At 63.9% G+C, this 49,870-nt stretch carries 42 protein-coding genes (1 of these 42 only partly in view); 21 read left to right on the top strand and 21 right to left on the bottom strand.

Features of this window, described 5'->3' with window-relative positions:
- The 3 genes from repC to repA all read right to left on the bottom strand — a co-directional run bounded on the left by repC (window position 1) and on the right by repA (window position 3,669).
- Entirely contained in the window at window positions 1-1,311 is a 1,311-nt protein-coding gene (repC, locus tag NXT3_RS31550) for a plasmid replication protein RepC (RefSeq protein ID WP_097526950.1), read from the bottom strand.
- Between the two features lie 156 nt (window positions 1,312-1,467).
- On the bottom strand, window positions 1,468-2,472 hold the full coding sequence (gene repB, locus NXT3_RS31545; RefSeq protein WP_104841373.1) for a plasmid partitioning protein RepB: 1,005 nt from the start codon (window positions 2,470-2,472) through the stop codon (window positions 1,468-1,470).
- Window positions 2,473-2,475: 3 nt separating this feature from the next.
- Window positions 2,476-3,669: a plasmid partitioning protein RepA gene (gene repA / locus NXT3_RS31540; RefSeq protein WP_037421435.1), complete on the bottom strand. Its 1,194-nt coding sequence runs from the start codon at window positions 3,667-3,669 to the stop codon at window positions 2,476-2,478.
- Window positions 3,670-4,010: 341 nt separating this feature from the next.
- Here repA and hutC point away from each other — a divergent pair, with 341 nt between their 5' ends.
- From hutC to NXT3_RS31505, 7 genes are all read left to right on the top strand, one after another.
- Entirely contained in the window at window positions 4,011-4,718 is a 708-nt protein-coding gene (gene hutC / locus NXT3_RS31535) for a histidine utilization transcriptional repressor HutC (RefSeq protein ID WP_104841372.1), read from the top strand.
- A gap of 477 nt (window positions 4,719-5,195) precedes the next feature.
- Window positions 5,196-7,157, top strand: coding sequence for an elongation factor G (locus NXT3_RS31530; protein ID WP_104841371.1), 1,962 nt, complete (start codon window positions 5,196-5,198; stop codon window positions 7,155-7,157).
- Between the two features lie 67 nt (window positions 7,158-7,224).
- A complete protein-coding gene (locus tag NXT3_RS31525; RefSeq protein ID WP_104841370.1) occupies window positions 7,225-7,443 on the top strand; it encodes an AbrB/MazE/SpoVT family DNA-binding domain-containing protein in 219 nt (72 codons plus the stop codon).
- Between the two features lie 207 nt (window positions 7,444-7,650).
- Window positions 7,651-8,727 carry an endonuclease/exonuclease/phosphatase family protein gene (locus tag NXT3_RS31520; RefSeq protein WP_104841369.1) on the top strand — a complete coding sequence of 359 codons (1,077 nt, stop codon included), beginning with the start codon at window positions 7,651-7,653 and terminating at the stop codon, window positions 8,725-8,727.
- Window positions 8,728-8,894: 167 nt separating this feature from the next.
- Complete coding sequence (locus tag NXT3_RS31515; protein ID WP_104841453.1) at window positions 8,895-9,515, top strand: hypothetical protein; 621 nt, start codon at window positions 8,895-8,897, stop codon at window positions 9,513-9,515.
- Window positions 9,516-9,781: 266 nt separating this feature from the next.
- Window positions 9,782-10,429, top strand: coding sequence for a glutathione S-transferase family protein (locus tag NXT3_RS31510; protein ID WP_037421346.1), 648 nt, complete (start codon window positions 9,782-9,784; stop codon window positions 10,427-10,429).
- Between the two features lie 129 nt (window positions 10,430-10,558).
- Window positions 10,559-11,110 (top strand): hypothetical protein, encoded by a 552-nt coding sequence (locus tag NXT3_RS31505; RefSeq protein ID WP_104841368.1) that lies wholly within the window; start codon window positions 10,559-10,561, stop codon window positions 11,108-11,110.
- 31 nt (window positions 11,111-11,141) lie between these two features.
- Here the strand turns inward: NXT3_RS31505 and pepT are convergent, their stop codons facing one another.
- Window positions 11,142-12,374 (bottom strand): peptidase T, encoded by a 1,233-nt coding sequence (gene pepT / locus NXT3_RS31500; protein WP_104841367.1) that lies wholly within the window; start codon window positions 12,372-12,374, stop codon window positions 11,142-11,144.
- Between the two features lie 231 nt (window positions 12,375-12,605).
- On the opposite strand from pepT, the gene NXT3_RS31495 reads away from it, so the two are divergent.
- Entirely contained in the window at window positions 12,606-12,815 is a 210-nt protein-coding gene (locus NXT3_RS31495; protein ID WP_097526944.1) for a dodecin, read from the top strand.
- Between the two features lie 73 nt (window positions 12,816-12,888).
- Here NXT3_RS31495 and NXT3_RS31490 read toward each other — a convergent pair whose 3' ends face one another.
- The 3 genes from NXT3_RS31490 to NXT3_RS31480 form a co-directional block, all read right to left on the bottom strand.
- Entirely contained in the window at window positions 12,889-14,070 is a 1,182-nt protein-coding gene (locus tag NXT3_RS31490) for an MFS transporter (RefSeq protein ID WP_037421339.1), read from the bottom strand.
- Between the two features lie 441 nt (window positions 14,071-14,511).
- Window positions 14,512-15,723 (bottom strand): TIGR03862 family flavoprotein, encoded by a 1,212-nt coding sequence (locus NXT3_RS31485; protein ID WP_097526943.1) that lies wholly within the window; start codon window positions 15,721-15,723, stop codon window positions 14,512-14,514.
- Window positions 15,724-15,749: 26 nt separating this feature from the next.
- On the bottom strand, window positions 15,750-16,781 hold the full coding sequence (locus NXT3_RS31480) for a substrate-binding domain-containing protein (protein ID WP_037421333.1): 1,032 nt from the start codon (window positions 16,779-16,781) through the stop codon (window positions 15,750-15,752).
- Between the two features lie 362 nt (window positions 16,782-17,143).
- Between NXT3_RS31480 and NXT3_RS31475 the strand changes: the two genes are divergently transcribed.
- The 6 genes from NXT3_RS31475 (at window position 17,144) to NXT3_RS31450 (ending at window position 23,586) form a co-directional block, all read left to right on the top strand.
- Window positions 17,144-18,406, top strand: a complete 1,263-nt coding sequence (locus tag NXT3_RS31475; protein WP_037421329.1) for an ABC transporter substrate-binding protein — start codon at window positions 17,144-17,146, stop codon at window positions 18,404-18,406.
- A 239-nt stretch (window positions 18,407-18,645) separates the two neighbouring features.
- The gene (locus NXT3_RS31470) at window positions 18,646-19,632 is read left to right on the top strand and encodes a carbohydrate ABC transporter permease (RefSeq protein ID WP_104841366.1); all 987 of its coding nucleotides are present in this window, start codon (window positions 18,646-18,648) and stop codon (window positions 19,630-19,632) included.
- Complete coding sequence (locus NXT3_RS31465; protein WP_104841365.1) at window positions 19,632-20,462, top strand: carbohydrate ABC transporter permease; 831 nt, start codon at window positions 19,632-19,634, stop codon at window positions 20,460-20,462. The genes NXT3_RS31470 and NXT3_RS31465 overlap by 1 nt, the downstream gene beginning before the upstream one ends.
- 67 nt (window positions 20,463-20,529) lie before the next feature.
- Window positions 20,530-21,555: an ABC transporter ATP-binding protein gene (locus NXT3_RS31460; protein ID WP_097526940.1), complete on the top strand. Its 1,026-nt coding sequence runs from the start codon at window positions 20,530-20,532 to the stop codon at window positions 21,553-21,555.
- Between the two features lie 145 nt (window positions 21,556-21,700).
- Complete coding sequence (locus NXT3_RS31455; protein WP_037421318.1) at window positions 21,701-22,486, top strand: ThuA domain-containing protein; 786 nt, start codon at window positions 21,701-21,703, stop codon at window positions 22,484-22,486.
- Window positions 22,487-22,497: 11 nt separating this feature from the next.
- Window positions 22,498-23,586, top strand: a complete 1,089-nt coding sequence (locus NXT3_RS31450; protein ID WP_179864806.1) for a Gfo/Idh/MocA family protein — start codon at window positions 22,498-22,500, stop codon at window positions 23,584-23,586.
- A gap of 124 nt (window positions 23,587-23,710) precedes the next feature.
- Here the strand turns inward: NXT3_RS31450 and NXT3_RS31445 are convergent, their stop codons facing one another.
- A complete protein-coding gene (locus tag NXT3_RS31445) occupies window positions 23,711-24,067 on the bottom strand; it encodes an SPW repeat protein (protein ID WP_037381884.1) in 357 nt (118 codons plus the stop codon).
- A gap of 340 nt (window positions 24,068-24,407) precedes the next feature.
- Here NXT3_RS31445 and NXT3_RS31435 point away from each other — a divergent pair, with 340 nt between their 5' ends.
- Window positions 24,408-25,220, top strand: a complete 813-nt coding sequence (locus tag NXT3_RS31435; RefSeq protein WP_104841364.1) for a helix-turn-helix transcriptional regulator — start codon at window positions 24,408-24,410, stop codon at window positions 25,218-25,220.
- Between the two features lie 120 nt (window positions 25,221-25,340).
- Here NXT3_RS31435 and NXT3_RS31430 read toward each other — a convergent pair whose 3' ends face one another.
- The gene (locus tag NXT3_RS31430; protein ID WP_097526936.1) at window positions 25,341-25,781 is read right to left on the bottom strand and encodes a PTH2-like family protein; all 441 of its coding nucleotides are present in this window, start codon (window positions 25,779-25,781) and stop codon (window positions 25,341-25,343) included.
- 281 nt (window positions 25,782-26,062) lie between these two features.
- On the opposite strand from NXT3_RS31430, the gene NXT3_RS31425 reads away from it, so the two are divergent.
- The 4 genes from NXT3_RS31425 (at window position 26,063) to NXT3_RS31410 (ending at window position 32,144) form a co-directional block, all read left to right on the top strand.
- Window positions 26,063-26,239: a DUF3311 domain-containing protein gene (locus NXT3_RS31425; protein WP_037381825.1), complete on the top strand. Its 177-nt coding sequence runs from the start codon at window positions 26,063-26,065 to the stop codon at window positions 26,237-26,239.
- Window positions 26,229-27,737, top strand: coding sequence for a monocarboxylate uptake permease MctP (gene mctP / locus NXT3_RS31420; protein ID WP_097539834.1), 1,509 nt, complete (start codon window positions 26,229-26,231; stop codon window positions 27,735-27,737). The genes NXT3_RS31425 and mctP overlap by 11 nt, the downstream gene beginning before the upstream one ends.
- 182 nt (window positions 27,738-27,919) lie before the next feature.
- Window positions 27,920-31,450, top strand: a complete 3,531-nt coding sequence (locus tag NXT3_RS31415) for a hybrid sensor histidine kinase/response regulator (protein WP_104841363.1) — start codon at window positions 27,920-27,922, stop codon at window positions 31,448-31,450.
- A gap of 43 nt (window positions 31,451-31,493) precedes the next feature.
- Window positions 31,494-32,144, top strand: coding sequence for a response regulator (locus NXT3_RS31410; protein WP_097539836.1), 651 nt, complete (start codon window positions 31,494-31,496; stop codon window positions 32,142-32,144).
- Window positions 32,145-32,181: 37 nt separating this feature from the next.
- Here the strand turns inward: NXT3_RS31410 and NXT3_RS31405 are convergent, their stop codons facing one another.
- The 11 genes from NXT3_RS31405 to NXT3_RS31350 all read right to left on the bottom strand — a co-directional run bounded on the left by NXT3_RS31405 (window position 32,182) and on the right by NXT3_RS31350 (window position 46,194).
- On the bottom strand, window positions 32,182-34,071 hold the full coding sequence (locus NXT3_RS31405; RefSeq protein ID WP_104841362.1) for a bifunctional sugar phosphate isomerase/epimerase/4-hydroxyphenylpyruvate dioxygenase family protein: 1,890 nt from the start codon (window positions 34,069-34,071) through the stop codon (window positions 32,182-32,184).
- A complete protein-coding gene (locus NXT3_RS31400) occupies window positions 34,068-34,901 on the bottom strand; it encodes a shikimate dehydrogenase family protein (protein WP_037421290.1) in 834 nt (277 codons plus the stop codon). Before NXT3_RS31400 ends, NXT3_RS31405 begins: the two co-directional genes overlap by 4 nt.
- Window positions 34,902-35,621: an ABC transporter ATP-binding protein gene (locus NXT3_RS31395; RefSeq protein WP_037421287.1), complete on the bottom strand. Its 720-nt coding sequence runs from the start codon at window positions 35,619-35,621 to the stop codon at window positions 34,902-34,904. It abuts the gene before it with no gap.
- A gap of 3 nt (window positions 35,622-35,624) precedes the next feature.
- Window positions 35,625-36,368, bottom strand: coding sequence for an ABC transporter ATP-binding protein (locus tag NXT3_RS31390; protein ID WP_104841361.1), 744 nt, complete (start codon window positions 36,366-36,368; stop codon window positions 35,625-35,627).
- Window positions 36,365-37,336: a branched-chain amino acid ABC transporter permease gene (locus NXT3_RS31385; RefSeq protein ID WP_104841360.1), complete on the bottom strand. Its 972-nt coding sequence runs from the start codon at window positions 37,334-37,336 to the stop codon at window positions 36,365-36,367. Before NXT3_RS31385 ends, NXT3_RS31390 begins: the two co-directional genes overlap by 4 nt.
- Window positions 37,333-38,211 (bottom strand): branched-chain amino acid ABC transporter permease, encoded by an 879-nt coding sequence (locus NXT3_RS31380; RefSeq protein WP_097526930.1) that lies wholly within the window; start codon window positions 38,209-38,211, stop codon window positions 37,333-37,335. Before NXT3_RS31380 ends, NXT3_RS31385 begins: the two co-directional genes overlap by 4 nt.
- A 58-nt stretch (window positions 38,212-38,269) precedes the next feature.
- Window positions 38,270-39,409 carry an ABC transporter substrate-binding protein gene (locus NXT3_RS31375; protein WP_037421275.1) on the bottom strand — a complete coding sequence of 380 codons (1,140 nt, stop codon included), beginning with the start codon at window positions 39,407-39,409 and terminating at the stop codon, window positions 38,270-38,272.
- Between the two features lie 118 nt (window positions 39,410-39,527).
- A complete protein-coding gene (locus NXT3_RS31370) occupies window positions 39,528-40,421 on the bottom strand; it encodes a LysR family transcriptional regulator (RefSeq protein WP_037421272.1) in 894 nt (297 codons plus the stop codon).
- 79 nt (window positions 40,422-40,500) lie between these two features.
- On the bottom strand, window positions 40,501-41,751 hold the full coding sequence (locus tag NXT3_RS31365; RefSeq protein ID WP_104841452.1) for an ABC transporter substrate-binding protein: 1,251 nt from the start codon (window positions 41,749-41,751) through the stop codon (window positions 40,501-40,503).
- Window positions 41,752-41,773: 22 nt separating this feature from the next.
- The gene (locus NXT3_RS31360; RefSeq protein ID WP_104841359.1) at window positions 41,774-43,876 is read right to left on the bottom strand and encodes a putative bifunctional diguanylate cyclase/phosphodiesterase; all 2,103 of its coding nucleotides are present in this window, start codon (window positions 43,874-43,876) and stop codon (window positions 41,774-41,776) included.
- Window positions 43,877-44,274: 398 nt separating this feature from the next.
- The gene (locus NXT3_RS31350; RefSeq protein WP_104841451.1) at window positions 44,275-46,194 is read right to left on the bottom strand and encodes a methyl-accepting chemotaxis protein; all 1,920 of its coding nucleotides are present in this window, start codon (window positions 46,192-46,194) and stop codon (window positions 44,275-44,277) included.
- A gap of 567 nt (window positions 46,195-46,761) precedes the next feature.
- On the opposite strand from NXT3_RS31350, the gene crcB reads away from it, so the two are divergent.
- On the top strand, window positions 46,762-47,151 hold the full coding sequence (gene crcB / locus NXT3_RS31340) for a fluoride efflux transporter CrcB (RefSeq protein ID WP_097526926.1): 390 nt from the start codon (window positions 46,762-46,764) through the stop codon (window positions 47,149-47,151).
- 309 nt (window positions 47,152-47,460) lie between these two features.
- Window positions 47,461-49,398: a methyl-accepting chemotaxis protein gene (locus tag NXT3_RS31335; RefSeq protein WP_104841357.1), complete on the top strand. Its 1,938-nt coding sequence runs from the start codon at window positions 47,461-47,463 to the stop codon at window positions 49,396-49,398.
- 253 nt (window positions 49,399-49,651) lie between these two features.
- Here NXT3_RS31335 and NXT3_RS31325 read toward each other — a convergent pair whose 3' ends face one another.
- On the bottom strand, window positions 49,652-49,870 hold the 3' portion of the coding sequence (locus tag NXT3_RS31325) for a hydratase (RefSeq protein ID WP_097526924.1). 534 nt of this gene lie beyond the right edge of the window; only the last 219 of its 753 coding nucleotides appear in the window; its start codon lies off the right edge, out of view — the gene reads right to left on this strand; the stop codon is at window positions 49,652-49,654.

Here is a 49,870-nt window from a genome sequence, read left to right as displayed (position 1 = left end):
CTAGCTGGCCATCGTCGCACTCGCCCTGCTTGCCTGGGACAGGGCGCCGATCATCGGTGCCAACGAAAAGGTCTGCTGCCTTGCGCGTCGGGTGAGATCCCTGAGATAGCCGCCCGGTGAGTTGATCCGATCGGCTCTTTCGAGAATGCAGGCCATGACGGTCGCGGCATTCTCGTAGCCGAGCACCGAGCAGGCATCCTCATAGGCGTCGGCGCTCACCTCGAGCATGGTGCGGACCACGATCGCCGCGGTAATCAGGTCTTTCCAGTTCGCCACGCGGCCGGATGGCGCATAGTCGGCAATTTGCGGGCAGGCCTGAAGAACCGCTGGCAGGGGGATTTGGCGGGAAAGCCGTTCGACAGGGGCGGTGGGTGGAACGAGGCTGGCCGGCAGTCGGGGAGAGGCCTCATCTCGCCGCCGCTGTTCCGGTTTTCTCGTCCGCCCATCGCTTTCCGTTCGGCGGGCGTCGGCGGTAAAGCTGATCTCCCGGCCTTTTCCCATGCCCGGTTCAGATTCAAATTGGGAATCTGGATCTGAATTCTGTTTGTGCCATCCATTCTGGTGATCATTGGCGGCCGTTTTTTGCGAATTCAGCAATATTTCCAATCGATTGGTCAGATCGTCGCGGAGTTTTGCGAGTTTTTCGAGGATGGCTTCGACGACTCCGGCGGGAGCCTTGCGCGGCAGGCCGGTGATCAGGTGCTGAATCTCGGACTCGAGTGCGTCCAGATCAGCGTCAGGACCGATCTCGCGGCTGAGTTCGAGCAGCTTGGTTATGTCGCGCCGGCAGAGGCTCAGGCGCTCACGAACGAGCCGGAGATGCTGCTGTTCGGCGGCAAGCTTGGCCGCGGCGGCCTTGAATTCTTCGGCCCGGGCAAGCAGCGGTGCGAGGTCGAAACCGAAGGCTTCGCCGATCGCGCCATTGCGGTTCTTGCGGGCGTAGCGCTTGCCGTTCGGGCTGTCGCGCCGGACGATCAGCCCGGCTTCGACTAGGCAGGCGAGATGCCGGCGGAGCGTCGTACCGGCCATGCCGTGGGCGCGGAGCGAAAGCTGCGCATTCGAGGGAAACACGACCAAGCCGTTTTCGCTCGATAGTTCGGCACCGGGAGAGAAGCTCAAGAGAGCATTGAGCACGGCAAGCGATCGATCCGAGATGCCGATCTCGGCCTTCGCCTCACAAACCGTGCGAAACAATTTCCATTTGTCGACCGACTGCTTCGGCGGAATATCGCCAGCAGCGATCTGCCTTGCGAGCATGCCAAGCGTCATCGCCCGGCGCCCGAAAGGCGTCGTCACATTCCCACGCTCCATTTTTCTTCACCTTTTCCAAGGCAAAAGAAAACCGTTCGCCGAAACGACGTCAAAAATGCTTGACACTGATTCGCGGAAATGGGAATCTCTAGTTGCTACACGAGAGAAGGGTTTCCGCAGCGCTAGTCGTTCGGAAGCCTTTTTCTTTTGCTCTGCTTAATCTCCTGTTTCCTGTTGGTATTCGAGGTAGAGAGCATCGAGCCTCTGCCTCACGAATTCTGCGAAGCCCGGCGCCGCCTTCTTGCTGAAAGCAAGCGTCGTTTCCGTATCGGTATCGCGGATGCGCACCGGACGCGTCCGGTCGGGAGCCAGCCAGGCTTCGGACCGAGCCCGCGTCCTGGTTTCGGCGAGCAACGCGAAGAGCTTTTCGAAGCGCCGGTCGCTGTCCATTTCCGTGAACACGCTTTGGCGAATGTGTGAGAGCGCCTTGGCGCGCCGTCCGCTGTTTTCAAGCCGATCGGCCAGTTCCATCCAGCGCCGCCGCCCGAAGGAGGGTGCGGCACCGATCGCCTCGATGATCTCCACCGGCAGGCGCCGCACGACGGTGATCATCTTCGACAGCGCCGCCTTGTCGACGCCGATCGCTGACATGATGGTCTCCCGCGAAAAGCCGCGGTCCTCGAGCCTGGCCGCAAACAGCGACCGCTCGATGAAGGAGAGGTCCGTGCGGGCGTTGTTCTCCTGCCCTTGCGAAATGACGAGCTGCTCGTCGCTCAGCGCGCGAATGACGGCTTTCACCTTGCCGCCGATTTCGCGCAGCGCCGCCAGGCGCCGGTGGCCATAGGCGACCTGATAGCGGTTTTCCGCCTCCGGGTGCGGCCGCACCAGGATCGGCACCTGTTGTCCATGGTCGCGGATCTGCTCGACCAGCGCGGCCTGCACTTCCGGCGTGACGCCCAGCCGGTCGACGACGAAGGAGGCGTCGATCAGGTCCGGATCGAGCTCGACGATCGCGTGACCCTGCGCCAGCTGGCGCTCCAGCTCCTCGGCCCGCTCGACCTTCTGGGTGATGTTGGTGAGCGACCTCGTGATGCCGCCGACCAGCGCATTGGTTCTCTTCCCCGGCGCAAGCCCGGCGATCGGTCGCTCGACCGCCGGCCGTTCCGCGTCGAGCGGAGCGGCCGGGCTGTCGGAGATGCCGATCAGGTTCTTGCGGGCCATCGATTACTTCCTTCCCCAGACGCTGCGGATCATCTCTTCGATCTCCGCATTGACGAGCGAAAGGGAATCCATCGCCCGGTCATAGGTACCGCGAATGAATTGCGACCGCTCGACCTCGTAAAGCGTCTGCTTCGTAACGCCGGCGTCGGAGATCGCGGTCGACTTCACCATGGCATTCTGCAGCATACGGTTGCCGAAGATCGCCCGCATGAAGCCGGTCATCTGGCTCTGCGGACCGTCATTAGGCTCGAAACGGGTGACGAGATAGCGCATCCAATCATAGCTGGTGCGGCCGCCCGCCTTCTCGACGACCGCCATGAGTTCGCTGGTCATCGACAGGAACTGGGACATCGACATGACGTCGAGCATTTGCGGGTGCACGGTTATGAGGACGGAGGTTGCGGCGCAGAGCGCCGACATCGTCAGGAAGCCGAGCTGCGGCGGGCAATCGATGACGACGACATCGTAGAAGCTCTCGATTTCCGTCAGCACCTCGCCGATCCGCGCGAAAAACAGCGTCTCGGCGGAGCCGCCGATCATCGCCTTCGGGGTTTCGTGCTCGAACTCCATCAATTCGAGATTGCCGGGGATCAGATGCAGATTGGTCGTATAGGTCGAGCGCACCACCTCGGCGATCGGGCGAGGGGCCTCGTAGCGGATGGCGCCATAAAGCGTCTCGGCTTCGCCGACGTCGAGTTCGGGCTGGTGGCCGAAGAGTGCGGAAAGCGATGCCTGCGGGTCGAGATCGATCGCCAGCACGCGATAGCCGCGCAGCGCCAGATATTGCGACAGATGCGCCGACGTCGTCGTCTTGCCCGAGCCGCCCTTGAAATTCATCACCGAGATGACCTGGAGCTTTTCGCCCGGCCGCCGGTGCGGAATGTATTTGCCCGTCTTGCTGCCCTCGTCGAGGACGCGGCGGATCCGCTCGATATCCTCGACCGCATACATGCGCCGGCCGTTTGACAGCGGCTGCGGGCCGTGCCCTTCTGAGGCGATCTGGCGCAGGTAGCCTTCACCGATTCCGATGAAGGCGGCGGCCTCCGCCGGGCTGAAGAGCCGCATCGACTTCTGTGCCGTCGGAGAGAAGATCTTCCTTTGATGTTCCTGCAGCTGATGAGCGAGTTCCTGAGCGTCGGCCGCCAGCAAGGAGGGCAAGTGCTCCTGCTCGTCGACACTCTGGACTCTCGGCTGCAACATGATGATCTCCGAAAACTGCGCAAAATTCGGCAATAAGAGCGAATCTGCGCAGATATACTATGCGCCGATTCGTTGCCGAATGACAAACGCTTAGCAAATGGGCCGCTTTTTGCTGTGCGGCCGGCTGTTTTCACCAATCTCGTCGGTCAAGTTGTCCGCGGACAACGTTGCCTTACTCTTACTAGGTCATCGCGCCGCATGCGCGAAGCCCGGTGGAAAATCGCCAGGCCGAGGCTGTCGCCGGCGGCGGAAACGGCTAAGGTGCGGGACTGGTCATCAGCGAGGTTCCGGCTATTTCCAACGATCATCCTTCAGAAGACAGAGACCGCTCCGAGCAGTTGTCGCTGCACCAGAGGATCCTGAACGAGGTCGAGGGGAATATCCTCTCGGGCCTCTGGCCGCCGGGACACCGGATACCGTTCGAGCACGAGCTGACGGAGCAATATGGCTGCTCGCGGATGACGGTGAACAAGGCGCTGAGCGACCTCGTCAAGCGCGGCCTGATCGAGCGCCGGCGCAAATCCGGCAGCTACGTCACCTTTCCGCATGTCCAATCGGCCGTCATGGAGATCCATGACGTCAGGCTCGAGGTTGAATCGCTCGGCCTCGACTATGCCTACCGTCTCGACGAGCGCGTGCTGCGCAAGGTGACGACCGGCGATGCGGCACGGATTGACCTGCCCGGCTCGGGCCGCCTCATCGACATTACCTGCCGGCATTTCGCCGGCGGACGGCCCTTCTGCCTCGAAGAGCGGCTGATCAATCTTGCGGCCGTTCCGGAGGCGGAAGCCGAGCCCTTCGATGCGGTCGCGCCGGGCTCGTGGCTGCTCGGCCAGATACCCTGGAGCACCGCCGAGCATCGCATCCGAGCGGTGGCGGCCGGCCGGCCGGCGGCCCAGGCGCTCGACATCGCGCCCGGCGCGCCCTGCCTGGTGATCGAGCGGCGCACCTGGAGCGGTGGCGCCCCCGTCACCAGTGTCAGGCTCACCTATCCCGGGGATCGGCACGAGCTCTTCGCCGAATTCGCTCCCGGCGCGAACGGTTAATGCATGTCGCCCAAAAGTGTGCAGCGGTTTTGGGATAACGACATGCACAAAAACAAAGACCTAAAGCGCGCCGCGTGAATAAGTTTGAACGCGACGCGCTTTAGTCACCGGCTGACACCCCCGGCCGCACTTATCAGAGACATGTTATCGGCCCCATCCGCGTCATCAGTTCGTCAACAGCAGAATTAGAAAACCACGTTGTTTCAAATAGATAAGCGTTACATCAAATTTCGCCTCCGGTTGCCTATCCGGTAAGGAGCTCCGCAACCGTCGTTCAATGTCGCCTCTGGCTTGGCGCTCTGTCGACCGCCAATGGCAAGCACGGCCCGGGTCCACAGCATTCACAACTGCTCCGGCTCGAGCACAGGCATCCCCCCGACGCCACCCGCCAAAAAAACAGCAATCTCTGGTACTTTGCCTCCGAGACGGGCATCCTATCTTCATAGAAGTGTCATCCTGGCAGAGGGAGGAACGCGGATGCGCTGCTTTACGGTACTCGGTCCTTCGCAGATCGGAAAATCCACGCTCGTGGAAAGGTTGGGCTCGCTGGAAGGCGAGCCGAAAAAGTCAGTTTCCCCTTACGGTCTATCCATCACTGAATTCGATTTTGGCGGCGACGCCTGGTGTGCTCTCGACGTGCCGGGAAACAACGAGGCGCTTGCCCATGCGCAGGATGCGCTGCTGGCGAGCGACGCCTGCGTTCTGTGCGTTTCGCCCGTGGTCGACGAGGCGGTGCTCGCCGCCCCGTATCTGAGGGCGATCGAGGCCTCGGGCACGCCCTGCATCCTCTTCGTCAACCGCATGGACGAGCCGCGCGGGCGAATTCGGGATGTGGTCGCCGCGCTGCAGGACTATTGCAGCCGCCCGCTCGTGCTGCGGCAAATTCCGATCCGCGACGGCGACAAGATCATCGGCAGCTGCGATCTCATCTCGGAGCGCGCCTGGCGCTATCGTGAGGGGCAGACATCTTCGCTCTTCGAGTTGCCGGAGAACACGATCGAGCGCGAACACGAGGCGCGCGTCGAGCTGCTGGAGCATCTGTCCGAGTTCGACGACTGGCTGCTCGAGGAATTGATCGAGGACCGCGAGCCGGCGAGCGACACGATCTACGCGATCTCGACACGGGTCTTGACCGAGAACAGGATCATTCCGGTGCTGCTCGGTGCGGCGAGCCACAGCAACGGCATCATGCGGCTGATGAAGGCGCTACGCCACGAGGCGCCGCGCGCCGACGCGCTGCGCAAGCGCCTGGCCGCGGCCGCCCGCATCGACGAGGCGGCGCTGACGGCGGTCAGCTTCCACGCCTATCACCGGCAGAGCGTCGGCAAGACGGTCGTCGCCCGGGCGCTGCAGAACGGCGTCAAGCAGGGAGCGGTGCTCGGCGGCGCCGGGCTCGGCGCGATTCAGGACCCGGCGAGCGGCCGGGCGATGGCGAGCGGCATCACCGTCGCCGGTCAGATTTTTGCAGCGGTGAAATCGGATCACCTCAGCGTTCCGGCCTTGTTGACCCCCCATACGACGGTCGCGCCGCCGGAATGGACGGCACCGCCGACCCCGATCCTCGAGCGGATCCTGGTGCCGGAAAGCGAGCGCGACGAGAACAAGCTTTCCGAAACGCTGGCGAAACTCGCCGAAACCGATCGCGGCCTGAACGTCACGCAGGAGGAGGGGACCGGCGCGCAGCTGGTCAGCGTCCAGGGGCCGGTGCACCTGCGCGATATCTGCCGGACGCTTTCCGACGTCTTCCATGTGGCCGTCGGCGAGCGGCCGCCGAGCCCGGTCTATCGGGAGACAATCTCGAAATCGGCGGAGGTTCACTACCGCCACCGCAAGCAGACCGGTGGCGCCGGCCAGTTCGCGGACGTCAAGCTCAGCGTTCATCCGAACGGACGCGGCGAGGGGTTCTCCTTTGCCGAAACCGTCAAGGGCGGTGCGGTGCCGAGGAATTTCATCCCGGCGGTCGAGGCCGGCGCCCGCGAGGCAATGGACAAGGGCCCGCTCGGCTTCAAGGCGATCGACGTCGGCGTACTTTTGACCGACGGCCAGCACCACTCCGTCGACAGCTCCGAATATGCCTTCCGCACGGCCGGCAAGCTCGGTGTCCGCCAGGCGCTTTCACAGGCCGGGGCGGTGCTGCTGCAGCCGATCTTCCGGGTGGAGATCCATGTGCCGTCGATCTATTCCGGCGCCCTCGTGCCGGTCGTCGCAACCCTCAAGGGCCAGGTGCTCGGCTTCGATCGCGACGAGGCGGCGAAGGGATGGGACATCTTCCGCGCGCTCATCCCCGGCAGCGCCTTCGAGGAACTGGCCCGGTCGCTCCGATCGGCGACGCAGGGCATCGGCTATTTCTCTAAGAGCTTCGATCACTTCGAGGAGCTCTACGGCAAGGAGGCGCAGGCGATCGTCCACGCGCATGGGACCCATGCGAACGAGCATTGAGGAGGCGGGGGGAGCGTCTAGCAATTTGCAACCCTCGCGCTTGAAATGCGTGCATGCGGTTGCGCCGATGAGAAGAACGGCAGTGACCGTCACTGCCAAGGGACAAGTCACGATTCCAAAACAGGTCCGCAACCCGGTGGGAATCGGCCCGGGCACGGCCGGCAGCGTGGTGCCCGTCCCGGCCGACAAGAAGCGGCCCAAGAGCTGCTTTCACCGGCTGCGCGGACATGCCGGCGAGGGACTCAGCACGGATGCCATCATGGCGTTGACGCGCGGCGAACCATGACGCCGGTGGGTACCAACATGCCCTCGACGTCTCTTTTCCGCGAGGCGGGACCCCCACGCCCGCGGCCAAGTTGTTCCCGCAAGTTCGCCGATCGGAGCATCGAGGACCGGCATCTTGGGCGTCATCGCACGCGATGATCCACGTCATCTCCGCGTCGCAAGATTCCTGCTATACTCGGCATGATTGCGATAGCGACCGGGGTGAACAATGAAGCTCAAGCGGCTAGCCATAGGCACCTTCAATCTCTACAACCTGAATGAGCCCGGCCTGCCGATCTACACGAACGCGGACGGCTGGTCGGAAGAGGAATACGGCCGCAAAATCGACTGGACCCAGCGCACCATCCGGCTGCTCCACCCCGACATCTTCGGCTTCCAGGAGCTTTGGCACGCGAATTCGCTGTGGCGCGCGCTTGCCGCGTCCGGACTTGACCAGGACTACGACCTGTTGGCTCCACAGGACGCCAACGGCTCCGGCATCGTCTGCGCGGCGATCGTCCGCAAGGGCCTGCTGGTCGGCGACCCCGAATGGATTGTCGAGTTTCCCGACAAGTTCGTGCTGCGCAGTTCCGGCAACGATCCTCAGACGCCCGCCATCCGCGTCGACATCCCGAGCTTCTCGAGGCCAGTGCTGCATTTCAGGGTCCGGCCGCGCGAGGACCACGAGCCCGTGCATGTCTATGTCTGTCACTTCAAGTCGAAGGCGCCCACCCAGGTCTTTCGGGAGGGCTGGTTCAGGGCCGAGGAAGAGACCTACGGCAAACATGCGGCGAGCCTCGGCGCCGCGATCTCCACCGTGCGCCGCACAGCCGAAGCGGCGGCATTGCGCTTCATGCTGACCGAACAGATGAAGGGCAACCGCACACCGGTCATTGTCCTCGGCGACATCAATGACGGCCAGCACAGCAACACCGCCAATATCCTGACTGCGCAACCGCGCTATCTCGTCGGCGATTCGACCGGCGGCGGCGACATCAGCCTCTATACGGCGCAGACGCTACAGGAATACCGCAGCACGCGGGACGTTTACTACACCCACATCCACCAGGACATCATGGAGTCGCTCGACCACATTCTCGTCAGCGAGGAATTCTATGACAACAGCCGACGGCGCCTATGGATGTTCGACGGCATGACCGTCAACAATGACCACCTCAACTTCGACGACCACGCGGAGAGCGGCACCAACGACCACGGCGTGATCGTTGCCGCCTTCAAGTACAAGCCCATCAGAGCCGAAGCCAGCGATATCGTGGAGGGGCAGCCGACAGGCGGCGGGGGGTAGGCCGCTGCGATCTGGCTGTGGCAGGAGTCTGGAAGGGCATCGGCCGACCGTCTGAAATGGAAAGCGGAAGTTTGGGGGGCCTCGGTGAGGCCTGGTTTGCGCCCAACACCGGACATCGCGGCGTTGCGGTTGAAGACGATATGGTTGGGGCGGCGCCCTGGAGGTACATGATGATTGTTGTTGTGGAAGGCATCAGTGCGGCTGGTAAGACTACCTGGTGCAGATCTCACGGCCGATCATACCTGATCCCCGAGACGTTCCCGGCTGATCGAAAAGCTCAACCCCTTACTGGCATAGCAACCGCTCAATACTGGACCGACTTGAATGCCAGAAGATGGGGCGATGCGCTCCAGATAGAACGGGAGAAGGGTCGTGCTATATGCGACACTGACCCTTTGAAGCTGCACTATTCCTGGTGCCTTTGCCAAATCGACGCACTCCCGAAACGCCAGTGGGAACTTCAACTTCAGACAACTAGAACCGCGCTGCAGGAGGAACGGCTGGGATTCGCCGATGCATATTTCGTCAAGGTCATCGACTACCTGACAGCTAAACAACAATGTCAGGGAGACACCTCTCGCGTGCGGGATCGCTTCGAACTGCACTTTCGCTTACAGCCATTCCTCATCCGCTGGTACGAACTTCTGGAAAAGGCTTTGGGAGGCCGAGTGCTTTGGAGGTTGCCAGACGATGGGCTGCCGGCCGACGCTACTTTGGCCAGTGAACTCCGCTACGACATCAACGTATTTGATCGCTTCGTTTCTTCGTTGGAGACAAAAGCAACATAGCGCCTCGTTGCACGTGATGTCCGCATTGGGCCGAAGGCCGAAATTCACCGGTCAGCCGCAAACTTCCACGCTTGGCGCGTTCCCATCTTTAAAAAGGCATTTTGGTCGAGCGTTGGCACGTCGCTTTGAGTAAACCGACTTGATGAGCGCAAACTCACGCCCACAAGCGGCGCATGCCGACCTAATTTAGGACTATGTCGAGCATGCAATGTCGGATTCTCGTTTGGCCGGTCGTCTTCAATACGGACAAGCTATGGAGAACAACAATGGCTATCACCATTACCGCCTTTGAACGCTCGCCCGATCGCGGCCAGGGTCTGGCGCGCGACATGCGCGTTCGCTGGGCGCTTGAAGAAGTGGGTGAGCCTTACGAGGTTCGTCTGCTTTCGTTTAAGGCGATGAAGGAACCCGCGCATCGGGCACTTCAGCCTTTCGGACAAATTCCGACCTATGAGGAAGGCGATCTCGTCCTGTTCGAGTCAGGGGCGATCGTGTTCCATATCGCCGAGGGCCATGCCGGCCTGCTGCCGGACGATGCGAACGCCCGGGCGCGCGCGATCACCTGGATGTTTGCCGCGCTCAACACGGTGGAGCCGCCGATCTTCGACCGTGCCCTCGCCAAGATCCTCGAGCGCGATGAGCCCTGGTACGAAGAGCGCCTGCGTGCCCTCGAGGGAAGCATCCGGAAGCGGCTCGGCGACCTTTCCAGGCACCTTAGCAATGCCGACTGGCTCGACGGCGCGTTCAGCGCCGGTGACCTCTTGATGGTGTCGGTGCTGCTCAGGTTGAAGGGATCGGAATTACTTGAGGAATATCCGAACCTCTCCGCCTATGTCGCCCGAGGCGAAGCGCGGCCCGCATACAAGCGGGCTTTCGCCGCTCAGTTGGCGGTTTTCACCGCATGGGCCGGCTAACAAAGGCCCGCTTCGCAATGCCCGAGAATCTGCTAGGAAGAGGGCGGGTTAGAGGGACAGACGGCGGGACGCACTGCTATCGGCAAGCCTTGGGCTTCGGAAGCGTACGGCTGCCGGCAAGGGGTCTGCATGCGCTTCACGGCAGTTCTTTCGATTGGTTTCGCCATCGCTTTGGCGGGGTGTTCTCAGGTGGCGGAAAAGGCGGAGAACGCCGCCAACCGGTCGTTCACCAGCTTTGCACTGGGCAAGCCTTATGCGGAAGTCGTCAATCTCGGCCAATCGCCGATGGCGCAGCTTTCCGGCTCGGATGCGACCTTCGGGCCCCTGATCGGTGAAACGCGGCTTGCGGACGGCATGACGATCTACCGGCATATGGCGCCCGGCGCCGAGACCCAGACGGGCACGAATTTCGCCGGCCTGGTTGGCAGCTCCACGGTTTCGCAGAACAATCGGCTTTCCTACTTCCTGGTCGGCACCGACGGCATCGTCAAGGACTGGGCGACAGGTCCGGTTCAGGGCAGCGCCAGCGACTGCGTCCAATATATCGGCGGCATCGTCAACCGCTGCAACGACATGCGGCAGCTGCAGGCCTCGCTCGCGCTCTACGACATGCGGGTGACGACCAAGGCCGGCCAGCCCATTTCCAGCTGGGGCAAGCCGGCCGCGCCTGTTGTGAACTGAGCGCGCCAATTCCACCTGACGTCAATATGCGCTAGCTCCGCTCTGCCCAGACCTTCGCCAGTTCGACGATCGTCTTCACCGCCCGTTCCATGTCCTGGCGGCTCACCCATTCGAGCGGCGAGTGGAAGGCGTGGCCGCCGGCGAAGAGGTTGGCGGAAGGCAAGCCCATGAAGGACAGGCGCGACCCGTCGGTGCCGCCGCGGATGCTGCCGCGCACCGGGGTCATGCCGGCGCGGCGGATCGCTTCCAGCGCATTCTCGACGATCTCTGGGTGGCGATCGAGGATCGCCTTCATGTTGCGATACTGCTCCTTGACCTCGAATCTGTAGCCGGAGCCGGGATAATCCTCGAGGACGCGCCGGACCAGCTGATCGAGCATCGCTTCCTTGGCGGCGAGGCCGGCCTCTTCGAAGTCCCGGACGATGAAGCTCAAGGTTGCCCTTTCCATCGAACCGGTGAGCCCGGTCGGATGGACGAAGCCCTCGCGGCCGGCCGTCGTTTCCGGCGCCACGTCCTTCGGCAGCCCCGCGACGATAGCCGACGCGATCTTAATGGCGTTTTCCATCTTGCCCTTGGCGAATCCCGGATGGATGGCGACGCCGTGGATGGTGATGTCGACGCTGTCGGCCGAAAAGGTTTCGTCCTCGATATGGCCGGCGGTCTCGCCGTCGACAGTATAGGCGAACTCGGCACCGAGTTTTTCAAGGTTGACCTTGTCGACGCCGCGGCCGATCTCCTCGTCGGTCGTGAACAGGAGCTTGATCGTTCCGTGGCGGATGTTCGGATTGTCGATGAGCTGCTGGGCGGCCGTGACGATCTCGGCGAGGCCGGCCTTGTCGTCAGCGCCGAGCAGCGTCGTGCCGTCGGTGGTGATGATGTCGTTGCCGATCTGGTCGGCAAGTGCGGGATTGTCTCTGGCGCGGATCACCTGCTGCGGATCGCCGGGAAGCCGGATATCGCCGCCGCCATAGTTGCGGACGATCTGCGGCTTGACGTTCGTGCCGGTGAAATCCGGCGCCGTATCCATATGCGAGCAAAAGCAGATCACCGGCACCGGCTTGTCCATATTGGAGGGGATGGTCGCGTAGACGTAGCCGTGCTCGTCGAGATGGGCGTCGGCAAGCCCGATCGCCAGCAGCTCCTCGACCAGCAGGCGGCCGAGGTTCTTCTGTTTTTCGGTGGAGGGCTGCGTCGGCGACTTCGGGTCCGACTGGGTATCGATGACGACGTAGCGCAGGAAACGGTCGGTGACAGTGTCGGCCATGGCGAGCTCCAGGGAGGCATCGAATGGCAACCGCTATAGCCTTTGCGGCTGCCGGGGTGAATTGATTTTCGCCTTGTCGATGCGCTTTGCCGGCCGGTCGACCGGAAGTTCCGAGCTTTTGCTGGCGGCCAGGACATAACGGGGGCATGATCGTCAAGGTAGCGGCGACGCATGCCGCTCCGCACGACCATGCCAAGATGCCAAATCGGAAAACCCCTTGAGGAGGATACGGTGAGCGGGCACGTCTACAAGAAAGTCGAACTGATCGGAAGTTCCCCGAACTCGATCGACGAAGCCATCGAAACGGCGATTGCGCGGGCTTCGAAAACCATGCGGAATCTCGACTGGTTCGAGGTGGACCAGGTCCGCGGGCAGATCGTCAATGGCGAGGTGGCCCATTATCAGGTGGTGATGAAGGTAGGCTTCCGGATCGACGACTGAACGGCGCGGGAGAGGGAAGTTTGCCGGTGGGCCGGCCGTTTCGTTCGGCCCACCGGTGTTCTGACGCTAAGGCTCAGGCGCCCTGCAGGGCGGCGGTAGAACGCCGATCCAGTGCCCCGCTCCAGAGCGTCAGCAGCAAGGCGAAGGAGACGAGGACGGCACCGACCCAGGGCGTTGCGCCGAGCCCAAGGGCGGAATCGACCACCCGCCCGCCGAGCCAGGCGCCGAGGGCGATGCCGAGGTTGAAGGCGGCGATGTTGAGTGCCGAGGCGACGTCGACGGCGCGGGGGCGGTGCTCCTTGGCGAGCTGGACGACATAGAGCTGCAGCCCCGGGACATTGGCGAAGGAGAGGAAGCCGAGGGCAGCCAGCGTGGCGAGCGTCGGCACTGGCGAAGCCGCCGTGAAGGAGAAGGTGAAGAGCACCAGCGCCTGGAGGAGAAACAGGCCAGCAAGCGCCTTCACCGGATTGGCATTGGCGATCCGCCCGCCGGCGAGATTGCCGACGGCAATGGCTATGCCGTAGAGCACTAGGATCAGGCTGACGCTTTCGGCAGAAAAGCCGGTGATCTGTTCAAGGATCGGCGCCAGATAGGTGAAAGCGACGAAGGTGCCGCCATAGCCGAGTGCGGTCATGGCGAAGACGATCAGCAGGCGGCCGGAAGAAAGCACGCGGAGCTGGTCGGCAAGCCTTGCCGGGGTGGCCTTGGAGAGCCTCTTCGGCAACAGCGCTGCGATGCCGATAAAAGCGATAACGCCGAGCGCCGCGACCGCCCAGAAGGTGGTGCGCCAGCCGAAGATCTGGCCGATATGGGTGCCGATCGGCACGCCGGTGACGATCGCCACGGTGAGCCCCATGAACATCATGGCGATCGCCGAGGCGCGGCGGTTTTCCGGCACGAGATCGGCGGCGATCGTCGAGCCGACGGAGAAGAAGACGCCGTGGGCGAAGGCCGAGAGCACGCGCGCGGCAAGCAGCATTTCATAGTTTGGCGATAGCGCCGCGGCCGTGTTGCCGGCGATGAACAGCGCCATCAGGCCGAGAAGCAGCGGCTTGCGCCCGATCCGGCCGGTGAGGGCCGTGAGGACCGGTGCGCCGAAGGTGACGCCGAGCGCATAGACGCTGACGATCAGGCCGGCGAGCGGCAGGGTGATGCCGAGGTCGGCCGCGACCGTTGGCAGCAGGCCGACAATGACGAATTCTGTGGTGCCGATTGCGTAGGCCGCGATCGTCAGGGCGAAGATGGCTAAAGGCATGGCAAATCCGTTTCCGCCTCCCGTTCGGAAAGGGAAGGGAGGCTCGAGGGGCGTTGACGCGATGAGTCTTTCGCAGTGCAATATGCGGGCGGCGCGCCGCTTCGATAAGGCGCTGGCGGGTCGAAATGCCTGTGAATGAGATTCACGAATGAAGGTCAGATGGGCTTGCGGATCATGGGCCGGCCGGGCTTGGAGCGGATTTCGATCGGATGGGAAACGGTGTCAGTCGGGAGCGCTTGATACCCCCCTCTGCCCTGCTGGGCATCTCCCCCACAAGGGTGGAGATCGGCGAGTGGCAATGTCCCGCCCCATCAAATATCCAATACATGGATGTGCCTTTCGGCATGGACAGGCTGGCGTGGGGCAGAGCGGCGCTTCCAGCCAATCTCCCCCCTTGTGGGGGAGATGCCCGGCAGGGCAGAGGGGGGTGCCTCCGATGCACTAACCGCCTGCCAGCCACCTCTCGATGCCGCGGGCTGCGGCGCGTCCGGTCGCAAGGCAGGCGGTCAGCAGATAGCCGCCGGTCGGGGCCTCCCAGTCGAGCATCTCGCCGGCGGCGAAGAGGCCGGGAAGCGCCTTCAGCATGTAGTGGTCGTGGATCTGATCGAGGCCGATGCCGCCCGCCGAGGAAATTGCCTCGGCGATCGGCCGCGGCCGCAGGAGCGGGATGGGTACAGCCTTGATCGCGGCCGCAAGCCACGTCGGGTCGGCCTTGGGCGCCTCCGGCATGAGTTCGCGCAGGAGCGCCGCCTTGACACCTTCGAGTCCGGCGGCCTTTCTGAGGCGATTGGAAAAGCTTGCCTTGCCGTCCTGCCGAGCGAGGTCGCGCGTCAGGCGCTCCGCGGTCCGGCCCGGCGCCAGATCCAGCGTAAGTAAACTCTTACCATCTCGTTCGAGCCGGTCGCGCAGGCTTGCGGCATGGGCATAGACGAGGCTGCCTTCGATGCCGTGGCGGCTGACCACGAATTCGCCCTGAAGGGCGCCGGCCTCGGACGAGGCGACGACGGATTTCAGCGGTTCGCCGGCAAAGCGCTCGCGGAAGGCCGCGCTCCAGGCGACGTCGAAGCCGCAATTGGCGGGGCGGAAGGTGCGGACGTCCACGCCTCTTTCGCTGAGCCACGGCACCCAGGCGGCATCCGAGCCGAGCCGTGGCCAGCTTGCGCCGCCGAGCGCCAGCAGGGCGGCATCGCAGCGGACGATCTTGCGCCCTTCCGGCGCCTCGAAGAGATAGCCGTCTTCGGCAAAGCCCAGCCAGCGATGGCGGGTCAGCAGCGTGACCCCCTGGCCCTCCAGCCGGCGCAGCCAGGCGCGCAAGAGCGGCGAGGCCTTCATCGCCTTCGGAAAGACGCGGCCGGAGGAGCCGACGAAGGTCTCGGTGCCGAGGCCTTCCGCCCAGGCCCGCACGTCGTCCGGAGTGAAGGCGTCGAGGGCCGGGCGCAGGCGATCGGAGGCGGCGCCGAAGCGGGTGGCGAAACGGCGATAGTCTTCGCCATGAGTGATGTTGAGGCCGGACTTGCCGGCGAGCAGGAACTTGCGGGCGGCGGTCGGCATCGCCTCGTAGATCGTCACCGCATAATCGGCCGTGGATAGCACCTCGGCGGCCATCAGGCCGGCCGGCCCACCGCCGATGATCGCGATTTCTCTCCCTTCCATCAATACTCCGTTCATTCGAGCTGCAGTCAGGAGCGTGGTTCGGTCTGCGGCGGCGGAGCGGTCGACTCGCGCAGGATGAGTTCGACGGGCCAGAGCTCATGGATCTCTTCCGCCGTCCGCCCGCCGAGGAGTTGCAGCACGAGGTCCGCCGCTCGTGCCCCAGCCGCGCGGATCGAGGAGCGGGTCGCCGACAGCGACGGCACCATGTTGTCGGCCGTCAGATAGGGAAAGACGTCGTCATGGGCGATCACCGATATGTCCCGTCCGACGACCAGCCCGCGGGAACGCACGGCGCGGTAGATCCCAAGTGCCGTCATCATCGAGCCGGCGACGAATGCCGTCGGCCGCGGCGATTGCTCGAGAAAGGACCGGGCGAAGCGGAAGCCGAGTTCGTCGGTGAAATGGCCGTGGGCGACGAGGCGCGGATCGAAGGGAAGGCCCCGCTCCTCGAGGGCGTCGCGATAGCCCTTGTCGCGGTGCAGGGAAAAGGTTCGGCCGGCACGGCCATTGATCATCGCGATGCGCCGGTGACCGAGATCGATGAGATGCGATGTCGCCCGCCGGATCGCACCTTCGTTGTCGATGTCGAGCCACGCGTGCGGCACGTCAGTCTCGGAGCGGCCGTGCACCAGGAAAGGAAAGCCGAGCTCACGAAGAAAGGCGATGCGCTCGTCGTTCGGCTCCGGCGAATGGACGATCACCGCATCAACCCGGCCGCTGGTGACGAGCCGGCTGAAGAGCGGAATCTCGTCGGTCAAACCCCGGTCCGCCGTCGGGCTGACGAGAATGTCGATGTCCTCTCCGTCGAGCCTCTCGGCCATACCGCTCATGAATTCGGCAAACTGAAATTCCCCTGTGCGGCCCATGACGACGCCGATCGCCCCGGCGCGTCCAGTAACCAGGCGCACAGCGTTGATATTTGGGCGATAGCCGAGCCGCACGGCCTCTTCCGCGACGCGTTTACGGGTCTTCTCGCTGACCTCCGGATAGCCGCTGAGCGCGCGGCTGACCGTCGTCGGGGAAAGCCCCAGTTGGCGGGCGAACTCCTTGAGCTTCATGCGGCCTATCTATTCCTTAACCCCTTTGCCTCGATGAGGAATATACGCCTTTTACACCAGGGACAACCGATCGGCGCTCCTCGTACTTGCCCACCCGATGGCGTGACATTTAGCCAAATCGTTTTAAAATTTTGCGTGTTGCACGACCGATAAATTTTCGGGGCAGAATTTTCAAAGAGGAGTTGTAAACGGCGTAAGGCGCTGAAACAACGGCGTTAAGTTCCTTCGCATCTGGCGAATGCCGGAATGTGCAGCGGCGTATTGACAACAATCGGGCCTTCTGACAGTTTTTTCCAGCCAAACCGTTTTCGAATTTTCTGAGGAGCTTTCGAGCGGTGGGGGATTTGGAGGAGCCATCGACCATGACACTGCTTCTGAGGACCTTGACTTTCTGCGCCGCTCTCGGCGCCGCTGATCTTGCCGCCGCCGCCGAGCTCTCGCTCGCTGCCAACACCACCGGCAAGAACGTGAATTTCATGCGCGAGCAGCTCGACGCCTTCGAGAAGAAGACCGGCCACAAGGTCAGTCTCGTCACCATGCCGCCATCGAGCAGCGAGCAGTTCAGCCAGTACCGGCTGTGGCTGGCCGCCGGGAACAAGGATGTCGACGTCTATCAGACGGACGTCATCTGGGCGCCGCAGCTCGCCGATCAATTCGTCGATCTGACCAAGGCTGCGAAAGACGTCGCCGGTGAACATTTCCCGTCGATCATCCAGTCGCAGACCGTCAACGGCAAGCTGGTGGCGCTGCCGATTTTCACCGACGCGCCGGCGCTCTACTACCGCAAGGATCTGCTGGAGCAATACGGCAAGGCGCCGCCGAAGACCTGGGACGAATTGGCGTCGACCGCCAAGGAGATCCAGGAGAAGGAGCGTGCCGCCGGAAAGGCGGACGTCTGGGGCTTCGTATTCCAGGGCAACGCCTATGAGGGGCTGACTTGCAATGCGCTCGAATGGATCAAGTCCTCCGGCGGCGGCCAGATCGTCGAGCCCGACGGGACGATTTCCGTCAACAACGAGAAGGCGGCCGCGGCCATCGAGCGCGCCAAGGCATGGATCGGCACGATCTCGCCTGAGGGCGTGCTTGCCTATCAGGAGGAAGAGTCGCGCGGCGTCTGGCAGACCGGCAATGCCGTCTTCATGCGCAACTGGCCCTATGCCTATGCGCTCGGCAACGGTGATGACAGTGCCGTCAAGGGCAAGTTCGACGTCATGCCGCTGCCGACCGCGACCGATGGCGAAAAGCCCTCCTCGACGCTTGGCGGCTGGAACCTCGCGGTGTCGAAATATTCCGACGAGCAGCAAGCTGCGATCGAGCTCGTCAAGTTCCTCTCGTCCAAGGAAGTGCAGAAGGCGCGGGCGCTCCAGCTGTCACAGCTGCCGACGATCGCCGCCCTTTACGACGATCCGGAAATCGCCGCCGCCCAGCCCTTCATGCCGAACTGGAAGCCGATCTTCCAGAGCGCCGTGCCGCGTCCCTCCGCAGTGACCAAGGTCAAGTATAACGAGGTGTCCTCGAAGCTCTGGAGCGCCGTTCACAACACGCTCTCCGGCGACGGAACTGCCGCCGAAAATCTCGAACTCTTGGAGGTAGAGCTGACCGAGCTCAAAGGCGACAGCTGGTAAACCTCCCCGGGCGGGGAGGCACTGTAAAACTCTGTACCTCTCTCCCCGCCTTGCAGCCGTCGCCGGGGATGGCGGCCACTCCGGCCGCCATCCCCTTAGAACCTGGAGCGAGATGCGCTCACCTAAAATCGCGCCGCCGCTCTATCTGTCTGTTTTTGCCGCGTTTGTGCGAGGTCGGGTGACTTCACCTGACTGCAAAATGCTCTGGCGAAAGCCGAACGGCAAAGGGGAGCCAATCCATGACCGATCTCACTGTCGCGGACCCGCCGGCCGCGCTTGCGCATGCGAGACATATCAATTCGGACCTGAAGGCCCAGCGGGTCCGCTCCGCCTGGGTGTTCCTGGCGCCGACGCTCCTGGTCTTGGCGCTGGTCGCCGGCTGGCCGCTCGTCAGGACCATCTATTTCAGCTTCACCAATGCGTCGCTGACCAACCTTTCCGGCGCCGAGTTCGTCGGCCTGCAGAACTATCTTTCCTGGATCACGCTGAAGAGCGGCCGCACAATCTACAAGGGCCTGCTCGCCGATCCGGCCTGGTGGAACGCGGTCTGGAACACGCTGAAATTCACCGTCGTCTCGGTCAGCATCGAGACGGCGCTGGGGCTCGTCGTGGCGCTGGTGCTGAACGCCCATTTCCCCGGCCGCGGCCTCGTTCGCGCGGCGATCCTCATTCCCTGGGCGATCCCGACGATCGTCTCGGCCAAGATGTGGGCCTGGATGCTCAACGACCAGTTCGGCATCCTGAACGAGATATTGCTCGGGCTCGGCCTGATCAGCCAGAAGATCGCCTGGACCGCAAGTCCAGATACGGCGATGGTGGCGGTGCTCATCGTCGACGTCTGGAAGACGACGCCGTTCATGGCCCTCTTGATCCTCGCCGGACTGCAGATGGTGCCGGTCGACATCTACGAGGCGGCGAGGATCGACGGGGTGCATCCGCTCAAGGTATTCTGGCGGGTAACATTGCCGCTTATCCGGCCGGCGCTGATGGTGGCGGTGATCTTCCGCATGCTCGACGCGCTGCGCATCTTCGACCTGATCTACGTGCTGACGCCCAACAATGCGCAGACGAAGACGATGTCGGTACTCGCCCGCGAGAACCTGTTCGATTTCGACAAGTTCGCCTATGGGGCGGCCGCCTCGACGATGCTGTTTTTGATCATCGCCTCGATCACCGTCCTCTACATGTGGTTCGGGCGCGTCAATTTCGATGGAGGGGAGCGCTGATGGCCGCCACGCTTGCAAAGCGCACCGCTTTCTACCTGCTCGTCGCCACGATCATCGTGATTGCGGTCTTTCCGTTCTATTACGCGATCCTGACCAGCCTCAAATCCGGCACCGCCCTGTTCCGCGCCGATTACTGGCCGAGCGAACTGTCGCTGGCGAATTACACCAGCGTCGTCTCGAGCGGCAGTTTCATCCGCAATCTCGGGAATTCGCTGCTGGTGGCAACGCTGGTCGTCGCCATCTCGCTGCTGTTCGCGGTCACCGCCGCTTACGCGCTCGGCCGGGTGCGCTTCCGGGGCCGGTCGCTGCTGCTCTTGACCATTCTGTCGGTGTCGATGTTCCCGCAGATCGCCGTTCTTGCCGGTCTCTTCGAGCTCATCCGTGGCATCGGCATCTTCAACACGCCGCTGGCGCTGATCTTTTCCTACATGATCTTCACCCTGCCCTTCACCGTCTGGGTGCTGACCACCTTCATGCGCGACCTGCCGGTGGAGATCGAGGAGGCGGCGATCGTCGACGGCGCTTCGCCCTGGGTGATCATCACGCGGGTGTTCATGCCGCTAATGTGGCCGGCCTTGGTCACCACCGGCCTGCTCGCCTTCATCGCCGCCTGGAACGAATTCCTGTTCGCCCTGACGTTTACTTCGTCGGACGTGCAGCGCACCGTGCCGGTAGCGATCGCGCTGCTTTCGGGCAGCAGCAACTTCGAAATCCCCTGGGGCAACATCATGGCCGCATCGGTGATCGTCACGGTACCGCTCGTGGTGCTGGTGCTGATCTTCCAGCGGCGGATCATTTCCGGCCTGACGGCCGGTGGCGTCAAAGGCTAGCGCGGGATGAGGAAAAGTGTGCGCGGTTTTCCGCCCGCATCCCGCGTGATTTAGGGAGTTAAGAGAGATGGCAGAGCTGCAATTGCGCGACATTCGCAAGGCCTTCGGCGCCTATGAGGTGATCAAGGGCGTCAGCATGGACATAAGGGCAGGGGAGTTCATGGTTTTCGTCGGCCCTTCCGGCTGCGGGAAATCGACTCTGCTAAGATTGATCGCCGGTCTGGAGGAGATCACCTCCGGCACACTCGCCTTCGACGGGAAGGTGGTCAATCATCTCGTCCCGTCGAAACGCGGCATCGCCATGGTGTTCCAGTCCTATGCGCTCTATCCGCACATGACGGTCTTCGAGAACATGGCCTTCGGTATGCAACTTGCCGGCAAGGACAAGGAGCAGTGCCGCAAGCGGGTCGAGGCGGCGGCGGAGATGCTGCAGCTCACTCCCTATCTTCAGCGCCTGCCGCGTCAGCTCTCGGGCGGCCAGCGGCAGCGCGTCGCCATCGGTCGGGCGATCGTGCGCGATCCGAAGGTCTTCCTATTCGACGAGCCGCTTTCCAATCTCGATGCGGCGCTGCGGGTTGCGACCCGCATCGAGATCGCCAAGCTACATCGCAGCATGCACAAGACGACGATGATCTATGTCACCCACGACCAGGTCGAGGCGATGACGCTCGCCGATCGCATCTGCGTGATGCGCGACGGGCGCGTCGAGCAGATCGGCACGCCGCTCGAGCTTTATGAAAACCCGAACTCGGTGTTTGTCGCCGGCTTCATCGGCTCGCCGAAGATGAACTTCCTCTCGGGCGCCTTTGCCGAGCTCTACCAGGCTGCGACGATCGGCATTCGGGCCGAGCACCTTGAGATCGCCGAGGACGGGCAATGGACAGGAACCGTCGTCCACTCCGAAATGCTCGGATCGGACAGCTATATCTATCTCGACATCGGCACCGGCGAACCGGTGATCGTCCGCGAGAACGGCACGTCCCGGCATCAGCCCGGGGAGACGCTGCCGATCTCGCCGCAGGCCGGACAGATCCACCGCTTCGATGCGGCGGGGCGGTCGATCGGCCGGCAGATCATGCGAGGTGCCGCCTGATTTAGATCGCATCGATTTCGGATCATTTCCAAAAGCCAGACGTTAGACCCGGTAGGGCGAAATCCCAGCCCGACCTCGGTCGACTGATTCAATTCACGGACAGCGGGCACCCGCGGCGGATGCCCCAACCAGCAGGAGAACGACCTTGTCTATCAACGCCATCGTATGGGGTGAGAACATCCATGAGCAGACGAATGCCGTCGTCAGGGAAATCTATCCGGACGGCATGCACAACACGATCGCTAAGGCGCTCAACAGCGATCCGGCGATCAAGGCGACGACGGCGACGCTGCAGGAGCCGGAGCACGGGCTGAGCGAAGAGCGGCTGGCATCGGCCGACGTGCTTCTGTGGTGGGGCCACAAGGATCACGGCGCCGTCGACGACAGGATCGTCGAGCGGGTCGCCAAGCGGGTCTGGGAGGGGATGGGGCTGATCGTGCTGCATTCCGGTCATTTCTCGAAGGTCTTCAAGCGGCTGATGGGCACGCCCTGCGCGCTGAAATGGCGCGAAGCGGGCGAGCGCGAGCGCGTTTGGGTGGTCAACCCGCGCCATCCGATTGCCGAAGGCCTCGGCGACAATTTCGTCATCGAGCACGAGGAGATGTATGGCGAGCAGTTCTCCGTGCCAGAGCCGCTGGAGACGGTGTTCATCTCCTGGTTCGCCGGCGGCGAGGTGTTCCGCTCGGGGCTGACCTGGCGGCGCGGCGCCGGCAGTATCTTCTATTTCCGCCCAGGTCACGAGACCTACCCGACCTATCATGATGAGACGGTTCAGCACGTGTTGCGCAATTCGGTGAAATGGGCCTACAACCCGCAAGGCACCTACAAGGCGATCCACGAGGCGCCGAACGTGCCGGTGGAAAAGGCGCTGGAGCCAATCGTCGAGCGCGGCCCGAAGTTGCACCGCGCCGGCGAAGCCGGTTACAGATGAGGAGGGGGCCTATGCGTCTCTTGATCGTTGGAACCGGCGGCATGGCGAACAGCCATGCAAACGCCTTCGCCAAGATAGACGGCGTCGAGATGGTCGGCGCCGTCGATGTCGACCCGAACCGCGCCAAGGCCTTTGCCGAGCAACACGGCATCGAGCACACCTTCACATCGCTGGAGGAGGCGATCGCTAGGGGTGAGTTCGACGCCGCGACGAATGTCACGCCAGATAAGGCGCACCATCCGACAACGCTGGCGCTGATTGCCGCCGGCAAGCACGTGCTTTGCGAGAAACCGCTGGCGGAGAATTACGAGAAGGCCGCGGAAATGGCCGCGGCGGCGGAACGCTCCGGTCTCGTCGCTATGGTCAACCTCACCTACCGCAATGTGGCGCCGCTGCAGAAGGCGCGCGAACTGGTGCTTTCCGGCGCGATCGGCGAGGTCAGGCATCTGGAAGCCTCCTACCTGCAGAGTTGGCTGGTCTCGAAGGCGTGGGGCGACTGGGCAAGCGAATCGAAATGGCTGTGGCGGCTCTCGACCAAGCACGGCTCGAACGGCGTGCTCGGCGACGTCGGCATCCACATTCTGGATTTCGCCGGCTACGGCGCCGGGATTTCGGTCGAGCGGGTGTTCGCCCGACTGAAGGCCTTCGACAAGGCACCCGGCAACCGCATCGGCGAATATGACCTCGATGCCAATGACAGTTTCGCGATGACGGTGGAGTTCGACAGCGGCGCCATGGGCGTCATCCATGCGAGCCGCTGGGCGACCGGACACTTGAACGAGCTGCGGCTGAGGCTGCATGGCGACAGAGGTGCGCTGGAGGTGATCCACACGCCGGACGGCTCGAGCCTGCGGGCGTGCCTCGGTGCCGACGTCGAAAAGGCCATCTGGCGCGAGGTCGATGCGGGGACGGTGCCGACCAATTATGAGCGTTTCGTCGCCGCGGTTCGGACGGGGCAGATGGCCGAGCCCGGCTTCCGCCATGCCGCCGACCTGCAGAAGGTGCTTGATCTGGCGATCGAAACCGAGCGCGAACGGCGGGAACTCGGCGTCGCCGAGATGCAATGGGTCCAGGACGGGCGGCTCGCCGTCGGCGGGTGACACAAAACTGCTCCCGCCTTCAGGTCATTCCAAAGGCGGGAGACAGGCATCGCGATCGGCGTTCACAGGAACGCCGCTCCATTGAAACGATGACGGCTTCGGTTTGAACCGAAGCCGTCGCGTTTCAGGCGTGCGAATGGTGACGATAATCCCAGACCGCCCAGGCGGCGATTGCCGCGACGAGCACGCCGAGGATGACGTGAGTCCACATCGCGTTCACATTCGCCATGAAGCCGAGCAACCAGGGAGAAACGATCAACCACAGGCCGATCACCATATTGGCCCATTCCTCCCACTCGGCGAAGGCCGAAAGGGTCGCGACCGCCAGGGCGCCGAGCACGATCGCGGCGATCCAGGCGTTCCAGGTCGCCGTCGTATCCGAGGCGAAGCCGATGACCCAGGGAGAGAGGAACAGGCAGACTGCCAGGACCAGATTGGCCCAATCCTGGCTTCTTCTTCCTGCCATGAGAGTGTTGGGCATGACAACCTCCACGTATGAAGCTTGATCAAAGCGTCACCACTCTCGTGCAACACACGTCCCAGCGCAGGCCGTTTGCACGGTTGCCGTAACGCCTTGAATTGCTGGCGTAATTTTATCCTGAAATCGTACCGAATTCAAGAAATCCTGCAATTAGCGGTTTTTGCAGATTATTCCCGTTGCGCATGATCTGCGCGGAGCGCCGTAAGGCGGCCGCGCCGAGGTTGCTTTCGGTCCCGGCACTGCCGGTCCTGGCCTGCGATTCATCGTTCCAGCGGCATTTGTTTCGGTCGGCAAACCGTCCTATGACAGTGGCGACCGAAACAGTTTTTGCGAGGCCCGCATGGCTCACCGCCCCGTCGACGCCCACTCCTTCTGGCGCGATCCGGCGCTCCCCTTTCTTGAGGGGCGCCAGGTCGCCGACGGGCGCGACGTCTGCTACGGGCTTCACAGCCACCCGACCTTTTCGATCGGCACGGTCACCGGCGGCCGCAGCAGCTACCGCAACGGCCGCCACCGGCACGACGTGTCGGCCGGTTCAGTCGTGCTGATGAACCCGGAAGAGGCGCATGCCTGCAATCCGCTTCAAAACGTCCCCTGGAGCTACCGCATGCTCTACGTGGATCTGGCGTGGTTGCATGAGATGCAAGACGCGGCCGACTTCAGACCCTATGCCGCCGTGGTGAGCGCAGATCCCAATCTCTATCGCCGCCTCGAGCGATTGTTCGACATGCTGTTCGACACGAAAATCGAGTCGCTTGCCAAGGAATGCGCGGCGGCCGCCTTCTTCGGCGAACTCGACGGTCGCCTCGAAAGGATCGAGGCGCCGGCTGCGCCGGCCGCGCCCAGCCTCAACCGGGCCGCGGATTTCATCACCGAGTATTGCACGCGCCGCCTGCGGCTCCATGAGATCGCCGACGTCTCGGGGTTGTCGCCCTCCTATCTGGTGCGGGCCTTCCGGGCGCGCTACGGCTTGACGCCGCACGCCTACCAGCTGAACCGCCGCATCCAGTTCGGGCAAAGCGAGCTGCGTCGCGGCCGGCCGATCGTTGATGTGGCGCTCTCGGCCGGTTTTGCCGATCAGGCCCATTTCCAGCGGGTGTTCAAGCGGCATGTGGCGGCGACGCCGCGCCAATTTGCAAGGCCTGCCCCGTGAAATCGACCGTTGCGGCGGCCGCGTGACTCATGCTGGCACGGAAGCTGCGGCGCAGGCCGGTGGTGAGGCCGTCGATGTTGACCGTTCCTCCAAGGTGCGATGCGGCAAAGGTGAAGGAACTCATCGAAAGAGTGCCAGCGACATGGGTGCCTCTTTCATCAGCGGCAGGTCGCCGGTCAGCGAGCGGACCAGCTTGGCGGGGCCATGGAGACAAAGGCCGAGATAGCGCAGATCGTCATGCCGCGTCTCGCCGATACCGAGCTCGTAGGCCTCGTAGCTCTTGGCGCGCTGCGCCGACTCGGTGACGCCGATCACGCTGAGCCCGGATGCTTCCCGCGCCGCAGCCCGCAGCTTCAGTTCCATCAGCCCGGCGGCATCCGACATCAGCATGGGCATGACGATAGTGGTGATGCCTTGATGACGATTGCCGTCCGCGTCGTGAACTGGATGGCCGACCAGATCCGGGCGCTCCTTGCCGAGAGTCATGGCTAGCACGGCGGCGGTGTTGGCGATCAGGCCTCGCGGCAAGCCGTGGTCGATGACGAATGCGCAGCGTGTCACGGGTTTCCTCAAGCGTGGGTTCAGACGCCCGGAAGGTAAGCACCGGCCGGCCGGCGTTATTGAAAGAAATTGCCCTGGCTCCGCTCTGCGGTCAGGGAATGAGCGAAAGTAGGGGGACGCCGGAGCGAAAGTAGGGAGGCCGCGGCGCGGCTTTTGGGGCTATTCGATGAGCACACGTGCCGAGGATCACGTGCCATCGATCAGTCAAGAGCGGGAGGCGGGCGGAGAGCCGCGCATATTTTCGTCATCCCGTTCAAGTCCAGACATCGCGGGAGGAAAACGTGATACGCCTGTTGCTGCTGGCGCCCTATATTGGGCTGCTCTGGGTTCCCTTCTATAATTTCGAGGAGCCGAAGCTCTTCGGCTTCCCCTTCTTCTACTGGTACCAGCTCGCCTGGGTACCGCTGACCTCGCTCATCACATATTTCGTCTACAGGAGCGTGCGTCATGACGGCTAATATCGACATGTCGGCGCTCGCCGTCTTCATCTTCTTCTTCGTGCTCGTCACTGCGATGGGCTTTTTCGCATCGCGCTGGCGCCGGGCGGAATCGCTCGATCATCTGGACGAATGGGGCCTCGGCGGCCGCAAGTTCGGTACCTGGATCACCTGGTTTCTGGTCGGCGGCGATTTCTACACGGCCTATACGGTCATCGCCGTGCCGGCGCTGGTCTATGCGATCGGCGCCTACGGCTTCTTCGCGCTGCCTTACACGATCATCGTCTATCCGCTGGTCTTCGCCATCATGCCGCTCTTGTGGAAGGCGGCAAAGGAGCGCGGCTATGTGACCGCCGGGGACGTGGTGCGCGGCACCTACGGCTCGCGTGCTTTGGAGCTTGCGGTCGCCTCCACCGGCGTGATCGCGACGATGCCTTACATCGCCCTGCAACTTATCGGCATGGAAGTGGCGATCAAGGCACTGGGCTTGACCGGCGAAATGCCGATTATCCTCGCCTTCCTGGTGCTGGCCCTCTACACCTATTCGTCCGGCCTTCGCGCGCCGGCCCTGATCGCCTTCGTAAAGGACATCATGATCTATATCGTGGTGCTCGCGGCGATCATCGTCGTCCCCTCCAAGCTCGGCGGCTACAGCGCCGTCTTCTCGGCGGCCGACGCTGCCTTCGAGGCGAAGGGCAAGGGCGGCATCCTGCTCGATCCGGCGCAGCTTGTCCCCTATGTGACGCTCGCTCTCGGCTCGGCGCTCGCCGCCTTCATGTATCCGCATACGCTGACCGGCATTTTCGCCTCGTCCGGCGCCAACACGATCCGCAAGAATGCGGTGCTTTTGCCCGCCTATACGCTGCTGCTCGGTCTTCTGGCTTTGCTCGGCTACATGGGCCACGCCGCCGGCCTGCAGCTCGAAAGCAACAACGACGTCGTCCCGACGCTGTTCAAGACGCTGTTCCCGGGCTGGTTCGCGGGCTTCGCCTTCTCGGCGATCGCCATCGGCGCGCTCGTTCCGGCGGCGGTCATGAGCATCGGCGCCGCGAACCTCTTCACCCGCAACTTCTGGAAGGTCTGGATCAACCCTGAGGTCACCCCCGCCGGCGAGGCGCAGGTCGCCAAGATCACCTCGATGCTGGTCAAGGTGGGGGCGCTACTCGCCATCCTCATGCTGCCGACCCAGTTCGCGCTCGACCTGCAGCTGCTCGGCGGCCTGTGGATCCTGCAGACGCTGCCGGCCCTCGTCTTCGGTCTCTATACCCGCTGGTTCCGGGCACCGGCGCTGCTCGCCGGCTGGGCGGCCGGCTTCATCGGCGGCTCGGCTCTCGTCTGGTCGGACGGACTGAAACCGCTGCACGCGCTCGCCTTCGACGGCATCACCGTCTCGGTCTATACCGGCCTGCTGGCGCTGGCGCTCAACGTCACCGTGGCGGTGGTCGTCAACCTCGTGGCGCCGGCCAAAGAGATCGCCGACGATGACCTGACTGTCGCCGAGGCGGAATCGCGCAGCTAAGTTCAGAGGGCCGGCCGCCTCAGGCCGGCCCTCCGCGCCGCGCGCGTTGCCATTCGCCGGCCGATATGGCAATGAACCGATGGCGGCCTCCTGGAAATGCCGCTGCTACGGCGCCGCGTCCGACGAGATTTGCAAGGTCGCTATAGCACTTTGAAATTGCTGCAGTTGGGCAGCGAGGTGCCATGCCCGGTTGGGTCGTCCTCTCCGTTTCCACAGCCTATGTCGTCATCCTGTTCCTGATCGCCTGGTGGACGGATCGGCAAGGTGCAGGCCGCCGTTTGCCGGTGCCCACCGCGTGGATGGCGGCGCTCGGCTACGCACTGACGCTTGCCGTCTACAATACTTCCTGGAGCTTCTACGGCTCGGTCGGCCGGGCCTTGAGCGGCTTCGACTACCTGGCGATCTATATCGGCCCGACCCTGGTGCTCGTCTTTGGGCAGCGGCTTATCGCCAGGATCGTCACGGTCGCCAAAAGCCAGAACATCACCTCGATCGCCGACTTCATCGCCGCGCGCTACGGCAAGAGCCAGATGCTTGCCGCGCTCGTCACCATGGCGGCGCTGCTTGCCGTCCTGCCCTATATCGCGCTGCAGCTGAAGGCGGTCGGCACCAGCTTCGACATCCTGACCTCGCCGGCCGTCGCTGCGGACGGCGCCCGGCCGATCCGCGGCGACAGCACCTTTGCCGTCGCCGCGTCGATGGCGCTCTTCGCCATCATGTTCGGCGTCAGGCACATCCATGCGAGCGAGCATCACCGCGGGCTGATGGCGGCGATCGCCTTCGAGAGCCTGGTCAAGCTTTCCGCCTTCGTCGTCGTCGCGCTGTTCATCGTCTTCGGGATGTTCGACGGTCTCGGCGACCTCGCCGCCCGCACGCAGGCTGATCCGCGCATGGCGTCCCTGCTGGCGCCGGACTTTTCCGATCCGACCTGGATCTCGAACACCATCATCGCGGCGATCTCCTTCCTCTGCCTGCCGCACATGTTCCATGTCGCGGTGGTCGAGAACCAGTCGCTGTCGCAGGCGCGCGCCGCCGCCTGGCTCTACCCCGCCTATCTCCTCGTCTTCAGCGTGCTGATGGTGCCGATCGCCATTGCCGGGCTCGCGACCTTCGCCGATACGGTGAACCCCGACACCTTCGTGATCTCGCTGCCGCTCGCCGCCGATGCGCCCGTGATGGCGCTGGTCGCCTTTCTCGGCGGCTTCTCGGCGGCGACCGGCATGGTGATCGTCGCCTCGGTGGCACTGAGCACGATGCTCTGCAACGACGTCATCGTCCCGCTTCTCCTGCGCTCGCGCCTCGTCGGCCGCAGCGGCGCGATCTGGCCGTCGCCTGCGGCGTTGCTTCTGGTGCGGCGGGTCTCCGTCGCAGGCATCCTGCTGCTCGCTTACATGATGAACCGTCTGGTGGACCAGGCCTATCCGCTGACTGTCATCGGGCTGCTCTCCTTCGTGGCGATCGCCCAGTTCGGCCCGGCCCTCCTGGGCGGCCTGCTGTGGCGGCGCGCCAAGGGAGCGGGAGCGGTGGCCGGCATCGTCGTCGGCTTCGCCCTCTGGATCTACACGCTGCTCGTTCCCTCGATCGCGCCGCTCGTCCCCGCCGTCGACGCCCTCGTCGCCAACGGGCCGTTCGGGTTCGCCTGGCTGAAGCCGCAAGCGCTCTTCGGCGTTGCCGGCCTGGATCCGATTTCGCATGCGACGCTCTGGAGCCTCGGCGCCAATCTCGCCGTCTTTGCAGCCGTGTCGCTGCTGGCGGATCGCTCGCCGCTCGAGCGGCTCCAGGCGGAGGCCTTTGCCGAGGGAGTGCCGGCGCAGTCGCCGCCGCTTGCCTCCCTGCCGCTCGTCACGCGGCTCGACGACCTGAAGACGCTTGCGGCGCGTTTCGTCGGAGCCGAGCGCAGCGCATCCGCCTTCGACGACTTCGTCGAACAGCGCCGCTCGCGGCAGGACGGGCTCGCCGACATGGAGGCGATGCGTTTCACCGAGAACCTGATCGCCGGGGCGCTCGGTGCGGCCTCGGCTCGCGTGGTGATGGCCGCGGCGCTCGAAAGCCGCTCGCTGTCACGCAAGGCCGCCGTGGTGATGCTCGACGAGGCGTCGCAGGCGCTGCATTTCAACCGGAAGCTCCTGCAAGGCGCGCTCGAAAGCGTGCCGCAGGGGATCTGTGTTTTCGACGCGAACCTCGCCATCGAGGCGTGGAACGCCCGCTTCCTGACCCTGCTCGACCTGCCGAGGGACCTGATCCGCGTCGGCCTGCCGCTCGCCGAACTCGTCGACTTCAACCGCGAGCGCGGCGAATACGACGCCGAGGACCTCAAGGCGCTGCTCGTCAACCGGGATCTCGCGACGCAATCCTGGCCCTATGTCTACGAGCGCCAGCGGCCGGACGGGATGGTGCTGGAGATTGCTTATGACCGGATGGCCGAGGGCGGCTATATCTCGACCTATACCGACGTGACCGAGCGGCACCGGGCCGCGGCCGGCCTGCGGCGCGCCAACGAGGAGCTGGAGCGGCGCGTCCAGGAGCGCACCCAGGCGCTCGAGCAGGCCAAGGCCGAGGCCGAGCGGGCCAATATGGGCAAGACGCGCTTTCTGGCCGCGGCAAGCCACGATCTGCTGCAGCCGCTGAACGCGGCGCGGCTCTATCTGGCGGCGCTCGACGAAAGCCTGAAACCCGACGAAGCGGGAAAGGGCCTGCTGACCGAGGAGCGGGCGCTTGCGAGGAACGCGGCGGCGGCACTTTCCTCGACGGAGCGTCTGCTCGACGAGCTGCTCGACATTTCGTCCTACGATTCCGGTGCGGTGCGGGCACAGCCGGTCGATTTTTCCATCGGCTCGCTCCTGGCACAGCTCGAGCTGGAATTCTCCGCCATGGCGCGCCAGCGCGGATTGACGCTGAAGGTCGTGGCCTCGAGGCTTTCGGTCCGGACCGACCCGCAGCTCCTGCGTCGCGTGCTGCAGAACCTGCTCTCGAACGCCATCCGCTACACGCCCAAGGGAAAGGTTCTGCTGGGATGCCGGCGGCGGAAGGATGGCCTGAGGATCGAGGTCCGCGACACCGGCATCGGCATCGCGCCGGAGCGGCAGAAGGAGATTTTCGAGGAGTTTCGCCGGCTCGATACGGGCGAGGAGCGGGAGAAGGGGAGCGGCCTCGGCCTGGCGATCGTCGAGCGCATCTGCCGGCTGCTCGACCTTCCGCTGGAGATGCGCTCGCGGCCCGGCCAGGGAACCTGCTTCGCCGTCACCGTGCCCCGCGCGGCGGCAGGTGCCGCGGTCGCGGCTGCGGAAAAGACTCCGGCGGCCTCGGCGGCGAGCCAGCGCGCGCTGTCTGTGCTCTGCGTCGACAATGACGGGGCGATACGGGATGGCCTCGCCGCCTTGCTATCGCGCTGGGGACATAGGCCGATTGTGGCCAGCGACGAGAGGACGGCGCTTGCCAATTGCAACGGGCAAGTGCCAGATCTGGCGCTCGTCGATTATCATCTCGACGGCACGACCGGCGTCGAGGTGCTCGGCCGGCTGCGCAAACACTGGGGCCGGGAGGTCAGGGGCCTGGTGATCACCGCGGACCGCGGCGAGGCGGTCGGCGCCGAGGCGAAGGCGCTCGGCTGCGAAGTCATGGCGAAGCCGGTGAAGCCGGCGGCCTTGAGACGATATCTGGATGCCGTCGCCCTCGAAAAGGGCGCCGGGCTGCAGCGCGGCGCGTCTCATTAGAAACGCAAAGGTCGCTGTAGAACTTTAAAGGGGGAGGAAGACCATGAGCACGCGCATCGTCATCGCGGATGACCATCCGATGGTCCAGGCAGCTCTGCGCAGCGCTCTCGTCGCGGTGCTGCCGGATCTCGATCTGATCGCCTGCCGCTCGGTCGACGAGGTCCTGGAGGTGCTGGCGGGCGATCGGCAGGAGGTGGACCTCGTGCTGCTCGACCTGAGCATGCCCGGCACGGACGGGTTTGCTGGCCTGTTCCTGCTGCATGCGCATTACCCGACCCTGCCGGTGGCGATCGTCTCGGCCCGGCAGGATGCGGCGACGATCCGCAAGGCGATCACCTTCGGCGCTTCCGGCTATATTCCGAAGTCGCTGGACCTGCCGGAGATGGCGAGTGCGATACGCGCCATTCTCGAGGGCGAAATCTGGACGCCGCCGCGTTTCGACAGCGAAGCCTCCGATCCGGATGCGGCAATGAGCGCCCGCCTCGCTTCGCTGTCGTCGCAGCAATTGCGCATCCTGACGAAGGTCATCGAAGGCAAGCTCAACAAGCAGATCGCCGGCGAGATGGACATTGCCGAGCAGACCGTCAAAGTGCACGTTTCGGCGATCCTCAAGAAGCTCGGCGTCGTCAGCCGCACCCAGGCGGCGGTGCTGTGCGAACGGCTGCTGTCGGCGAGCCCCCGCGATGCGGGTTAGGCCGTTCTCAGCCGTGTTGGACTAAATCCTCCAACCTCTACAGTTTCGGCAATCCTTCCGGCCTGAGGTGCTTCTTCAGCGCGGCGATGCGGAAGATGGCGTTGGCGGCGCCATAGCCGCGATAGCCGCGCCGCTCGACGATCTCGAAGAAGAAGCCTTCCCCGTAGGTGGGGCTGTAGAGCTGGAAGTATTCGCCGTGCTCGTCGCGGTCGTAGAGGATGTTCGCAGCCCGCAGCCGCTCCGTCAAAGCCGGCTCGAGGCCGAAGCGCGCCTCGACGTCGTCGTAGTAGTTGGGCGAAATCTGCAGCGGGCGGAAGCCGTTGCGGCGGAGTGCGGCCGCGGTTGCGAAAATGTCGTCGGTGTGGAAGGCGAGATGCTGGATGCCGGAGCCGAAAGTCTCGGCGATGAAGTGGCCGGCGAGCGTCCGGCGGTTCTCCGCACCGTTGAGCGTCAGGCGCAACGACCCGGTGGCATTTTCGACCACCTGGCTGCGCACCACCCCGGCCGGGTCGATGATATCGACCATCGGCGTCTTCCCGGCCGCAAAGATCGACGTATAGAACAGCAGCCAGCTCGGCATTTCCTCGTAGGCGACCGTCTGGGCGATATGGTCGACGCAGCGGAGCCCGGCCTCTTCCACCTCGCCACCCTCGTCGGACGGCTCGAAGTCGATGTCCCAGATGCGGCCGAGATCGCTCTTGTCGTCGAGCAGATAGAGGAGCCCGCCGCCGACGCCGCGGATCGCGGGCAGCTCGACTTCCCCGGCGGCGACCGGCTGGCTGAAGGGCTCGGCATCGAGCGCCAGCGCCCGCTTCATGGCTTGTGTCGCGTCGTCGACGACAAGTGCGACGGCATAGGCGGAGCTGCCGTGAACGGCATAGGAGGAGCTCGCAAATCCGCTCTCGTCGGTATTGACCAGAACACGGATGTCGCCCTGTTGGTAGAGGTCGACTTTTTTCGAGCGGTGGCCGGCTGCCTTGCGGAAGCCCAGCGTCCTTAGGATGGCGGTCAGCTCGGCGGCGTCCTCGGGGGCGGCCGTGAACTCGACGAAGCCGACCCGCTGGACCGGCGCACGCTCCGGCATCGGCGCCACGGTGAGAGAGCCGCCGTTCGGATGCCGCCGCACCTGGTCACCGAGATAGATCAGTGAGCGATGTCCGTCGGCGGCGAGCGGCTTGGCCGCGCCGCCGCGGAACTGGTCGTTGAAGATTTCCAGCGAGAAGTAGCCGTCATAGCCGGTTTCGGCGATCGCCCGGGTGAACTCGGCCACCGGCAGGTCGCCTTCGCCGGGCATGTTGCGGAAGTGCCGGCTCCAATAGAGCAGGTCCATGTCGATCAGCGGTGCGTCGGCCAGCTGGACGATGAAGATCTTCTCCTTCGGGATCGAGCGGATCGAGTTGACCTCGATCCTGCGCGACAGCGTGTGGAAGCTGTCGAGGATGAGGCCGATATTAGGATGATCGGCGCGCCGGACGATCTCCCAGGCATCGCGATGGTCATTGATGTGCCGGCCCCAGGCGAGGGCCTCGAAGCCCACCTTCAATCCGCGCCTGGCGGCGCGCTCGCCGAGCTCGCGAAAATCGGCCGCCGCCCGATCGATGCCGCCGAGCGAGATCGGCGAGGCGTTGGAGCAGACCAGCAGGAGGTCGGTACCGAGCTGCTGCATGACGTCGAACTTGCGCTCGGCCCGGTCGAAGGTGCGGCTGCGGTGCGGCTCCGGCATGCCCTCGAAGTCGCGGAAGGGCTGGAACAGGCTGATCTCCAGGCCGAAGTCGCGCACCATCCGGCCGACCTCGCGCGGGCTCTCGTCGAAGGCGAGGAAGTCGTTCTCGAAGATTTCCACGCCGTCGAAGCCGGCGGCGGCGATCGCCGCGAGCTTGTCCGGCAACGCGCCGCTGATCGAAACCGTTGCGATCGAAGTCTTCATCGCCGCTCACCTTCGTCGCGATCGCCCTTGTCGAGGCCCCAGAAGGCGATCTGCGTCGGCAGCTGCGCGAGCGTCATCTCGGCGCCGGCCTGGATGGCGATGCCGCGGCGCCGGGCTTCCTCGAGCCAGGGTGTCACCGGCGGCTTCGTCACCGCGTCGGCGATGATTTCCGCCCTTGTCAGCCGCTCCAGCGGAAAGGGATAGGGGTCGGCAGGATTCATGCCGGCCGGCGAGGCATTGACGGCGATGTCGACATCGATGCCGTCCGGCAGAACGTCATGGGCGTGAAGCTCAGGATAGTCGCGGCGCAACTGGCCGGTCAGGCGGTCCGCCTTCGCCCGGTCACGTTCGATGACGACGATGGTCGCCGCACCCGCCTCGGCAAGCGCATAGATGATCGCCGTTCCGGCGCCGCCGGCACCGACGACCAAGGCGGTCTTGCCCGTGACGGTCACGCCGTTCTTGGCGAGCGCCGCCACCATGGCGTCGCCGTCGACCATGTCACCGAGGAGCGTGCCGTCCGGCCTTCGGCGGATGATGTTGACGGCACCGGCCCGGCGAGCGCGATCCGTCAGGTCGTCGACCCCGGCACATGCCGCCTGCTTGTGCGGCATCGTCACCGAAACGCCGGGGCAATTGGGTGTTCCTCGAATGGCATCGAGGAACGCCGCCACCTTCTCGGGGAAGATATCCACCGGGATGAGGACGGCCCCGACATCATTGTCGGAGAACCACGCGTTCACCGGTCCCGGCGATTTCACCTGCTCGACCGGATGACCGATGAGCGGAATGAAGACGGTCTTTCCGGTGATCTCCGGGACGGGCTGCATTCATGCCTCCTCGAGATGGGCACCGAGGAAGAGCTGGCCGACGCGCGGATCGGCAAGCAGCTTGTCGGCCCTGTCGTACATCCGGCTGCGGCCCTGTTCGAGCACCAGGCCGAAATCGGACATGGCGAGCGCCGCCTTGGCGTTCTGCTCGACCATCAGAATGGTGACGCCCTGGTCGCGCAGCCGGATCAGCGTGCGGAAGGTCTCGTTGATCATCTGCGGCGAAAGGCCGATAGACGGTTCGTCGATGAGGATCAGCGACGGATCGAGCAGCAAGGCGCGCGCGATCTCGAGCTGCTTCTGCTGACCGCCCGAAAGGGTGATCGCCTGTTCCTTCGCCTTCTCCTTGAGGATCGGGAACTGCTCCATCACCTCGTCGATGCGCTTGGCGATCTTCGCCTGATCGCCGGAGGAGATGCCGCCGATCTCGAGATTGTGGCGCACCGAGAGCATCGGGAAGAGGTTGCGGCCCTGCGGCACATAGGTGACGCCCTTGCCGAGCATCTTCGCCGGCGCCAGCGAGGTCACGTCTTCGCCGTTGAGGATCACGTTTCCCGAACGGATTTTCAGGAGCCCGAAGATCGCCTTGAAGACCGTCGACTTGCCTGCCCCGTTCGGGCCGATCACCGTGGTGATCGTGCCCTTGTCGATCTTGAAGGACGTGCCGTTCAGGATCGTCATTTTGCCGTAGCCGCCATAGACCTGCTTGAGTTCCAGCATGGCTCAACCTCCGAGATAGGCTTCGATGACGGTGGGATCGTTGCGCACCGTCTCCGGGTCGCCTTCGGCAATGATCCTGCCGTTCGCCAGAACGATGATGCGCGTGCAGAGCGACATCACGAATTCCATGTTGTGCTCGATGACCACGAAGGTGGCGCCGCGTTCCTGGTTGAAGGCCTTCAGCCGCTCCTTGAGGTCGGCGAGCATGGTGAGGTTGACGCCGCCGGCCGGCTCGTCGAGCATCACCAGCTTCGGTCCCGCCATGAAGGCCATCGCGGCGTCGAGCAGCTTCTGCTGGCCGTAGGAAAGCGATCCCGCCTTCTCGTGGGTCTGGTGCCCGAGCCGGAAGAAGTCGATCATCCGCAGGGCCTCTTCGGTGAGGCCCGCATCCGGCTTGCCGAAGAGACGCGACAGCATCGTGCCTTTGTGCTCCTGACCGGCCAAAATGATGTTGTCGAGCACGGTCATCTCGGGGAAGACCTGCAGCATCTGGAAGGTGCGGCCGACGCCGAGCTTGTTGAGATCGCAGGGGCGCTTGCCCGCGACCTCCTTGCCGTCGACCAGCACGATGCCGGTCGAGGCCGGCAGCTGCCCGAGGACGCAGTTGAAGAGCGTCGACTTGCCGCTGCCGTTCGGGCCGATCAGGCCCAGGATCTCACCCTGGTGGACATCGAAGGAGACATTGTCCACCGCCCTGAGTCCGCCGAAGGATTTGCTGACATTGCGTACGGAAAGGACCGGCGTCATCGTCCTGCCTCCCAGGTCGTGGCATTGGGGTTCTGCCTGAGCTTCAGCGCCGTGCGGCCACGCTCGACGAGGCCGAGCAGGCCGGTCGGGCAGAAGACCATCAGCACGATGACCAGCGTGGCATAGATCATCAGGTAATATCCCTCGGTGAAGCGCAGGAATTCCGGCGCCAGAACGATCAGCAGCGCGCCCAGTATCGGGCCGAAGAAGAAGCCGGCGCCGCCGACGATGACCATCAGCAGGACCTTGAGCGAGATGGTCAGGCCGAAGGAATGCGGATCGATGAACTGGGTGAGCTGGGCCAGCAGGCTGCCGGCAAGCCCGCCATAGGAAGAGCCAATGGCGAAGGCGAGCAGCGTCGTCTTACGGATGTCGACGCCAAGGCTGTTGGCGCGGATCGGGTTTTCCCGGAGCGCCTTGAAGGCGCGGCCCCAGGGCGAACGGATGATGGCGTAGAGGGCGACAGCCATCAGCACGAACAGCGCCAGCACGAAGAAATAGAAGGCGAGCGGCTTCTGCGTCTGCAAGCCGAAGAGTTCCGGCCGCGGGATGCCCACAATGCCATACGTGCCGCCGGTCAGCCATTCCTCGTTGCGCAGCATCAGCACCACCAGCGCGTTGAAGGCGAGCGTGATGAAGGCCAGGAAGTGATGCTGGACGCGGAGCGCCGGGTAGCCGAGCAGAAATCCGATGACGAAGCAGAGAACCATCGCGGCGATCATTGCCGCCGGCCACGGCACGCCCGCCATGGTCATGAGCGCCGTCGTGTAGGCGCCGATGCCCATGAAGGAGGCCTGGGCGAGCGACACCTGGCCGGCATAGCCGAGCGTCAGGTTGAGCCCCATGGCGGAGATCGAATAGACCAGCCATGAGCACAGCACGAACACGCCGTAATTCGACTGCGTGAAGGGGAGCAGGATCAGGATCGCGAGACCCGCGACCAGTGTAGCGAGAGTGTGCTTGCTCATACGGTGCGTCCTTCCGCCTTTCCGAGCAGGCCCTGCGGCCGCACGAGAATGATGATGATGAGCAGGATCAGCGGCACCGCGGAGCGATACGACGCGGAAACGTAGGCTGCCGAGAGATTGTCGATAACGCCGAGCAGGAGACCGCCGGCCAGCGCGCCGCGGATCTGGTTGAAGCCGCCGACGATCGCCGCGATGAAGGCGATCAGGCCGAGCGTCTCGCCGTTCGAGAACTTCGCCAGGTAGATCGGCGAGATCAGGATGGAGGCGAGAAAAGCGAGGCCGGCATTGATCAGGAACGTGTAGAGGATCATACGGCGCACCGGCACGCCGAGGATTTCGGCCACGTTCGGATTCTGCGCGGTCGCCTGCATGCAGCGGCCGATCTTCGTGCCGTTCAGGAAGAGCTGCAGCAGCGCTACGGCGCCGAGCGCGATCAGCAGAACGGCTATGTCCTGCACCGAGATGGCGGCGCCCAGCACGTTGAGGGTGCGGTCGGAGAACAGGGCCGGGAACGGCAGCGCCTCGGCCGTGTAGAACTGCTTGACGCCTTCCTTCATCAGGATGCCGAGGGCGATCGTGGCGATGACGATCGGTAGGACGCCGTGCGGCAGCAGCGGATCGATGATGATGCGCTTGAAACCGAGGCCGAGCAGCAGCAGCGAGAGCACCACCGCGATCGCCATCGCCACCGGAAAGCTCAGACCGAGGAACTGTGTTCCGGCCAGAACGAAGAAGGCGGGCAGCATGATGAACTCGCCCTGGGCGAAATTGATCGTCTGCGACGCCTGCCAGAGCAGGGTGAAGCCGATCGCCGCGAGCGCATAGATCGACCCCGTTGCCAGTCCGGAGACGAACAACTGGAAAAACGTATTCATGGAAGATGTCCCCAAGAAAGGGGGCTTCAGGCCCGGCGGGCCGGAAGCCTCACCGTTTTTAGAGTTTCGGCAGCGTGGTCACGACGGTCTGCTTGCCGTCCTTGACCTCGACGAGGAAGCTTTCGCGGTTGACCTCGCCCTTGTCGTCCCAGCTGGTCTCCATCAGGATGCCGGGTTCGTCGGCAGGCGTGATGGTCAGGCCATGCAGCGCATCCGCGAAGGCCTGGCGGTCGACCTTGCCGTTCTTGGTGGTGACGTATTTCACCACATAGGCGCCCATATAGGCCTTGATGGCGTTGTGGTCGGGCTTGTAGCTGTACTTCGCCTCGAACTTCTTGGCGAATTCCTCGATGCCGGGGATCGGCGCATTGGCGCTGAGGCCGACATGCCCGCGCACGCCGTTGACCGCTTCGCCGGCAAGGTCGACGACCTTCTGGTTCATCAGCGTCGTTTCGCCGAAGATCGGCTGGGTGACGCCCTGCTTGCGGATTTCCTTGAGCAGCCGCGCGCTTTCCTCTTCATGCAGATAGGCGAAGATCGCGTCCGCATTGCTCGACTTCAGCTTGATGACGTCGGCTGCGAAATCGGCCTGGCCCACTTCGCTCGACACGTCGGCGTTGACGGCGATGCCGTTCTTCTCCAGCTCGGCCACGAAGGAATCGCGTCCACCCTTGCCGAAGTCGTCATTGACCCAGGCGACGGCGACCGACTTCACCTTCATTTCCTCGGTGAGGTACTTGACCAGTTTCGGCATCGACTGTTGTGCGCCGAAAGAGGTGCGGAAGATGTAGGGATTGCCCATGTCGGTGATGAACGGCGCTTCGGCGCCGGTCAGCTGCGGCACGCCGTTCTGCTGGGCGACCATCATGTTGACCTTGACCGAGCCGGAATAGATCGGCCCCATGATGACATAGGCGCCGTCGTCGATCGCCTTCTGCACCATGGCGCGCGAGGTCGTCGGGTCGGTCTGCGTGTCGTAATCCGTCACCTCGACCTGTTCGCCGAGAATGCCGCCGGCAGCATTGATCTCCTCGAAGGCGAGCTTCAGCGCGTCGCGCCAGTTGCTTCCCACGGTGGCGCCGGCGCCCGAAAGCTCGATCACGTTGGCGATCTTTATCGTGTCCGCCCAGGATATGTTCGGCAGGCCGGCCGATAGCGCCACGGCAATTGCGATCGACGCAAGTGCTCTCTTCGTCATGTTCTCCTCCTATGTCGTTCTTCCATGGGCGGCGATCCTCCTCCGCCCAGCTGCGTGATACTGTCCCATCTCTTACGTAACGGCAAATACCAAGATATGCAGAGTCAATAACTTGATGTTATCTTTTGGCGCGGTTCATTTCGGTTCTCAGCGTGTCGATGAAGCGCTCCGAAAAGATCGACAGCGGAACGTCGCGCCGATAGGCGACGAAGGTCGGGAAGGTCGTGTCCGCTTCGATTTCCAGGCATTTGATTCCCGGCACCCGGCCGGCGGCGACGGTGAACTCGTCGATGATGGCAATGCCGAGCTCGGCGGCGACGAGGGCGCAGACGGTCGTGCCGAAACGCGCCTTGATTTTCATATCATAGGCGAGGTTCTGACGACGGAAAATCTCGGTCATCACCCGCCCGTAGGGATCGTTCGGATCGATGCCGATCAAGGTATGGCGGACGATTTCGTCCGGCGCGATGGCGTCCTTGCCGGCGAGCTCGCTGTCCTGCGGCACGATGCAGAGCAGCCGCCCGGTGGCGAGCGGCTCGAAATGGATGATCGAGTGTTCGAGATAGGAGCTGATCGCCACCACCTCGCCGCGACCGACGAGCAGATAGTCGATCGCCTCCTCGATCTTCAGAATGTTGATGTCGACATAAAGCGACGGATACTGCTGGCGCAGCTTGGCGATCGCCCGCGGCACCATCACATTGGCGATGCTGGGAACCGAGCCGACGCTGAGTTCCAGCCCGTCACCCTTTTCCAGCCGCTGCACGGCAAACTGCAGGTCCTCGACCTGCCGGTAGACGGTGTCGAGTAATCCGAAGATGTGCCGGGCCTCCGGCGTCGGCACATAGCGCCCATGGCTGCGGTTGAAGAGACGGACCCGAAGGCTGTCTTCCGTATACTTCATCAGCCGGCTGACGCCGGGCGCCGCGACGCCGAGGAGCTTCGCGGCGCCGGCGATCGTGCCGGTGACCATGATCGCGCGGATCACCTCGATCTGTCGCAAAGTCAGCATGACGCCTCCCAACGCCTCCAACGGAGCCTATTGGTAATTTTCAGGCGCCGTGGAAACAAGCGATTAAGTTTGGTGCTCCTCACTGCCGCTTGACGATGTCGTAGAGGCGGCGCTGGGCAGTTTTGGTCGACATGCTTTCGTCGTTGAAGAATTCCGCCAGCACGCCGATCCAGCCCTCCGACATCTGCGTCGGCATGGCCATCGACTGGGCGCTGACGCCGCTGTTCTGGACGATCTTCTCGAGGCCGAGCCGGCCGCAGCGGTCGAGCCCGCTGGGATCGACGTCGGTGCGCACCGGCAGGGAGCCCTTGAGACGGCTGAAGGCCACTTGGTTGTCGCGATCGAGCACCATGCGCGCGAAGGCGCGCTGCGCGTCGGCGGCGTCTTCGCGGTTGGTCAGCGGAAAGGCGAAAGCGTCGATGACCATGAAATAGGCGATCTCCGTGCCGGGCATCAGGCTGCAGCCGAAATCCTTGTCGACAGAGTAGCCACGGGCCACCAGCTCGCCCTTCGCCCAGTCGCCCATGAACTGCATGCCCGCCTTGCCGCCACCGACTGCGGCGGTGGCGTCGGCCCAGGTCTTGCGCCGGCGCGCTGCGGCCGGTTCCGCATAGCGGGAGAGGCGTCGCAGCATGTCGAGCGACTCGGTCATGCGCGGATCGCTAACCAGCGCCGGGTCGCCGCGGATGATCCGGGCATAGCCGTCGGCGCCGAGCTTGGAATACATGATGCCGTTGAAGACGAGGGAGATTTCCCAGGGACCGTCGCCCAGCGCGACGGGCAGGTGGCCCGCCGCCTTGATCTTTTCGGCGGCGGCGAAGATTTCGTCCCATGTCTCGGGAGCCTTCAGGCCGAGTTGGCGGAAGATGGGCTCGCTGGTCCAGAGCCAGTTTTCCGCGTGGACGTTGGTCGGCGCAAAGAACACCTTGTCCTTGTAGGTGATGCGCTCGAGCACGGTTGCCGGTAGGACGCGGCGCCAGTCATCGGCCCTGGCGACCTCGTCGATGTCAAGCACGATACCCATTTCCGGCAGCTCGCGTGAACCCTCGTTCGCATTCCATTGCATGACGGCGGGCGCATAGCCGTTGGCGATGCGATCGCTGACGATCCTCTGGACGGCCACCTTGTTTTCCGCCGGCAGGTCGATCCATTGGTGGCCGGCATCGGCCCATGCCTTGCGCAACACGTCCAGTGCCGCCGCCTCGCTCTGCGAAATCCAGAAATGCACGACATCGACTGCGCCGCGCTGATCGGCGGCTGCAGGTGGCTGGGAGCTTGCCAGCAGCAGCAGCGCCGCGGCCAGGCAGGCCCTTTTGATTTTTCGTCTCATCATCTCCTCCAACTTACGATAGTCACCGCCGGGCGATCCGCCGCAGCGCTGCCGAAGCCTTCGACGCCGGGCGCCGGTCGGCGGCGGCCCGTTGCGGCAGCCGCGCGCCGGCGAGGGCGGCTGGCTCGGGCCGGGCGAAATGGTATCCCTGGCCGATGTCGCAGCCGGCCTCGATCAGGAAGCGTCGTTGCGCTTCCGTCTCGATCCCCTCGGCGACGCAGCGCTTGCCGAGGTTCCGGGCAAGTTGGATCATGGCGCGGATGATCTGCTCGCTGCGGGCGTCCTTGCCTATGCCGTCGACGAAGCTTCGGTCGATCTTCAACTCGTCGAAGGGGAAATCGCGTAAGTGCACGAGCGAGGCGAAACCGGTGCCGAAGTCGTCGAGCCAGATCGACAGGCCGTGCTGACGGAAGCGCGCCACCGTTGCAAGAATCTGGCCGGCCGAGCGATTGAGGAAGACGTCCTCGGTGATCTCCACCGCGAAATCCTGCCATTCCAGGCCGTTTTCACGAACTGCGGCGGCGAAGAACGCGTAACCTTCCTCGCCGACGAGCAGGACCTCGGGCAGGTTGATCGACACGGGACCGGGAGCGAGCCCGGCCGCCCTCCAGGCCTTGAGGTCGCGGCCGACGGCGGCGACAACTGCGCGGGTCATGCCGCGGATGAGCTGCGTTCCTTCCATCAGGGGCAGGAAACGGCCGGGCGGCAAAAGCCCCAGCTCCGGATGCTGCCAGCGCACCAGCGCCTCGAAGCCCAGATGGGCACCGGTCATGAGGTCGACCTTCGGCTGGTAGTGCACGACGAATTCATTGCGGTCGGCGGCAAGCACAAGGGCGAGAGAGAGCTGGTTCTGCTCTAGCCGCCGGGCCAGCGCCGCTTCGTCGAATATGACCGTGGTGTTGCGCCCGGCCTTCGCCGTATAGAGAGCGAGGTCGACGATGCGCATCAATCCGGCCTCGTCCGAGGCGTGATCGGGCACGATGGCGCCGCCGATGCTGGCCGAGACCTGCAGGTTGCGTCCTTCGAAGGCAAAGTCTGCGGCGATCGCCTCGATCGCCCGTTCGGCGACCGCTTCGAGTGCGGCAGCCTCGCCGATCCCTGGCAGCAGCACGGCGAATTCGTCGCCGCCGAGCCGGGCGATCACATCGCTTGCGCGCAAGGTCTTCTGCAGGGTGCGGGCGACGTGACGCAGCACCGCATCGCCCGCGGGATGGCCGAGGCCGTCATTGATGGCTTTAAACCGGTCGAGATCGAGAAGCAGCATGGAGAAGCCGGCCCCTGTCCTTTCCAGCTCGCCAAAGAGATCGCTGAGAGCGGTATTGAAGGACGAGCGGTTGTTGAGACCGGTGAGAGCGTCGGTGTGGGCCAGAAGCGTCAGCCGCTGCTCGAAAGCCATTGTCAGGCGATGCTCGTTGCGCAGCTTCTTGAGGAGCGGGCTGAACAGAAGGACGCTCGCCAGAATGACGGTGGCCGCGATCAGCGCCAGCAGCCCCGTGCCGATCAGCTTGGCGTTGTCGATGCTGACGCCGCTGCGGTCATGGGCGTGGCGGATCAGGTCGGAAAACTGGCGCATCAGCATGCTGTCGGAGGCTACGGCGAAGTCGATCGGGCCCCAGAAGGAGTAGCGCTGCCGCCGGTCCTCGTTGCTGGTATCGGCAATGCGCACCGCCCGCTCGAGAAAGTCCTCGAGCCGGCCATTGAGATCGCGACGCAATTGCACCGCAATCTCGTCGCGCGGATTGAAGCGCTCAAGGAGATTGCCGCCGATGCTTTGGTCCAGCGCGTGCAATTCTCCGCTCATTGCCCGGATATCGCCTATCGCCCGATGGATGTCGTCGCGCATCGGACTGATGATGTATTCCGGCAGGTTGGGGTCGGCCGAAGCCCGCATCAGCGCCCGCGTCTGGTTGGCGAGCTGCTGGAAGCGGATGAACTGGTTGCTGGTCAGGAAGCTGATCTTCTGCTGCAGCGAATGACGGTCAAGGGCGACAAGCATGGTCAGATAGGTGGCGGCGATCAGCAGCGTCATCACAATGACGGCATTCACGTAGTGCCGGCCGATCGACCGAATGTATTTCTCCACCGATTGCCGAGGCCTGCTCAGCGGTTTCGATCGTCCAGTCATCTCGTCAGCCCGCTCCGCTCGCACCTTGTTCCTCCTCCGCCTTTACCGCGATCAGGTTCCGGTATTTGGCAGTTGTTCGCCGGCAGGCCGTAAGCCTTCGCGCGACAATTCCGCCAGGACGCGGTCAAGCTGGGCGGCGACCGCGAACAGGCGGTCCCTGGCGCTTTCCATATCGACTCATGCGGAGGCGGTCCTCGGGCTTGTTGCGGGGGAAAACAGCGATATTCGACACTGGCTATGGCTCCGTATGTATGAATGGGGCGCGAAGGCTTCGGCCCTATCCCTGGCCTGGCCCTCGCCCCGGGAACCGGGGAGAGATGTGATCGGGCGCCGCAAATCTCCTGCTTCCGGCAGAAATCGAGGCGGCACGGGACGGCGTCGTCCCAAGTCTTCGAGGCTCAGAACTCCTCCCACTCGTCGACGGCCGGCGCCGTTGCCATCTTGCCGCCGAACGCGCGGGCGATGCGGCCGCCGAGCGCACGGGCGGGTGAAGCGACCGGCTTCGCCGCCTCGCCGGCGGCGCGCGGGCCGGAGGCCCCTTCGAGCTTGAAGCGGGCGACCAGGTCGCGGAGCTTCGCCGCTTCCAAAGCGAGGTTCGAAGCCGCAGCGGTCGACTGCTCGACCATCGCGGCATTCTGCTGGGTGCTCTGGTCCATCGAATTGACCGCGGTGTTGATCTCGGCAAGCCCGGTGGACTGCTCCTTGGCGGAGACGGCGATCGCGTTCATGTGGCTGTTGATCTGGCCGATGAAGCCGCCGATCACGTTCAGCGCCTCGCCGGTATCGCGCACCAGTCTGACGCCGCTTTCGACCTCGGTCGTCGAGTTCTGGATCAGTCCCTTGATCTCCTTGGCGGCTTGCGCCGAGCGCTGCGCGAGCTCGCGCACCTCCTGGGCAACGACCGCGAAGCCCTTGCCGGCGTCACCGGCGCGCGCCGCCTCGACGCCGGCGTTGAGCGCCAGCAGGTTGGTCTGGAAGGCGATCTCGTCGATCACGCCGATGATGTTGGAGATCTGCTGCGAGCTCTCCTCGATGCGGCGCATCGCTTCTTCGGCACGTGACACGACCTCGGCGGAGTTGGCGGCGCTGTGATTGGCCTGGGTGGCGACCGTGCGGGCTTCCTCGGTGAGCTTCGTCGAGGAGCCGACATTGGCAGTGATCTCGTCGAGGGCAGCGGCGGTCTCTTCCAGCGAAGCCGCCTGCTGTTCGGTACGCTTGGCGAGGTCCTGGGCACCTGACGCGATTTCGCGGGTGCCGTTGTCCATCGTGCCGATGCTTTCGGCAATGGACGCGAGCGCCGCGCCGAGCTGGCGGACCGACTGGTTGAAATCCTGCCGGAGCGGCTCGAAGTCCGCCGCGAAGGCGTCGTTGAGCTGGAAGGCGAGGTCGCCTGCCGCAAGCCGCTTCAGGCCGGCGGCGAGATTGTCCGAGGCGAAGCGCAGCGCTTCCGCTTCGCGCGTCGTTCGGCGCTGCACCTCGGCCCGTTCGGCCTCCTGGCGGCTGCGGGTGTCGGCGGCCTCCTCTTCGAGACGCGCATTGGCAAGTGCATTCTGACGGAACACTTCAACGGCCTCGGCCATGGCGCCGATCTCGTCGTCGCGGCCGGCGAAGGGGATCGGCGACTGCGCATCGCCGGAGGCGAGATTGCGCATTGCGCCGGTAATGCGGGTGATCGGGTTGGCGATACCGAAGACGGCAAAGGCGATGACGCCGGCGCCGGCAGCGACCGCGGCAGCGCAGAGGATGGAGATAAGCTTCAGCGTATTTTCGAGCAGCTTCTGAATTTCCGCACCGGAACGGGCGGCGCCCTCTTTGTTGAGGCCGACGATCACGTCGATCGACTTGGCAACATCGCTGAAGCGCGGCGCCATTTCCTTGGAAATGATCTGCTTGGCCTCATCGTCCTTGGCTGCGGCCGAGGCAACGATCATCCGGCGGCTCGCGTGGATCAGCTGGCTGGCCGTATTCTTGATCTTCGCGAGTTCGGTCTGTTCGTCTGCCTCGGTCACGAGCGCCGCGTAGTCGTCTATCGACCTGAAAAAGCGAGTCTTTTCCGCCTCAATCGCGGTTTCGGCCGCATGTTCTTCATCCTCCGTGGCCGCCAGGACATGGCGATTAAAGGCTACCTTCAGGTCGGAGAGAGCGGCATCGATCTCCTTGGATCGCTCGACGCTCGGCAGCCAGTTGTCGACGATCTCGTCGCTCTTGGCGTCAATGTCGGAGAGGGAACTGATCGATACCCAGGAGATGGCGGCGGTTGTCAGCACCATGCCGGCAATCGAGCCGATCAGGGACAATTTCACGCTTGGTCGTTTCACTATCACTACCTCTGAACTGTATTCGAGAGACCGAGGTCTCCGTTGGTCGAGATTTGGCCGGGATCGCCCCCCTTGCTCCCGGTTCGCCGGCCGGACGATGGGGAGGATCGTCCGGTGACGTTGGCGGCGGGGAACGAGCACGCGACTTTCCTTCCGCGCTCCGTGCCGAGCGCGGCCAGCATCTCCTCGAAAATCATGCGTCTTGGAAATCCCGCGGGCTCATCCCGCTGGAGCGAACGGATACACCGGTCGCCCCTATGAATCGCCACCCAGGAACCTGTCGGACACCGCCCGGCGGTTGTGGAGGCGATTACTATCGCAATCACCACCCAAGCGTTCCTGAGTAAACAAACGCTTAAATACGGTGCGGCTCGGGCAGTTGGCAGCGGAAAGTGGACAGGCCGATGCAGAAAGTGGATAGGTCCAGTGCTCCGATCTGAAACGGATGGGCTGCGCTTAGAGGCGGCCTCCGATGCCACAGCGGACATCGCCGCTTCGGCGATTGCCGGCGGCGGCTCTCCGTCCTATCGTCCCGAACTTCGGGCCGCGAGAGGAAAAAGGACGGCAATGGCCTATCTGTTGGTATTCCTTGGCGCCGGATTGGGCGGCGCCATGCGCCATGGCGTCAACCAGCTTGCCGCGCAGCTCCTCGGTGCCGCCTTTCCCTTTGGCACCCTGGCGGTCAACGTCGCCGGCTCCTTCGCCATGGGGCTCATCGCCGAGTATTTCGCCTTGCGCGTCCATCTGCCTCAGGATGTGCGGCTGTTCCTGGCGACCGGCGTGCTCGGCGGATTCACCACCTTTTCAAGCTTCTCGCTCGACACGATCGGCCTTTATGAGCGCGGCGAGTGGGCCGCCGCGGCAATCTACGCCGCTTCTTCCGTGATCTTTTCACTTCTCGGCTTGCTCGCCGGGGTGATGCTCGTCCGCCTGCTCGCGGCCGGCCAGGCGGCCTGATTATCAAATTTTAGAAATTACTTTTATAGCAAAGCTAATTATTCACGATTTCGCAACCAACAGGTGCCATTTCTTGAGGCAAAGCGAAGCGATGTACGCTCGTCTCAACCGCCATGAGGGCGGGTGGCCTTCGCGGCGCAAGCCGCCGCTGGGACTGGTTTTCACTGCATTGGGACGGTTTTGACGCGGGCTGCGGCATGCGCCCGCTCGCGCCTCCTTGATACGTTGATTCTGAAGGACGCAAGCGAACGGTCCAGCCAGAAAGCGGTCGAGGCGCGGCAATTGCGTTAAAGGGACGAGGAAACATCGATGAGCTATTTCAAGAGCTTCGGGATTGGCGCGCGCCTCGCCGTCGGCTTCGGCTTCCTGCTTCTCATGATGGTCGGCTTGACCATCTATTCGGCCGTTCAGGTCGAAGAGATCAATGGCAATCTCGCTACCATCAACGACGTGAACAGTGCCAAGCAACGCTTTGCAATCAACTATCGCGGCAGCGTTCATGATCGGGCGATCGCCATCCGCGACGTCACTCTGGTGACCTCCGAAGAGGAGCGCAGGAAAGCAGTGGCGCTGATCGAAAAGCTCGCCGCCACCTATGCCGAGAACGAGAAGCGGATGGCCGAGATGATCGCTGCCGGCGCGAGCGATCAGGAAAAAACCATTCTGGCCGAAATCGCCGACATTCAAGCGAAGACCAATCCGCTCGTCGCCGACATCATCGCCTTCCAGGAGAAGGGAAATGGCGACGGCGCGCGCAGGATCCTGCTGGAGCAGGCCCGCCCCCTGTTCGACGCCTGGCTCGGCGCCATCAACAAGTTCATCGACTATCAGGAGGCGCTGAACAAATCGATCGGCAGCCACGTGCGCGATGCCGTGAGCGGGTTCGAATCACTGGCATTCACGGCGCTGGGTATCGCTGCCCTGCTTTCGATCATCGCTGCGGCGCTGTCGGCGCGCTCGATCATCGGACCGCTGTCCAGGCTGCAGCTGTCGTTGAAGGCGATGGCCGAGGGCGACCTGACGGGGGATCGTCACCTCGAAGCACGCCGCGACGAGATCGGCATGCTGGCGCGTGCTGTTGCGGCGCTCAGGGATGCGATCTCCGCAAAGGCGGAACGCGAGGCGAATGCGGAGACGACGCGCACGATGACGGAGCGCCAGCGGCTTGAAGAGGATGCAAAGCAGCGCAATGCCTTGGCGGAGCAGACCGGCCAGGCCGTTCATCAGCTCGCCGCCGCACTGCAGAATCTCGCCTCGGGCGACCTCACCCAGCGGATCGACACGCCGTTCATTCCGTCGCTCGACAAGCTGAGGCTCGACTTCAACGGAGCGGTCGAAAAGCTGCGCCAGGCGATGCAGGCGGTTGCCGAGAATGCAAGCGCGATCGCAGCCGGCGCCCAGGAGATACGCTCGGCCTCCGACGATCTCGCCAAGCGGACAGAACAGCAGGCGGCTTCCGTCGAGGAGACGGCGGCGGCGCTCGACGAGATCACCACAACGGTCGCCGACTCCAGCAATCGTGCCCAGGTGGCGGGCCAGCTCGTTCGCAAGACGAAGGACAATGCGGAGCGCTCCGGACGCGTCGTGCGCGACGCGGTCGGCGCCATGGGCAAGATCGAAACCTCGGCAGTCGAGATCGGCAATATCATCGGCGTCATCGACGAGATCGCCTTCCAGACCAACCTTCTCGCGCTGAATGCCGGCGTCGAGGGGGCGCGGGCCGGCGAGGCCGGCAAGGGCTTTGCCGTCGTCGCCCAGGAAGTGCGCGAATTGGCGCAGCGTTCCGCCAAGGCCGCCAAGGAGATCAAGGAACTGATCAACACCTCGAATGACCACGTCAAGAACGGCGTCGCCCTCGTCGGCGAAACCGGCAAGGCGCTCGAGGAAATCGTCGAGCAGGTCCAGCAGGTCGACGGCAATGTCGGGGCGATCGTCGAGGCCTCCAGGGAACAGGCAACAGGCTTGAAGGAGATCAGCACGGCGGTCAACACCATGGACCAGGGGACGCAGAAGAACGCGGCGATGGTCGAGGAAGCGACAGCCGCCGCCCATGGTCTTGCCAAGGAGGCGGACGCGCTGTTCCAGCTCTTGCGCCAGTTCGACATCGGCGCCGGCGCCGCATCAAAGCGCCCAGCGCCGGCTGCAAGCGGAGGCACGGCTGCTTCACCGGCGCGCCAGATGGTCGCCAAGGTGGCGCAGTCCTTCCGCGGAAACGCCGCCGTGGCGGAGGAATGGCAGGAGTTCTGAGAGGGAGGGAGCCGCGCCGAACTGCCCAAGTGGTATACCCCTCTGCCCTGCCGGGCATCTCCCCCACAAGGAGGGAAATTGGACAAAGGCGAGGCCCTGCCCGACACCAAGCTCGTGAACGCTGAAGTCACCGAATTGGTTTGAGCGAGGCGTTGCCACTCGCCGATCTCTCCCCTTGTGGGCCCCTTGTGGGGAGAGATGCCCGGCAGGGCAGAGGGGTGCTATTTCGTCGTTCCCGAGGTCCGGCTTTTCGCTATTCGAACCGAACCGCCAGACTCCATCTGCCGTCGAGCCTCACGTCGATGCGGCCGGGTGCTGCGACATCGAGGGCGCCGCAGAGACTGCCGGTAGTGACGATCTCCCCGGCGGAAAGCGTGTCTTCCGCCCTTTCTGTCTCATTTGCCCAGCCGACCAGCCAGGCGAGCACATCGCTTGCCGGGTGGTGGGCCTCGCCTGCGAACAGCGGGGCTCC

The organism is Sinorhizobium fredii, from assembly GCF_002944405.1.
In the GTDB taxonomy this organism is placed as follows: domain Bacteria; phylum Pseudomonadota; class Alphaproteobacteria; order Rhizobiales; family Rhizobiaceae; genus Sinorhizobium; species Sinorhizobium fredii_C.
Note: the sequence above shows the minus strand (reverse complement) of the source record. Positions and strands in the feature narration are given on the sequence as shown.

Bases quoted from the DNA above. Each gene is read 5' to 3' on its own strand.
- repC (WP_097526950.1), bottom strand. From the start codon at position 1,311: ATGGAGCGTGGGAATGTGACGACGCCTTTCGGGCGCCGGGCGATGACG.
- NXT3_RS31465 (WP_104841365.1), top strand. From the start codon at position 19,632: ATGGCCGCCACGCTTGCAAAGCGCACCGCTTTCTACCTGCTCGTCGCC.
- NXT3_RS31375 (WP_037421275.1), bottom strand. From the start codon at position 39,409: ATGACGAAGAGAGCACTTGCGTCGATCGCAATTGCCGTGGCGCTATCG.
- NXT3_RS31380 (WP_097526930.1), bottom strand. From the start codon at position 38,211: ATGAATACGTTTTTCCAGTTGTTCGTCTCCGGACTGGCAACGGGGTCG.
- NXT3_RS31335 (WP_104841357.1), top strand. From the start codon at position 47,461: ATGAGCTATTTCAAGAGCTTCGGGATTGGCGCGCGCCTCGCCGTCGGC.
- pepT (WP_104841367.1), bottom strand. From the start codon at position 12,374: ATGGCCGACACTGTCACCGACCGTTTCCTGCGCTACGTCGTCATCGAT.
- NXT3_RS31445 (WP_037381884.1), bottom strand. From the start codon at position 24,067: ATGCCCAACACTCTCATGGCAGGAAGAAGAAGCCAGGATTGGGCCAAT.
- NXT3_RS31365 (WP_104841452.1), bottom strand. From the start codon at position 41,751: ATGAGACGAAAAATCAAAAGGGCCTGCCTGGCCGCGGCGCTGCTGCTG.
- mctP (WP_097539834.1), top strand. From the start codon at position 26,229: ATGACGGCTAATATCGACATGTCGGCGCTCGCCGTCTTCATCTTCTTC.
- NXT3_RS31405 (WP_104841362.1), bottom strand. From the start codon at position 34,071: ATGAAGACTTCGATCGCAACGGTTTCGATCAGCGGCGCGTTGCCGGAC.
- NXT3_RS31435 (WP_104841364.1), top strand. From the start codon at position 24,408: ATGGCTCACCGCCCCGTCGACGCCCACTCCTTCTGGCGCGATCCGGCG.
- NXT3_RS31370 (WP_037421272.1), bottom strand. From the start codon at position 40,421: ATGCTGACTTTGCGACAGATCGAGGTGATCCGCGCGATCATGGTCACC.
- NXT3_RS31520 (WP_104841369.1), top strand. From the start codon at position 7,651: ATGAAGCTCAAGCGGCTAGCCATAGGCACCTTCAATCTCTACAACCTG.
- NXT3_RS31510 (WP_037421346.1), top strand. From the start codon at position 9,782: ATGGCTATCACCATTACCGCCTTTGAACGCTCGCCCGATCGCGGCCAG.
- repB (WP_104841373.1), bottom strand. From the start codon at position 2,472: ATGGCCCGCAAGAACCTGATCGGCATCTCCGACAGCCCGGCCGCTCCG.
- NXT3_RS31515 (WP_104841453.1), top strand. From the start codon at position 8,895: ATGATGATTGTTGTTGTGGAAGGCATCAGTGCGGCTGGTAAGACTACC.
- NXT3_RS31415 (WP_104841363.1), top strand. From the start codon at position 27,920: ATGCCCGGTTGGGTCGTCCTCTCCGTTTCCACAGCCTATGTCGTCATC.
- NXT3_RS31400 (WP_037421290.1), bottom strand. From the start codon at position 34,901: ATGCAGCCCGTCCCGGAGATCACCGGAAAGACCGTCTTCATTCCGCTC.
- NXT3_RS31525 (WP_104841370.1), top strand. From the start codon at position 7,225: ATGAGAAGAACGGCAGTGACCGTCACTGCCAAGGGACAAGTCACGATT.
- NXT3_RS31410 (WP_097539836.1), top strand. From the start codon at position 31,494: ATGAGCACGCGCATCGTCATCGCGGATGACCATCCGATGGTCCAGGCA.
- NXT3_RS31505 (WP_104841368.1), top strand. From the start codon at position 10,559: ATGCGCTTCACGGCAGTTCTTTCGATTGGTTTCGCCATCGCTTTGGCG.
- NXT3_RS31460 (WP_097526940.1), top strand. From the start codon at position 20,530: ATGGCAGAGCTGCAATTGCGCGACATTCGCAAGGCCTTCGGCGCCTAT.
- NXT3_RS31385 (WP_104841360.1), bottom strand. From the start codon at position 37,336: ATGAGCAAGCACACTCTCGCTACACTGGTCGCGGGTCTCGCGATCCTG.
- NXT3_RS31360 (WP_104841359.1), bottom strand. From the start codon at position 43,876: ATGACTGGACGATCGAAACCGCTGAGCAGGCCTCGGCAATCGGTGGAG.
- NXT3_RS31530 (WP_104841371.1), top strand. From the start codon at position 5,196: ATGCGCTGCTTTACGGTACTCGGTCCTTCGCAGATCGGAAAATCCACG.
- NXT3_RS31485 (WP_097526943.1), bottom strand. From the start codon at position 15,723: ATGGAAGGGAGAGAAATCGCGATCATCGGCGGTGGGCCGGCCGGCCTG.
- NXT3_RS31490 (WP_037421339.1), bottom strand. From the start codon at position 14,070: ATGCCTTTAGCCATCTTCGCCCTGACGATCGCGGCCTACGCAATCGGC.
- NXT3_RS31470 (WP_104841366.1), top strand. From the start codon at position 18,646: ATGACCGATCTCACTGTCGCGGACCCGCCGGCCGCGCTTGCGCATGCG.
- crcB (WP_097526926.1), top strand. From the start codon at position 46,762: ATGGCCTATCTGTTGGTATTCCTTGGCGCCGGATTGGGCGGCGCCATG.
- NXT3_RS31475 (WP_037421329.1), top strand. From the start codon at position 17,144: ATGACACTGCTTCTGAGGACCTTGACTTTCTGCGCCGCTCTCGGCGCC.
- NXT3_RS31395 (WP_037421287.1), bottom strand. From the start codon at position 35,621: ATGCTGGAACTCAAGCAGGTCTATGGCGGCTACGGCAAAATGACGATC.
- NXT3_RS31480 (WP_037421333.1), bottom strand. From the start codon at position 16,781: ATGAAGCTCAAGGAGTTCGCCCGCCAACTGGGGCTTTCCCCGACGACG.
- NXT3_RS31450 (WP_179864806.1), top strand. From the start codon at position 22,498: ATGCGTCTCTTGATCGTTGGAACCGGCGGCATGGCGAACAGCCATGCA.
- NXT3_RS31390 (WP_104841361.1), bottom strand. From the start codon at position 36,368: ATGACGCCGGTCCTTTCCGTACGCAATGTCAGCAAATCCTTCGGCGGA.